Below are 44,775 nucleotides of genomic sequence, written 5' to 3' on the forward strand. Positions count from 1 at the left end.
GCCAATGGCATCAGCGACGTCTCCCTGGCGATGTTCCACATGCTCGAGCAGCTGCCGCTGACCACCCTGACCTCCAGCCTGGCGATCCTGCTGGTGCTGATCTTCTTCGTCACCTCGTCGGATTCCGGCTCGCTGGTGATCGACAGCATCACCGCCGGCGGCAAGACCGATGCCCCGCGCGGCCAGCGGGTGTTCTGGGCCACCCTGGAAGGGGTGATTGCCGGCATCCTGCTCTACGGCGGCGGCGATGCCGCACTGGGCGCCCTGCAGGCCGGCGCCGTGGCCACCGGGCTGCCCTTCACCCTGATCCTGCTGATGATGGCGTTCAGCCTGGTCAAGGGGCTGCACGAGGAGCAACGCCGCCCCGGGCTCGTCCCGACTGCCTGACCCTGCCCTTCCCTTGAAGCGACGACCCCGGCACCCGCCGGGGTTCTTGTCGTTGACCGCCGCACCTCATGGCAGAAGCGGCCCGGGGCTCGACCTCGCAGGGTCAAGCAGGCATGGTTATCCTCTCGGTATCCACCGGGACATCGGGCGGATACCGCAGTGACACCCACCGACCCAGAGATCATGGCCACCCACGCCAAGGAGGAACACCCCCCATGTCGAACCGTCTCGCAAGACGCCTCTGCCTGACCGCCCTGCTGTCACTGCTGGCCCTGGCCTCCCAGGCCGTTGCCCAGCAGGCATCTCCTGGGAGCCCCGGTGCCAATGTCGAGGCCGAGCAGTTCCGGGACTGGGAAGTGATCTGCCCGCCCGAGCGCCGCCAGGGGGCCTGCACCATGAGCCAGCTGGTCACCAATCCGGACAGCAATGACCCCCTGATGCGGGTAATCGTTGGCTACCCCCCGGAGCTCGAGGGACGCCCGGCGATGACCTTCCTGCTGCCGCTGGGCGTGCGCCTCGCCCCTGGCCTGCAGCTGAGCGTGGGCGGCGGCGAGCCGGCCCAGTTCCCCTACCAGGTCTGCCTGGAGCAGAGCTGCCGCGCCGACCTGCCCCTCGAGCCCTCGATGGTCCAGGCGCTGCGCGGCGGCAGCAGCGCGACCCTCAGCCTGATCGGGCCGCGCGGCAACCGCATGGACCTGGACATCTCCCTGATGGGCTTCACCGACGCCAGCCAGCGCATCGCGCCCTGACGGTCACGCCCGCCCCGCATGCGCGACAGCCCCGGCACCTGGCCGGGGCTGTCGTCGTCTGGCTGGCCGCGTGATCAGCGGGGCAGGACGCCCTCTTCGCGCAGCAGCTTGAGGATCGCCTCGGCGCCCTGCTCCGGCGTGGCGTCGGCAAGCACCTGCCCGCCCCCGCCTTCGGCCTTGGCCGCCGCGGCCTTGAAGCGGTCCCGCGCCGAGGCGGCCTTGACGATCTTGAGCCGCTTGGGCCGCTTGCGGGCCGGGACCATCTGCCACTCGGCAAGCGCATGGTCCTCGACCGCCGGGGCCTCGACGACCTCCAGCCGCCCACGCCGCGCCGGTCCGAAGGCGCTCTGGCGCGCTGCCGGGGCCGCGGCATCCACGGTGAGGATGGCCGGCAGGCGGACCCTCAGGCGACGCCGCTGGCCGCGGGGCAGCGCCTGCAGCAGGGTGGCGATGCCGTCCTCGACCCCTTCCACCGCCGCCAGGCCATTGACCAGGGGCCAGCCGAGCCGCTCGGCCAGCAGGTAGGGCAGCAGGCCGGAGCCCTCGCCCTGCTCGGCCCGCTCCCCGGCGATCACCAGCTGCGGCGCGGCCGCCTCGAGGCGCTCGGCCAGGGCCGGCAGCACGTCGGCACCCGGCGCCTGCTCGATCAGCGTCAGCGCCTCGAAGCCCATGCCCAGGTAGTCACGCAGGGCCGCCTCGCTGGCCTCGTCGAGGACGCCGGCATGCAGCAGGCTGACTTCGGCCCCCGGGGTCGAGCGCGCCAGCTCCACACCGCGAGCGTCCCGGTCGGCACGCCGGCGGCGTCCGGTCAGCGGGTGGCGACCGACGGAGACCAGCACGGTTACCGCCAGGTCCGGGGCCATGCTCTTCTCAGGCTGCATCACGCTTCTCCTCTCTGGACTGCTCCACCAGGGCCACCAGCGCCTCGAGCACCGGGGCCGAATCGCCGATCACCGCCAGGTCGGCGCGCTTGATCATGTCACAGCCGGGATCCATGTTGATGGCCACGACCTTGTCGCAGCCCTGGATGCCCTGCAGGTGCTGGATGGCCCCCGAAATGCCAACGGCCAGATAGACACGGGCCGTGACCCAGGTGCCGGTGGCGCCGACCTGGCGATCGCGGGCCATGTGGCCGTCGTCCACCGCCACCCGGGAGGCCCCTTCCGTCGCCCCCAGCACCCTGGCGGCGTGGTGGAAGCGGTCCCAGTCCTTGATGCCATTGCCTCCCGAGAGGATGAACTCCGCCTCGGCCAGGGCCACGCCGGCAGGGTCCACCGCCACCTGCCCCAGGTCCTCGACGCGCGACAGGAGCGCGGGCAGCTCGCTGCCGAGCGCCAGTGGCGCAGCGGCGTGACGGGTCTCGTCCACCGGCTCGGCGCACTCGGCCAGCGCCAGGGCGACGCGCGGCAGGGGGCGCAGGATATCCAGGCTCTCCGCCGCGCCCCGGGCAGTACAGCGCCATCCCAGCGGACTCCGGGCGTCGACCTCCAGCTGCCAGACACCGGTCGCCGGCCGCTCCCCCAGCCGGGCCGCCAGGCGCCGCCCAAGGTCGGCGCCCCCCAGGAGTGAGTCGGGCAGCAGCCAGTGGCGCGGCGCCCACTCCCGCTCGATGGTGGAGAGCGCCGCCAGGCGCGCCTCGGGGGCGAAGCCGGCGTAGATGGCGTCCTCCAGGTGCAGCAGTCGATCGATGCCCGCCTCGCCGAAACTGCCTTCCTTGTGCTCGCCAAACACCACGGCCAGTACGGCACCGGGGCACTCGGGGTCGGCATCGGCCAGGCGCCGCGCCAGGCCCAGCAGGTCCTTGTCATGGCCGGAGAGGCGACCGCCGGCCATGTCCGGCACCACGGCGACCAGGAAGGCGGGCTCGGGAATCTCGACATGGCGGCGATCATCCTTGACCGCCTGGCGGGTGCCCCCCGGGGCCTCGCCGCCCTGCTGGGCGCCGCTGCGATCGATACGCTTGACGCCATTGGGGCCGATAAAGCCGATGGCGTGGGGGTTCCTGCGCACCACCCCCTGGGGGCCAAGCCACTCGCTGGCGGCCCCGCTGCCTCCGATTTCTCCAAGGGCGGCCAGCACACTGGCGTGCTCGGGATGCAGGCGGTTGCGAGCGACCCACTCGCGACGCGGGTCACGACGACGAATCTCGGTCATCAGACCTCCTCCTCCAGCACGGGTTGGCGGGATGGCGGCGGCGCCTCGTCGGCAGGACGCGCCACCAGGGCATCGGCCACCAGCTCGGCAATATCGCGCACCTCGGCACCGGCATCGACGACGCCCTCCAGCATGGCGGTGCACTGCGGGCAGCCCACCGCCACCAGCGCGGCGCCGGTCGCTTCGACATCGTTCATGCGCATGTCGGGGATGCGCCGCTTGCCGGGAATATCGGTGATCGGGGCACCGCCGCCGCCGCCGCAGCAGCGCGAGCGAAAGCCGGAGCGCTCCATCTCGGCCACCTGGATGCCCAGGGCGCGCAGGACGTTGCGTGGCGCCTCGAATTCGCCGTTGTAGCGGCCCAGATAACAGGGGTCGTGATAGGTCACGCTGCCGCCCTTCCAGGGCCGGAAGGCCAGGCGCCCGGCCTCATGAAGCTCGGCGATGTAGGTGCTGTGGTGATAGACGCGGTAGTGGCCGCCGAGCTCGCCATACTCGTTGCCCAGCACATGGAAGCTGTGCGGGTCGCAGGTGACGATATGCTGGAAGCGGTACTTGGCCAGGGTCGCGATATTGCGCCTGGCCAGGCTCTGGAAGGTGGCCTCGTCGCCCAGGCGACGCGCCACGTCGCCGCTGTCGCGCTCCTCGTTGCCGAGCACCGCGAAATCCACCTCTGCCGCGCGCAGCACCTTGACCAGCGCACGAAGCGTGCGCTGGTTGCGCATGTCATAGGCGCCATCACCCAGCCACAGCAGCACGTCGACCTGCTGCAGGTCGGCCATCAGCGGCAGGTCGAGATCGGCGGCCCAGTGCATGCGAGCACCGGGGTCGAAGCCGCCGGGATTGTCGGTGGCGATCAGGTTGTCGAGCACCTCGGGGGCCTTGTTGGGCGTCTCGCCGCGCTCCAGGGTCAGGAAGCGACGCATGTCGACGATGGCGTCCACGTGCTCGATCATCATCGGGCACTCTTCCACGCAGGCGCGGCAGGTAGTGCAGGACCACAGGGTCTCGGCATCGACCAGCGCCGTCCCTTCTCTGGCCACGATGGGGCCGTGCGGGGTGCCATGATGTTCACCGACGGGCTTCCCGGGGTAGGGACTGCCGGCATAGGCGGCATCGCTGCCGCCGGCCATACCCACCACCATGTCCTGGATCAGCTTCTTGGGATTGAGCGGCTGGCCGGCGGCGAAGGCCGGGCAGACCGCCTCGCAGCGCCCGCACTGCACGCAGGCATCGAAACCGAGCAGCTGGTTCCAGGTGAAGTCGGCGGGCGCCTCGACGCCGAGCCTGGCGTCGTGATCCTCCAGGTCCAGCGCCTTGAGCCCGGTGGAGCGGTTGCCCTCGCCGAAGCGCTCGGCGCGGCGGTGGAAGGCCAGGTGCAGGGCGCCGGCGAAGGCGTGCTTCATGGGCCCGCCCCAGGTCATGCCGACCACCATCTCGGCCAGGCCCCAGGCCACCACGGCGGCCAGCAACAGCGCCAGCAGCCAGTGACCGAAACCGGCAGGCAGGATGCCCACCGTGGGCAGGGTGATCAGGAAGACGCCCAGCGAAAAGGCCATCAGGCTCTTCGGCAGGCGCATCCAGGGCCCCCTGGAGAGCCGGGCGGGCGGGTTGCGGCGCCGCCTGGCGACGAACAGGCTGCCCGCGAACATGGTGGCACTGGCCGCCAGCAGCAGCCCGCCCAGCACTGGATTGGCGAACCCCAGGCCATGCACCAGGATCATCAGCACGGCGGCGGCCACGAAGCCACCGGCGGTGGCCACGTGGGTGTTGGACATCACCTTGTCGCGCCCCACCACATGATGCAGGTCCACCAGGTAGCGGCGCGGCAGGGCCGCCAGGCCCTTGAGCAGCGGCACGGCGGAGGGCCGCCCCTGGCGCCACAGGCGAACACGCCGCCAGGCGCCGATCACCGCCATGCCCAGGGCAGCGAAGATCAGTATCGGTAGCAGGATCTCGAGCATCTCGCTCACCTCGCAAGTTGTCGGTTGTTATCCGGGGTTGAAGAGGCCTGCATAGAGAAAGCGTCATGAGCGACGGCCAGGCTAGGCGAAGTTCGGCGAGTCAGCGGAGTGGACTGGCTGCTCCATGAGCATGACGAACCGAACTTCAACAACGCCTGGTCGAGCGCAATAGCTTTCGCTCAGAAGTCCTTGCAGATCCGCAGGGCGTCGTAGATCGCCGCATGGGTATTGCGCGGTGCCGTGCAGTCGCCCAGGCGGAACAGCAGGAAGCCGTCACCTTCTTCGCTCAGGCAGGGCTGGGGCTGGATGGCGTAGAGCGCCTCCAGGTCCAGCTGGCCCCTGTTGCGGGACTGCGCCTTGAGGGCGTAGTAGAGCGCCTCGTCGGGACGCACGCCGTTCTCCACCACCACCTGGTCGACCACCCGCTCCTCCAGGGCGCCGGTATACTCGTTCTCGAGCACCGCCACCAGGGAGTCGCCCTCGCGATAGACCTTGTGCAGCGCGAGGTCGGAGGTCATGACCACCTCCTTCTCGTAGAGGCTGCGGTAGTAGGTCGGGAAGGTGGTGCCGCCCACCGCCGCGCCCGGCTTGATATCGTCGGTGACGATCTCCACCTTGGCGCCCTTGTCGGCGAGAAAGTCCGCCGCCGAGACGCCGGAGAACTCACAGATGGCATCAAAGATCAGCACGTTCCTGCCAGGCGCTACCTTGCCCGAAAGAATGTCCCAGGTGCTGACCACCAGGCTCTCCGCGGGGTCCTCCGCGTAACCCCACTCGGGCACTTGGCTGAGGAAGGGCTGGCCGCCGGTGGCCAGCACCACGATATCCGGGCGCAGGTCGAGCAGGGTCGCCTCGTCGGCCCGGGTGCCCAGGCGCAGGTCGACCTTGAGCCGCGCCAGCTCCAGCTGGTACCAGCGGGTAATGCCGGCGATCTGGTCGCGCTGCGGGGCCTGGGCGGCGATGGTGATCTGGCCGCCGAGCGCCTCCGCGGCCTCGAACAGGGTGACGTCGTGGCCACGCTCGGCGGCGACGCGGGCCGCCTCCATGCCGCCCGGGCCACCGCCCACCACCACGACCTTGCGCCTGGGTCCCTCGGACTTCTCGATGATATGCGGCAGGCCCAGGTACTCGCGGGAGGTGGCGGCGTTCTGGATGCACAGCACGTCCAGGCCCTGGTACTGGCGGTCGATGCAGTAGTTGGCGCCCACGCACTGCTTGATCTGGTCGATCTGCCCCATCTTGATCTTGGCGATCAGGTGCGGGTCGGCGATATGCGCCCGGGTCATGCCCACCAGGTCCACATAGCCGCCCTCGAGGATGCGGCTTGCCTGGTTGGGATCCTTGATGTTCTGGGCGTGGATCACCGGCACGCCGACCACTTCCTTGATGCCCGCCGCCAGGTGCAGGAAGGGCTCCGGCGGATAGGACATGTTGGGAATGACGTTGGCGAGCGAGTTGTGGGTGTCGCAGCCGGAGCCCACCACGCCGAAGAAGTCGACCTGGCCGGTGGCATCGTAGTAGGCGGCGATCTGTTTCATGTCCTCGTGGGAGAGGCCGTCGGGGTGGAACTCGTCGCCGCAGATACGCATGCCCACCACGAAGTCGTCGCCCACCTCGGCGCGCACCGCCTTGAGCACCTCCATGCCGAAGCGCATGCGGTTCTCGAAGCTGCCACCCCAGTCATCCTCGCGCTTGTTGACCCGCGGGCTCCAGAACTGGTCGATCAGGTGCTGGTGCACGGCGGAGAGCTCGACGCCGTCGAGGCCGCCCTCCTTGGCCCGGCGCGCGGCCTGGGCGAAATCGCCGATGATGCGCCAGATCTCCTCCTCCTCGATGGTCTTGCAGGTGGAGCGGTGCACCGGCTCGCGGATGCCGGAGGGCGACAGCAGCGTGGTCCAGTCGAAGCCATCCCAGCGCGAGCGGCGCCCCATATGGGTGATCTGGATCATGATCTTGCCGCCGTGCCGGTGGACGGCATCGGCGAGATTCTGGAAGTGCGGGATGATGCGGTCGGTGGCGAGATTGACCGAGCTCCACCAGCCCTGCGGGCTGTCGATGGAGACCACCGAGGAGCCGCCGCAGATGGCGAGGCCGCAACCGCCCTTGGCCTTCTCCTCGTAGTACCTGACGTAGCGCTCGGTGGTCATGCCCCCGTCGGTGGCATGCACCTCGGCGTGGGCGGTGCTGACCACCCGGTTGCGGATGGTCAGGTTGCCGATCTGGATCGGCTGGAAGAGTGCGTCGAATGCCATGGTGGTGACTCCTCAGCCCCGAAGGGTGTCGAGCGGACGGGTGACGAAGCGGCCCACGTCGCAGCCTTCCTCGGCCGCGCTCTGGACCTGCTCGGCGACGGTGCGCAGATCGCTGCCCCGGGCGGCGAGGATCTGGTCCATGGCCCCGGCGAACCAGCCGGTGAACATGTACTCCACCTTGCGCCCCACCTTGCCCAGTTGGTAGACGAAGGCGCTGTGCTCGAGGCGCACCCGGCAGGTGCCGGCGTCGAGGTCGATGGCCTCGACGATGAAGCGCCCCCAGCCGCGCTGGGAGAGGCGTGTCATGTAGTGCTCGAAGACATCCACCCCCTCGAGGCCATGGCACTCGGCCTCCTTCTCGCACCAGTGCCAGGCGCTCTTGTAGCCGGCGTTGTAGAGGATCTCGGCGTACTTCTCGGCGCCCAGGGCCTCCTCCACAGCCAGATGGTTGTTGATGAAGAAGTGCCGCGGCACGTAGAGCATCGGCAGGGCGTCGGTGGTCCAGACACCGGTCTCGGCGTCCACCTCGATGGGCAGCTCGGGGGCCATCTGAGTCACGGTCGTAATCCTCGAAAATCGTTGTTCTAGTCAGTCAGTGGGCAGGGGCCTTTCGGGCCCCTTATCACGCAGAGGTGTTACCCAGCACTCAGGCGCCCCACACGTCCTTCAGTACGCGTACCCAGTTCTCGCCCATGATCTTGCGCACCTGGGGCTCGCTGAAGCCGCGGCGCGAGAGCGCCTCGGTCATGTTGGGAAACTCGCCGATGGTGCGGATGCCCTCGGGGTTGATGATCTCGCCGAAGCGGGTCAGGCGGCGGGCGTAGCCCTTGTCGTGGGTCAGCCACTCGAAGAAGTCCTGGCCGTGGCCCTGGGTGAAATCGGTGCCGATGCCGATGGCGTCCTCGCCGACGATGTTCATCACGTACTCGATCGCCTCGACGTAGTCGTCGACGGTGGCGTCGATGCCGGCACGCAGGAAGGGGGTGAACATGGTCACGCCGACGAAGCCGCCACGCTCGGCAATGAACTTCAGCTCGGCGTCGGACTTGTTGCGCGGGTGCTCCTTGAGACCGGAGGGCAGGCAGTGGGAGTAGCAGACCGGCTTCTCGGAGGCCTCGATGACCTCCCGGGAGGTGGTCTCGCCGACGTGGGAGAGGTCGCACATGATGCCGACGCGATTCATCTCGGCGACGATCTCGCGGCCGAAGCCGGAAAGACCGCCATCACGCTCGTAGCAGCCGGTTCCCACCAGGTTCTGGGTGTTGTAGCACATCTGCACGATGCCTACGCCCAGTTGCTTGAAGACCTCCACATAGCCGATCTGGTCCTCGAAGGCATGGGCGTTCTGGAAGCCGTAGAGAATGCCGGTCCTGCCCTCCTCCTTGGCCCGGGTGATGTCGGCGGTGGTGCGCACGGGGCGGACCAGGTCGCTGCATTCGGCCATGAGCGCATTGGACCGGACGATGTTGTCGACGGTGGCCTGGAATCCCTCCCAGACGGACACCGTGCAGTTGGCCGCCGTCAGCCCGCCGCGCCGCATGTCCTCGAACAGCTCGCGGTTCCACTTGGCGATGATCAGGCCATCGATGACGATGGCGTCGTCGTGCAGTTCTCTTGGGGTCATGTGTGCCGCTCCGGGGATGTGTTCGACTCGACGGCAGCATAGCGCCGGCCCACTCCGGCTCGGCGCCTGGAAACGACGACGAGAATTCCAAAAACGTCATAACTGTCGCGCCTGCGACGCACGACGACACCCTGCCGGCCCGTGACGGGCCGGCAGGGCGATCGGTTCGGCAGGAGGGTCGGTAAGGCAGTGGTCAGGAGCGCAGCATGACGCTGGCGTAGGTCGGCTCGCCACGCGCCTGGTCGAGGGCCAGGATGGCCGAGGAGACCGGCTCGACCGGACAGGCCTCGAAGGTCAGCAGTTCCAGGTTGGTGCCCGCCTGCTCGCAGGGCGGCGGCACCGGCAGCCGGACCGGGTTCGCGCCCTGACGCTCGTCGCGGGGCGGCTGGCCGAAGAACTCCCGGTAGCACTTCGAGAAGTGCGGCGTGGAGACGAAGCCGCAGGCGGAGGCCACCTCGATGATCGAGATGGAGGTCTGCTTGAGCAGCTGCCGGGCGCGGGTCAGCCGCAGCTTGAGGTAGTAGCGCGACGGCGAGCAGTGCAGGTATTTCTGGAAGAGCCGCTCGAGCTGGCGACGCGACACGTCGACATAGGCCGCCAGCTCCTCGAGCCCGATGGGCTCCTCGAGGTTGGCCTCCATCAGCGCCACGATCTCCAGCAGCTTGGGCTGGGTGGTACCCAGGATATGCTTGAGCGGCACGCGCTGCTGGTCCTGCTCCCCGCGCACGCGGTCACAGATGAACATCTCGGAGATCCCCGCCGCGAGCTCACGGCCATGATCCCGCCCGATCAGGGTGAGCATCATGTCCAGGGGGGCGGTGCCCCCCGAGGCGGTGGCCCTCTCGCGGTCGATGGAGAACAGCCGTGTCGTCAGCAGGGCGCGGGGAAAGGACTCCTGCATGGCGGCCAGGCACTCCCAGTGGACACTCGTCTCGTAGCCATCCAGCAGCCCCGCCTTGGCCAGCGCCCAGCTGCCGGTGCAGATTCCCCCCAGGCGACGGGAGAGGCGTGCCTGCCCCTGCAGCCAGGTGACATGCTCGCGCTGCACCGCGCGCGCCGGCCCCACGCCGCCACAGACCACCACCATGTCCAGCGCCAGCGGCACCGTGGTCGCCGCATCCGGGGTGACCTTGAGGCCATCGCTGGCGGAGATCGGCTCGCCATCGAGGCTCAGGGTGAACCAGCGATAGAGCTCCCGGCCGGCCAGCTGGTTGGCCATGCGCAACGGCTCGATGGCCGAGGCCAGCGAAAAGAGGGTGAAGTTTTCCAGCAGCAGGAAGCCGATGGCCTGGGGAGCAGCCGGCTTCTGTGGTGCCTGGGAGGGGGTCGTCATGGCGAGACTCCTCTACGGGGTCATACACGGGTTGTTGTTATAACCGTCTCCGGACGCCCGCCGGTGTCTGGCTGTCGCGATCAGGCAAGTCCGTCGCGCAAGGTACCGCAAGGCGTCGTGATCTGGCATGACACCATTGTCTATCGGCCGCCGTGACGCCAGTCGCTGACGACCATGGTGTCGTTCCCAGGGTGGCAGGATGTCGCTCCTGGACAAGGCGGGGACCCAGTCCGTCGTCACCCGCCCTTGCGGACCTGCTTGCGCGCGTACATCGCGGTGTCGGAACGCTGCAGGACCTGCCGGCTGTCCCGCTCGTCCTGCTCGGTGGTGATCACGCCGACGCTGGCCCCGCCATAGTCGATGGCATCGTCGCCGGCCTGGAAGGTGCCCTGGGTCAGGCGCTCCAGCTGGCGCTTGAGGGCGTCACGCTGCCGGGCAGGCTCGCGGCCCGCGGCGGGGCACAGCCAGACGAACTCGTCGCCCCCGTAGCGGGCAATGACATCGCCCTCCCCGCGACCCGCGTCGAGGGCCGCGGCGATCTGGATCAGGAAGCGGTCGCCGGCGTCATGCCCGAAGCGGTCGTTGATCTCCTTGAAGCCGTCCAGGTCGATGAAGGCCACGTGCAGCACCGTCGATCGCGCCGCAGCCTCGCCGAGCAGCCTGTCCAGCGACTGGATCAGCGCACGACGGTTGGGAATCCCCGTCAGGGGGTCGGTGAGGGCGTGCTGGTTGAGCTGCTGGTTCTCGTTGACGAGGATGTCGAGCAGCTTCTCGCTCTCGATGTAGCGGGCGATGAGGTCGGAGAAGAGCGCGATGTAGTGCCGGGTGCTGTCCGATACCTCCACCCGCCTTTCGCTGGCGGCGCAGAGCGTGCCGAACAGCATGCCATTGACCAGCCGCACCGGCTCGCTCAGGTAGGTGCAGATGCCGAGCTCGCGTGCCGCCTGCGAGTCGCCCCAACAGCCGGCCACATCGGCGGTGAAGCCCCGCCCCTCGGCGATGGCGCGTCGGCACAGGGTGTCCGTCCAGGGCACCGTCAGGCCTTCCGGGATCTGCAGCTGACGGGTGTTGCGGGCATGCAGCACCGTCTGCAGGCCCTGGCGTTCATCGATCACGGTGAAGTAGGTGGACTCCAGTCCGGTGACTTCCTCGAGCAGGTCCAGCAGGGGCCGCACGACGGCTTCCAGGCGGCGAGGGTCGGCGGCCGTGTCGGCAAGCCGCTCCAGCAGCGCGGCGGGAATCTGTCGTGATGCTGTCATGGCCATGGGGTTCTACCGGTCGAGACGTGAATGGAGGCGAGACGAACGGTCGGGAGTGCCGCTAGCCCGGTGCCTGGCGGCGCATGACCCGGGCCCAGGCAGCGGCAAAGTCGGCAGCCGGGAGCGGCCTGCCGTAATGGTAGCCCTGGGCCTGCTCGCAGCCCATGCCGGCCAGGGCCTCGGCCTGTTGCGGCGTCTCGACGCCCTCGGCGACCGTCTTCATCCCCAGGGTCCGGGCCATGGCGATGATGGTCTGGATGATGGCCCGGTCATGGCGGCTATCGAGCATGTCCCGAACGAAGGAGATGTCGATCTTCAGGGCATCGGCCGAGAAGCGGCGCAGATAGGAGAGCGACGAGTAGCCGGTGCCGAAGTCGTCGATGGCCAGGGCATAGCCGGCCTTGCGCAGCGCATGGGTGATGCCGACGGCCTGCTCGGGGTCACGCATGAAGTCGCTCTCGGTGAGCTCCAGGCCGATGGCCGAAGCCGGTACGTCCCGGGTCAGGGTGGCGATATGCTCGGCCAGCTGCGGATCCGCGAACTGCTGAGCGGAGACGTTGAGGGAGAGCCGGCCGGGCAGGGCCATGCCCTCGCGCCGCCAGGCGGCCATCTGCCGCGAGGCCGCCTGCAGCACCCAGTCGCCCAGCGGGCGGATCAGTCCGCGCTCCTCCGCCAAGGGAATGAACTCCCCCGGGCTGACCCAGCCCCAGACCGCGTCGTGCCATCGGCACAGCGCCTCGGCGCCCACCAGCTCGCCGGTGCGGAGGTCGACCTGGGGCTGGAAGTGGAGCTCGAGGCGCTGGCCGGCGATCGCCGCGCTCAGCCGTTCCGTCATCTGCTGGCGGCGCTGGAGGGCGAAGGTCATCGATTCGTCGAAGGGGCAGGTCCCGTCATCCTGCTGCTTGGCGTGATAGAGCGCGATGCTGGCGGACTTGAACAGCTCCCCGGGGGTGACGGCATCCCGCGGGTAGCAAGCCGAGCCGATGCTGACCTCGAGCACAAAGCTGCGGTGACCGAGCTCGATGGGCCTGCTCACGGCATCCCTCAGCCGCCGCACACTCTGCTCTAGGCTGGTTTCCTTGGCTTGCGGCACCAGCACCGCGAACTCGTCGCCGGAGAGCCGCGCCAGCACCTCGTTCGGCCCCATGGCACGCGCCAGGCGCCCGGCCGTGGTCGAGAGCAGCTGGTCACCGATCTGGTGGCCGTGGAGGTCATTGATCTCCTTGAAGCGGCGGATGTCGAGGAGCAGCAGCAGGAGCGGCTGCTGGCCCTTCTCGGCCTCCTGCCTCAGACGCATGAGCTCTTCCATGAAGCGTACCCGGTTGGGCAGGCCGGTGGTGCCGTCGGTATAGGCCAGCTGGTGCATGCGACGGTGGTCGCGTCGCCGCTCCAGCTCCGCCGCGGCCCCGGTGGAGAGGATGCGCAGCACCGAGGTGGCGAAGGCGTTGGCCTCCAGCGGGCGGCGATAGAGCACCATGACGACGCCGATCGGCTCGCCCCTGGCGTTGTCCAGGCGACGGCCGATCCAGGCGCTGGCCACGCCGGCCCCACCCGGCAGCAGCGCGGTGCCGTCGCCCTCGACCATGGCCTCCCGCTCGTCGAGGACCTGCTCGCAGGGGGTGCCCGCCAGCGCGTAGGCGTAGTTGTCGAGCCGCTGCCCCTCCGCGACCACGCTGACCATGCTCATGGTCGCTGACGCGCGGCCGCTCAGGGGGTCCGCATCCGGCCGGGAGGATTCGAGCAGGGCAATGAAGCCGGCATCCGCCTCGAGGATCTCGACCAGGGTGCTGACCAGCTGATGGAAGTAGTCGTCGCCGATGCGGGTGGTGACGGTCGAGGCCACCTGCATCACCGCCTCCTGGACGCGCTGTGCCTCATGCTGCTCGGTGATGTCGGTGATGAAGCCCTCCAGATGGAGCAGCTCGCCGGCGGCATCGAAGACCCCCTGGCCCTGCTCCCACATCCAGCGGGTACCGTCCCGGGCATGGTGCAGCCGGTAGATGACGCGAAAGGGGTCTCTGCGTGAAACGGCGGCCTGGACCTCCTCGAACACCCGCTCACGGTCGGCGGGATGGATCAGCGCGGCATAGCTGGCGACCCGGTTGTCCTGCAGCTCGTCGGCCCGGTACCCCGTCAGCGCGTGCGCCCCCTGGCTGACGATCCTCATGGTCCAGTCGCGATCGTTCAGGCAGCGATACGCCATGCCGGGCAGGTGGTTGAGCAGGGTCTCGAGGCGACGCTCGCTCTCCTGCACCGCCAGCTCGGCCCGGCTGCGGTCCAGCTCGGCGCCGGCCTGGACCGCGGCGATGCGCAGCACCTCCTGCTCCAGGCCTGCGGTCTGCATGGGCGTGTTCTTGAGCACCGCGAGCAGGCCCAGTGGTGTCCCGTCCGCGGCCAGGAGCGGCAGGCCGAGGTAGCTGACCGCGCCCAGCTGACCCAGCAGGCCATCGTCGGGAAAGCGGGCCTGGACGCCATCCGCATAGAGACAGGCCTCCTCGCCGACCACGGTCTCGCAGGGCGTACCCGCCAGCGGATAGGTGATGTTCGGTCGCGGCCGGCCCTGCGACCAGACCGCCAGGGTGTGAACCATGGCATCCCCGGTGACCCGGGCCACCAGGACGTGGTCGACCCCCAGGATGGCCGCGAGCCGCGCCACCAGGGTGTCGTAGAAGTCGGGGGCCCCGCTCCTGCCGAGGCCCTCCGCCAGCTGGCGAAAGGCCTCTTCAGCCCCCATCCGTGAGTGCATTGCCGTGCTCCCTCATGGGCCTCTCCGCATCGCTGCCCGGCCCGTGATGCTGGCTCCGTGTCGGGATATCCGGCCCACACGATGACAGGAACGGCCGTCAGGGTAAATCGAGCACTCCCCCCGTCGTCAGCCTCCTACTTGCCGAGGCCCAGCGCCGGGGGGAAACGTCAAGAATCATCCGGCTACCGGGGGCTCGGCGTCGAAGAAGGGCCTTATGGCCCAGGCGACCACGGGCGTGACCGGAACGAGCTGGTCCCAGTTCGAGACCTGCGGTGCAACCAGGTGATCGAGTCCGACTACATGACCGCCCCTCTCCAGTACCAGCACCGGTAGGGCGCAAGCGCTCAAGCAGGCGGGTCAGTCAAGACTCGTCATCATGGTCTCCGTATCCCATCACTGGCGATGTCACGGCCAAGGTAAATGCCGGCAGTGCGTAAAGCAGTTAATTAGCAATAAGGATGGGACATGAGACCGCCGACCCATAACCGGGCCTCATAACAATAAGTGTCAGTATCTGATGGTGGCCAGATTGGGAAACCCGGGCCCTGCACACAAGTTTCCTGCATACTGCAAGATTGATGCACATCAATGGGCAGGTGGCCTCACTGGTCTACGGTAAGAGAGCCGCTTCCAACAACTTGTCTGCCACCATGGCCAAGAGCCCACCGAAACGTCGCCTCAGACTTGTCCACGCCTTGACGTGGATGCGTATCGGGATGGCCGCACTGATGCTAATGAGTCTTTTTCTGGTTGCGACCCAAACCACCGTCCACCAAGAGACCTCCTTCCAGGGCGAGGTAGAGACCGGGCAACACATCGACGCCCCCCAGGATGCGCCCAGCTGCCACCACGGTCATGGCACGCGTTATCTCGTTGGTGTCCTGCCGCGCATGGAGCAGCAAGACATCAAGTTCGCTACGCTTCACGAGTCCCTGGGCGGTATGGACCCGGCTCCTCGGGTAATCGCCAGCAGCGGCGTCCCGCAAGCCCTGCCAGATCCTTCTCCGATTCCCGCCTACCTGCTGACGCACCGGTTCAGATCCTGAGCCCTGGGTGGCATGCCTCACACCCAGTCGTTGTTGCTTGGCATTGACCTGTGTGCCGCACGTAGCCGGAATACTGTGGGCAAAGGCCTAGAATGGGTCCAATAGCTCGCCAGGAGAACGATCATGGAAATTCGCAAGCATATTCTCGCCCTCGGACTCGTCCTGGCACTCGGTGCCAGTGCTTCCGGCGTCACCCTCGCCCAGGGCATGCCGGACAACCAGCCCGACCAGGGAAGCGGCATGACGAAAGGCATGATGAGCGGCGGCCAGGGCGGCATGGGGCCCGGCATGATGGGCGGCGGAATGATGCCCTGCCCGATGATGGGCGGCGCGGGCGTGGGCATGATGCAGGGGATGCTCGACCCGGAGCAGCACGACGAGATGCGCGCGCTGATGCAGGAGCACCGCCCCGCCCAGTTCGAACGCTTGGGCCGCCTGATGAACCTGCGCGACGACCTGATGGCGGAAATGCATGGCCAACGCCCGGATCCCGAAGAGGTCAAGTCCCTGCATGGCCGGCTGGCCGAGCTTCACGGCGAGATGATGGCCGATAAGGTGCGCATGCGAAATGCCATGCATGACCTGCTGACCGACGAGCAACGTCTACAACTTCAGCAGGCCACACCTGAGAGCAGCGTCGCTCCCGACGACCACGACGCCCATCACTGAACCGCTGCGATAGAGGCGCCAGGATGGCCGGGCGGCCACAGTTTGGCCGCCCCTTCGGCTCCGCTTCAGGAGGCATGCGATGACCGATTCGACCCCGACCACGATCACCCTGACGGTCCCCGGCATGGGCAGCGACCACTGTGCCGGTATCGTGCGCAAGACACTGGAACGCTTCGATGGCGTGGCTGTGATCCAGACCAATATCGCCAACCACCATGTCAGCGTGACCATCGAAACAGGCGGGCCCGACGGCGACACCTTGAAGGAAGCCGTCGAGGGGGCCGGCTACGACGTGGCCGCCGTCAGTGGAGGGGCCGGCAAGCAACAGGTCCGCCTGACGGTTCCCGGCATGGGCAGCGACCACTGCGCCGGCATCGTGCGCACGACGCTCGAACGCCTCGAGGGCGTGAGCGAGATCGAGACCAATATCGCCAGCCACCGTGTCTCGGTCACCGTTGCCAGGGACGGCCCCGACGGTGACGACCTCAAGCGCGCCGTGGAGGGGGCCGGCTATGACGTGGCCGCCGTCCAGGCCGACGACACGGAGGAAGCCGACGACGCCGAGATCGAGGAGGCCTATCTCGCCCAGGCCCGCAAGCGGCTGATCATCGCCGCGGTCCCCACCACCCTGATCATGCTGCTGATGATGCCGCACATGTTCTGGCAGCCGATCCCGGGGTATCTCGCCATCATCGCCCTGCTGGCCTTTCCGGTGGTGTTCCTCTATGGGGGTATCGCCACCCACAAGTCGACCTGGCGCTCGCTGAAGAACGGCACCTTCAACATGGATGTGCTGATCTCCATGGGCAGCCTGCCGCCCTATCTGATCGGCCTGGTCGGCTTCGTCTACCCCATGACCTCGTTCATCGAAATGGCCGCCACCATCATGACCTTCCACCTTCTGGGGCGTTACCTGGAGGCATTGGCCAAGGGGCGCGCCTCCCAGGCCATCCGCCGCCTGATGACCCTGGGCGCCAAGACGGCGCGCGTCGAGCGCGATGGCGAGGAGGTCGAGGTGCCGGTGAAAGAGCTTGCCCCGGGCGACATCATGATCATACGTCCCGGCGACAAGATCCCCACCGACGGCGAAGTGGTCGAGGGCGAGAGCCATCTCGACGAGTCCATCGCCACCGGCGAGTCGATACCGGTCTACAAGAGCCCCGGGGACAGCGTGATCGGTGCCACCATCAACAAGGAGGGACGCTTGCGGGTCAAGGCGACTCGCGTCGGCGGTGATACCTTTCTCTCCCAGGTGGTGCGCCTGATCGACCAGGCTCAAGGCTCGCGGGTGCCGATCCAGGAATTCGCCGATCGCATGACCGGACGCTTCGTGCCGGCGGTGCTGGCCATTGCCCTGGCCAGCCTGATTGCCTGGGCACTGTTCCCGGATGCCCTGCGACCGATCCTCGACTGGGGCGCGACCTTCCTGCCCTGGGTGAACCCCGAGGCCACCACGCCGGTGCTGGCGATTCTCGCCGCCATCGCCGTACTGGTCATCGCCTGTCCCTGCGCCTTGGGCCTGGCCACTCCCACGGCGCTGATGGTGGGCTCCGGCATCGGTGCCGAGCGTGGCATCCTGATCCGTTCAGGCGAGGCGATCCAGACCTTCAAGGACGTCAAGGTGATGGTGCTCGACAAGACCGGCACCATTACTCGCGGCGAGCCGAAACTCACCGAGGCCGTCGCCGCCGAGGGCGTCGACGAAAACCGCCTGCTCACCCTGGCGGCGAGCGTGGAGAACGCCTCGGAGCACCCTATCGCCCGGGCCATCGTCGACGGTGCCCGGGAGCGTGATGTGACACCCGGAGAGCTCAGCGAGTTCCGTTCCACCGGTGCGCGCGGTGTCTCGGGCAAGGTTGGCGACGAAGCGGTGCTGATCGGCAATCGCCGGCTGCTCGAGGAGGAGGGCGTGGCCGGCCTCGAGGCCCTGGATGAGGCCATGGGCGAGCTCGAGGGCAAGGGCCGCACCGTGGTGATCGTCGCCGCCGACGGACAGGCCCTGGGCCTGGTCGCCGTGGCTGACACCCTCAAGGAGGAATCGATCGAGGCCATCCGCGGGATGCATGAGCTGGGCCTGCACGTGGTGATGATCACCGGCGATAACGAACGCGCCGCTCGCGCCGTGGCCGACGAGGTGGGCATCGACGAGGTCCAGGCCGGCGTGCTGCCGGAAGGCAAGGTCGATGCCATCCGCGCGCTGCAGGAGAAGCACGGCAACCACGTGGCCATGGTCGGGGACGGCATCAACGACGCCGCAGCGCTGAAGCAGGCCAACGTGGGTATTGCCATCGGCGCGGGTGCCGACGTGGCCATCGAGGCGGCGGACGTGACCCTGGTACGCGGCGAGCTCACCGCCGTGGTTGACGCCATGCACCTCTCGCGTGCCACCTTCGGCAAGATCATCCAGAACCTGATCTGGGCCAGCGCCTATAACGTGGCCGCCATCCCCATCGCCGCCATCGGCCTGTTGCACCCGATGATCGGCGTTATCGCCATGACCACCAGCTCCCTCTCTGTGATCGGCAACTCGCTGCTGCTCAAGCGGCGTTACGCCCGCGAGCAGCCCCGCGGAGAGCCTTCCACTGCCACCCCATCGGTCCAAGCCAAAGGCGACCGCTCATGAAACGACCAGAGTCCACCAAGCCCCCCTCAGGAGAGGCCGAATCACAGAAAGAGCCGCCTTCTCATTCCGGGGCACTCCAGAAATGGCTGATGACCGCCTGCGTGGTGCTGATGGGAGGCGCCGTGCTGCTGGTCATGTGGCGCGGGCAATCACTGAGCAGCGGCGCCTGGCTGGTACTGCCGGTGGCACTCTGTCTCGGCATGCACTTCCTGATGCACCGTCGTCTCGGGCATCATCAACGTGAACAGGATGAGTAACGAGAAGCCAAAAAGACCCTATAAGGAAGGAGCTTCGCAGTAAACGCATCAGGCCGATGAGTAACCGGCCCCGCCTGCCCGCCGAATTCGGGAAGCAGGACGTCGACAGCCCCTCCACCAGCCGCTGCCATGGCACCTACGAATGTATGTAATCGACTAACTGTAGGTCCCCTTGCGAGACAGAAAGAGTCGCTCGGCAAGCAGGATAACCGACATTGTTATCGCAGCAACGACCAATACCAAGGGGTCTGTCGTAGCCTTCACCCAAAGGAAGCCTGCCAGTACGACGGCATCCAGCAGTATAGCAATCACTAACACAGTTGCGCTTGCATCAATTTCCCGACGCAGATGACGCAACACTCCCCAATGGATAGCGATATCCATGATTAGATAAAAAATGATACCAAGTGCAGCGATACGGCTGAGATCGAAGAATGCCGTCAGGATCAAGCCAAGCACGACCGTATAAACCAAGGTATGCTTCTGGATGCTGCCAGGCATGTGGAAATGGCGATGCGGCACCAGCTTCATTTCCGTCAGCATCGCCAACATGCGTGAGACCGCAAATATACTGGCAATGATGCCACCCGCGGTGGCCATCATGGCGAGGATGACGGTGAACCAGACGGCGGCCTCCCCCAGTGCGGGTCGGGCGGCAGCTGCCAGGGAGTAATCCTTCGTCTCGATGATCTCGCTCAGCGACAGGTTGCTGGCGACGGCGAAGCCAACCAGGGCATAGATCACCACGCAAAGGGCGATCGAGATCATGATCGCCCGGCCCAGATTGCGGTGAGGATCCTTGATCTCCGATCCGCTGTTGGTAATGGTCGTGAAGCCCTTGAAGGCCAGGATACCCAGCGCTGTGGCGCCCAGGAACCCCGACAGTGAGGCGTCGGGCGCCGAGCTCGAGACCTCCATCTCCAGGGAGTCGGCGATCAGGACGCCGACCACCCCGAAGAGGATGATGCCGCCGATCTTGATGACGCCCAGCACTGACGCAACGCCCTGGATCCACCTGTTGGCAGAGAGGTTGATCAGGAATGCGGAAATCAGCAGGGCAACGCCCAACGAAGGAACAAGCAGTGACCTGTTCTCCACATCGAACAGCTCAAGGGTGTAGGACCCGAAGGTTCTCGCCAGGAAGCTCTGGGCGATCACCATGGAGAAATACATCAGCAACGCATGGAAAGCGGTAGGTAGCGTCTTGCCATAGGCTTTCTGCAGGTACATGCCGATGCCCCCTGCCGAGGGGTAAGCACGTGACATCTTGACGTAGGAGTAGGCGCTGAAGGAGACGATCAGGGCGGCCGACAGGAAGGCCAGCGGGAACAGGTGCCCCGTCATCTCGGCCATCTGTCCCGTCAGGGCGAAGATGCCTGCCCCGATCATGACACCTGTGCCCAGGGCAATCGCCCCCACCAGAGAGAGGCTCCCCTCCTCGTACTCAGGAGTTCGATCCGTGGAGTCGGTCATCCATGTCTCCTTGTCATCACAGGATGAGCTGTTTCAGGGGCATCCAGAGACCCATGGCGATCATGATCAGGTTCTCGGTCAGGGAGACGAACCCCAGCGGAACATTGCTGTTGCCCCCGACACAGGCGCACTTCAGCTCTCGCTTGTCGATATACACGGCCTTGAAGACCGAGATGGCGCCCACCGTGCCGATGAACAGGGCCAGGGGGGCGGCGAGCCACGTCAGGACGCCTGCCAGCATCAGGACGCCGGCCAGGGTCTCGGCGTAGGGGTAGACGTAGCCGTAGCGGACATGGCGCTGGGCGAGCAGGTCATAGTTGAGGAACATGGTGCTGAAGCTCTCGACATCCTGCAGTTTCTGGAGCCCCAGCAGGATCATGGCGGTGGCAATCGCATATTCCGGCATGCGCAAGGAGAGGAGTGTGCCACTGGCCGCCCAGCTCACCGCCAGGCCGATCAGCAGGGAAGTCGCAAAGATGGCGATGACCGGCTGATAGGTCGTCTCCTTCTCGCCGGGCACGCTCAATCCCAGGTACTCGCGAACCTCTTCATAGCCCCCCACGCGCTCTTCGCCGATGTAGACCTGAGGGGTGGTGTCGACCCCCGCCTGCTCCTGGAAATCCTCGATGGCCTCCCGCGAGGTGAGGGTGTGATCCTCTACCTCGTAGCCCTTGCGCTTGAGCAGGTCCACGGTCTTCAGGCCGAACGGGCAGAGGTGCTCTTCCGTTTTCATGCGGTAGACACGAGCCGTCTCGTGCTGCGCGGAAGACGCCGAAGTGACGGTGCTCATGGGTATCAACCTCCTTGCGGTACCAAGAGATAACTCGAACCCTGCGCTCACTGACGGAGGGACATACCCTCTCTTGTTGCTTTCAGCCTAGAACCCTTGGGTCACCCAAGGGTCAAGGACATGCGCGCCGAGACCGATCAGAACATCAGCCTCACCCCGGCCACGACACCGGTATCTTCCGTGGCATCACCGCCGGCACGCGAGAGATCGGCAGTATCCCCGTACTGCTTCTCCCAATAGCCACCCACGTAGGGGGCGAAACGGCGAGTTACCTGATAGCCCAGGCGCATGCCGACACGCACCGAGTTGAGCCCCTCGCCGACACCGAACTCCTCGACCTCGCTGGCAGCGACGACAATTTCGGTACGTGGCTGCAGATAGAGTCGTTGGGTTAGACGCAGGTCATACTCACCCTCGAAACTCGCCGAGACGTCGCCCTCGTCGCTGACCCGAAGTGCCAGGTCGGTCTCGATGCCATAGGGCACCACCCCCTGCAGGCCGACCACCCCGTAAGAGCGCTCGGCATGGTCATCCGAGAACACACCACCTTGGTAGCCAATGCCGCCCTGGAGTTCCCAGAAGTCGGCGATCAACCGGCTATAGAGCAGCTCCAGCGATTCGAACTCGGCATCCTCGCCATCGCCCTGGACGTTCTCGCCCTCGGACTTGAGGTAGACCCGATTGACGTCGCCGCCATACCAGGCCTGGAAGTCCCAGACCAGTTCCTCATGCCCCTTGTCGGGCACGGCGTACTCGAGCCGGTCGAACAGCGCCATGGCCATGTTGTGCTCGGCCATGGGGGACGGCCAGTCAGCGGGCGCATCGTAACCCTCCTCCGCGTAGGCAGTGGAGAGCGTCAGCATGGCCAATACGGTGCCGGCCCCGGTCCGTACGTTCCTGGTATTCATGCCTTCTCCTTATGAAACCTTGACGACCCGGAACATGCCGGCATCCATGTGATACAGCAGGTGGCAGTGGAAGGCCCAGCTGCCCTCGGCATCGGCGGTGATCAGCGCCGAGACGCGCTCCCCGGGCTTGACGTTGAGGGTGTGCTTGCGGGGAATCAGCTCACCCTGGCCGTTCTCCAGCTCCATCCACATGCCGTGGAGGTGAACAGGGTGCTCCATCATGGTGTCGTTGATCAGGATCAGGCGCAGGCGCTCGTCCTTGTTGAAGCGGATGGGGCCGGTCACCTCGCTGAACTTCTTGCCGTCGAAGGACCACATGTAGCGTTCCATGTTGCCGGTGAGGTGCAGTTCCAGTTCCCGCTCCGGTTCACGGCGGTCCGGCCAGGGAGTGAAGGCCTTGAGGTCCCGGTAGACCAGCATGCGTCGCGCCTCCGGGTCGATGCCGATGCCGGCCTGGTCGTAGCGGGAGCCCGGCTGGGCCGCCCCCGCCGCCAGCATGCCGTTGGCATTCATCCTGCTGCGCTCATCCGACATGCCCTGCATGTTGGAATGGTCCATGCCCTCCATGCTGGAGTGATCCATGCCCTCCATGTCGCCGTCAGCGCCCCCCTCCATCTCGGCGTGGTCCATGCCTTCCATGTCATGGGCGCCCATGGCTTCCATGCCGCGGTCGGCGATCCGGCGACGCTCGGGAATCGCCGCGTCCATCCCCTCACGCGGCGCCAGGGTGGCGCGTGCAAAGCCGCTACGATCCATGGATTCGGCGAAGATGGTATAGGCGGTATCGTCCTCGGGCATGACCAGGACGTCATAGGTCTCGGCCACCCCTATGCGGAACTCATCGACGGGAACCGGCTGCACCGGCTGGCCGTCGGCTGCCACCACGGTCATCTTCAACCCGGGAATACGCACGTCGAAGTAGGACATGGCCGAGCCGTTGATCACCCGCAGGCGAACCCGCTCACCGGCCCTGAAGAGCGCCGTCCAGTTCTCCTCTGGCGAGTGACCATTGAGCAGGTAGGTGTAGGTGCTGCCCGTGACGTCGGCGATATCGCGCGAGCTCATGCGCATCTTCGCCCACATGCCACGCATCTCGGCGGTCGCCGCGAAGCCCTTCTCACGCATATCAGCGAAGAAGTCGGCGATGGTACGCTCCTGGAAGTTGTAGTAGCCCTCGGCGGTCTTCAGGTTGCGGAAGACCGACATGGGGTCCTCGAAGGTCCAGTCGGTGAGCAGCAGCACATGCTCACGGTCGTAGCGGAAGGGCTCGCGCTCGGCGGCATCGATGACCAGCGGACCGGCGTGGCCGAGCTGCTCCTGCAGGCCGGAGTGGCTGTGGTACCAGTAGGTACCGTTCTGGCGAACGGGGAAACGGTAGGTGAAGGTCTCGCCCGGCGCGATGCCGGGAAAGCTCACCCCCGGCACCCCATCCTGGTCGGGCGGCAGGATCAGGCCATGCCAGTGGATAGAGGTGGGCTCGTCGAGCAGGTTGGTGACCTTGAGCACGGCATCCTGCCCCTCCTTGAGTCGGATCATCGGCCCGGGGCTGGTGCCGTTGATGCTGAACGGTCGTGCCTCCTTGCCATCGATCAGGATCGACTCCCGGCGGATGGCCAGCGACACCTCGGGCCCTTCTTCCACCCCTTTGGCGTACACACTGGTCTGCCCCCAGGGATCGGCCCAGCTGGGGCGCAGGCCCAGGGCCGCCGCCGACCCAAGCCCAAGCGCAGCACCGCCTTTCAGGACCTGACGACGTGATAGCGGGTGTGTGATGACGCGCGAGCTTGCCATGTATGATTCCCGTCAATGTCTGGTCGCAGCATCTTGACGGGTCAAGCTGAATCACAGCTGAACGTGAAGGCTCACGGCAGGCACTCGCCGACAGGCACCGTGATCTCCACGCGCAATCCCCCGAGGGAGCTCTGCGCGAACCGAACCCGCCCCGAGTAGCGTGTCAGCAACTGATTCAGGATCGAGAGGCCAAGACCGTAGCCGGGCTGGCTCTCGTCCAGGCGCCTGCCTCGCTGGCCGAGGCCCGGCAGCTCCGCTTCGGCCACCCCCGGCCCATCGTCCTCGACGAGGATGGTGAGACAGCCCTCCAGGCGCAGCTGGCAGTGAACCTCGTGGGAGGCCCATTTACCGGCGTTGTCCAGCACGATACCGAGTATCTCGGAGAGATCCTGCGACTCGACCGGGATACGCTGGTCGAGCCGATCCGGCAGGTTCAGGTGAAATCGCTTGTCGGGGTAGAGGACACGGAACATCTCCACCAGCCGAGCGCCGTCACGGCGCAACTCGGACATGCGCCCGGCGTGAGGGCCGGCGATCCGTGAGCGTCGCAGCTCGGCATCCAGCTGGGCATGCACCGCTTCCAGGCGCTCCACCAGCCGCCGGCGGCGCGCCTCATCGATGGGGCGGGTCCCGCGCAGCACCTGGGTCACCGCCGCCAGCGGCGTCTTGAGGGCGTGGGAGAGATTGGCTACCGAGTCGCGAGAGCACTGCAGGCGACTGTCGATCTCGTCCATGAAGCGGTTGAGCTGCACGACCAGGCCGTCCAGTTCGGACGGCACGTCCAGGGAGAGACGCTCACGCTCACCGCGGCGCAGCTCGCCCAACTGGTCGCGAAGCCGTGACAGGGGGATCAGCCCACGATTGACCGCCAGCAGGTTGAGTCCCACGAGCATCACCAGCAGTGACGCCGCAATCCCGCCGACCCACCAGTGCAGCCGGTGGAGCCCCGCCTCCACCTGCGAGAAGTCCTCGCCGATCAGCAATACGCCATCCACGCCGTTGAGGGCGAAGGGCTGCCGATAGACCAGCAGATGCTGCTGCCCTTCCCGCACCTCGACGAGCGTTTCGCTGGACGCATCGAGCAGGGGCTGCAGCGCCTCCTGCCAGTGCGTATCCGAGGCCGAGGTATCATCGCCGAGGCGCAGCACGTAGAGGTGGTGGAAGACCTGAAATCCTCGGCTGGCAGAATCCAGCACGGCGGCAGTGGAGAGGTAGTCGCGCCTCAGTTGCTCGATGGCATGGCCGGCTTCCCGCTCGAGTCGCGCCCCGAGGAAGTCGCGCGCCAGATCCTTCAGCAGGATGCCGTGCAACAGCCAGGTCATACCGGCCACCACCAGGGCGATGCCTGACAGCCGCGCCAGCAGCCGGACACGCAGGCTGCGCCGGTCAAGGCGTGACGAAGACATAACCCTGGCCGCGCCGGGTCTGGATGGTCGACTTGCCCAGATAGCGCCGCAGCCGCGCGATGTAGACCTCGATGAGGTTGGGTGCCGCGGCGTCCTGATCCAGGGCGTAGAGTTGGTTGAGCAGATGGTCCTTGGAGAGAACGCGCCCCGGGTGGTGCATGAAGTAGCGCAGCAGGAGAAATTCGGTGCCGGTGAGGGGGTGCCAGGTGCCGCCACCGACGCGGACACGCTGGTTCGCCTCATCCAGCGAGACGCCATTGAGCGTCATCTCCCGGGACAGGCGTCCGGACTTTCGACGCAGCAGGGCCCGCACCCTGGCGATGAGTTCGGCTTCATGGAAGGGCTTCGTCAGGTAGTCATCCGCACCGCCTTCGAGTCCGACCACCTTGTCTTCCCAGGTATCGCGCGCGGTGAGAATCAGCACCGAAAGATCATGGCCATGCTTGCGCCACAGCTTGAGCAGGTCCAGCCCGGAGCCGTCTGGAAGGCCGAGGTCCAGGATCGCGAGCTCATAGTGCTCGGTTGCCATGAGCGACCTGGCCACTCTCAGCGAAGTGGCCAGATCGACACGGTAACCGTTGTCTACCAGACACTCGACCAGGCTCTCCGCGAGCAGGTCGTCATCTTCGAGCAGCAACAGTTTCATGGAGGCGGGTCACTCCCGGATATCGATGTTCCCCGACATGCCTGCCTCGTAGTGCCCGGGAATGTTGCAGGCGAATTCGAGACGCTCCACGTTGTCGGGAGCGATCCACACGAGTTCGGCGGTTTCACCGGGCGCGATGGTCACGGCAGGCATCTGGCCGCCGTGCTCTCCTTCCGCCATGTCGTGACCGCCGTGTCCCTCATGGCCGTCGCCGTGGCTGCCGTCCATCTCCTGCATCATCTCACGATGCGCCTCCTGGGCCTTGGCATCGCCGATCACGAACTCGTGCTCGATATTACCGGTGTTGGTGATCTCGAAGCGAATGGTCTCGCCCGGCGCCACCTCGAGCCCCTCGGGATCGAACCACATGTCACCCGCCTCGAAGCGAATGGTGCGGTCGATATCGGCCTCGCTTGTCGCTGCGTGGGAAGCATCGTGCTGCCCGGCGGCGAAGGCAGTAGTGGTCGTAAGCCCCAGGACCAGGGCCAGTAGCATCTTGCGCATGAAGGGGACCTCTCATGTCGTATCAGGGGAGACTCGGTTGTACCTCAACAACCTGAAACGAGGCTGAACTCGCCCAGGTGGTTTTTGCTCCATCGAAACACCTTGACCTTGGGGCGACCCATAGGTTGTAGGCTGCTATTTGACACTAGCCCCGCCTTCCTCGATCCCGGAAGACGATCTCTTTGCCAACCGCAAGATGAGGGAAGCACCATGGTCAAGTACAAGCAGGTAATCGCCATCGCCCTGGCCGCCAGCATGGGTGTCGTCACCAGCGGTGCCGCCTCTGCGCAAGGTATGCAACAGGGTCAGGGCATGCAACAAGGCGGCATGATGGGCGGTCAGGGCGGTATGGGCCCCAGCATGATGATGGGCGGCCAGGGCGGCATGGGCCCCGGCATGATGATGGGCGGCCAGGGTGGCATGGGCCCCGGCATGATGATGGGCGGCCAGGGCGGCATGGGGCCCGGCATGATGATGGGTGGCCAGGGCGGCATGGGGCCCGGCATGATGATGGGTGGCCAGGGCGGCATGGGGCCCGGCATGATGATGGGCGGCCAGGGCGACATGATGCCCTGCCCGATGATGGCGAACCTGGGTGCCATGGGCGGCATGGGCGGCATGGGCGGAATCCTCGACGAGGAGCAGCTGAGTTCCCTTCGCGAGATGCGCAGGGAGCACCGTTCCGCCCAGCTCGAACGCATGGGCGAGATGATGAACCTGCGTGACGACATGATGCTGCTGATGCAGGCGGAGCGTCCGGATCCGGAGGAAGTCCAGGCACTCCATGGTCAGATGGCCACCCTCCAGGGCGAGATGATGGCGGACAAGGTGCGCATGCGTAATCGGATGCAGGACCTGCTGAGCGATCAGCAGCGCGAGGAGCTGAAGCAGGGCCCTTCCTCCGGCAACAACCCGCAGTGATACCCGATGCCCGCCGCCTGGCGGCGGGCCCATCTCGGCCATCTCGCCCTGATATTGCGCTGGGTCAAGGTGGTCAACCGCAGGATTGGCACAGAATGACGCAAGGATGACGAGGACATCAGCATGACCGTACCGGCCGGATCACAGCAACGCACACGAGGAGGACGCCTGCTGGCGTTGCTGCTCGCGGTGCTGCTGTCGGTGACCAGCCTGGCCGGCCAAGCGGCCATGGAGAGCTGCGCCGCTGACTGCAGCACGGCAGAGGTCGAGATGTTCGATCACGCCGACCCCGAATGCGCCGGCTGCGCGGCCCTGTCGGCGACGCCCCTCGTCATTCCTGCCACCCCCGACACCCTGGCCGACACCGACGGACCGGCCGCGGTCGAATTCATCGCCCCGCCCCCGCGCGAACCTCCCAGACCCTGACCGTGCACCTATCACCTCGGTGACGCTGGCCATCCGCCTGCCACCGGCTTTACCTGTGCACTTTCGTCAGGAGTCTCGACATGATGAGCACCGACTGCTTCGCCCTCATGGGCTCGATGGGCTGGATCGGCTGGCTGATGCCGCTGGCCTTCATGCTGCTGCTGGGCCTCGGCATCGCCGCCCTCGCCAAATATGTGTTCACGTCCCGTCGTTCCCAGGAGGACCGCTCATGAACCGCTTCGCCCCCACCCTGTTCCTCTCCGCCGCCCTGCTGACCGGCGCCACCACCGCCCAGGCCGCCCTGCCGGCCGAGGCCACGCTCTACAAGAACCCGCAGTGCGGCTGCTGCGATGGCTATGCCGAACATCTCGAGGAGATGGGCATCGCGGTCACCGTCATCGACGACCGGGATCTCGGCCAGATCAAGGAGGCCGCGGGCCTGCCCTACGGACTCGGCTCCTGCCACACCATCGAGATGGGCGAGTACGTGATCGAGGGTCATGTGCCGCTGGCGGCGGTGGAGAAACTGTTCGAGGAGCGGCCGGCCGTCGATGGCATCGGCCTCGCCGGCATGCCCATCGGCACCCCCGGCATGCCCGGCTCCCAGCAGGCGCCCTACGAGGTCTACCAGTTCACCGACCGACAGGAGGCGGCCTTCATGACGCTCTGAGTGCCCATTCCGACCCTCCATCATGCGTTCGCCCCGGCCAGTGCCGGGGCGATTCGTTACCGAGAGATCACCGCTAGCTAGCGGTCGAAGACCACGGTGCGCCTGGCGTGCAGGAAGACGCGGCGTTCCACGTGCAGGGCCACCGCCCGAGAAAGGGTGAGGCACTCGACGTCGCGTCCCTTGGCGACCAGGTCCTCCGGGTAGTCGGCGTGACTCACCGGCTCCACGCCCTGGGTGATGATCGGTCCCTCGTCCAGGTCGTCGTTGATGTAGTGGGCCGTGGCGCCGACCAGCTTGACGCCTTTCTCGTAGGCCTGGTGGTAGGGTCGTGCCCCCTTGAAGCCCGGCAGCAGCGAGTGGTGGATGTTGATCGCTCGCCCGCTGAGCTTCGCGCACATCTCGCTCGAGAGCACCTGCATGTAGCGCGCCAGGATCACCAGCTCGGCGCCGGTCTCCTCGATCACCGACCAGACCTGCGCCTCCTGCTCGGGCTTGGTCTCGGCCGTGATCGGAAAGTGGTGGTAGGCAATCCCGTGCCACGCGGCCAGGTTCTCCAGGTCCGGGTGGTTGGAGACGATGGCGCGGATATCGATGGGCAGCTGGCCGATGCGATAGCGATAGAGCAGGTCGTTGAGGCAGTGATCGGCCTTGGAGACCATGATCACCACCGGCAGCCGCGTGCCGGGGGCAGTGAGCTCGAAGGTCATCTCGAACTCGGCGGCGCGCGCTTCGAACTCGGCCTGGAAGGCCGGCGCATCGAAATCCGCCTCCTCGGGACGAAACTCGGTGCGGATAAAGAAGCGCCCGCTGAGCCGGTCATCGAAGGAGTGCTGTTCGGTGATGTAGCAGCGGCTCTCCTTGAGGAAGCGTGTCACCACGTCCACGGTGCCCAGCCGGCTCGGGCACTGGGCCGCCAGGATCCAGCGATTGTTGTTGTCCTGCATCTCATCTTCTCCCGAAGCGGGGCCGACAGCTGCCGGCCCCGTGGCGATCACTCCTCGACGCCGATGGCGTACTCGGCGCCGGCGTCCAGGATCCAGCGATAGAGATAGTCGGCGAAGCTGCGGCGCAGCACCAGCTCCCAGCGCTCCTCCGTGGGGCGACGCAGGATCAGGTTGGCCTTGGCGAACACCGTGGTCACCCCCTTGCCGACCGGGAAGGCCTCGGGGTGGACGTCGTAGGGCGTCGACTTCATCAAGAGCTCCCTGGCCTTGTCGCCCGTCAGCTCGAGCAGGGTCTGGCCGCCGCTGGCGTTGACGATGGCATAGTTTTTGACAGAGGTATCGCGGGCATCGCCCAGGGCCTCGCGCAACCGCTTCTCCAGGGCGAACTCCTCGCCGCCGGGCACGATCACCAGCCACTCGTCGGGGGAGAGCCACTGGATCGAGCGCTCGCCGCTCTCGTCCAGGGTCAGGGTGTTGGGGCGGCCCGGCAGGCCGACCCCCAGCACCTGGCGCACGGCCTCGTCGAGGACGATGGCGCCGCCGCGCAGGACCAGGTGGCCCGCCATGGCGCGCTCGCGCAGCACCACGCGGCTCTTCTCGCTGACGGCCGGGCGACCGCTGTGGTGGTAGGACCAGGCCAGCGGCGACTCGGCCGGGACCTCCGCCTGGGGCCGGGCATCATAGAGGTTGTACCAGCTCGCGGTTTGCTCAGACATTCTGGCGCTCTCCCTTGGGATCCACAAAGATCGTGCCGACGATTTCCGCGGCGTGGGTCTTGCCGTCTGCCATGGGCAGGTAGACGGTCTCGCCCATGCGCGACTGGCCCCCCTTGACCACGGCGAGGGCGAAGCCGCTGCCCAGCGTCGGGCTGTAGTAGCTGGAGGTCACGTGGCCCACCATGGGCATGGGGATGGCGTGGTCCGGATCGAAGACGATCTGGGCCCCCTCCTCCAGCACCACCTTGGGATCCTTGGGCATGAGGCCCACCAGCTGCTTGCGGTCGGCCCGCCGGGTGTCGGAGCGCGACAGGGCCCGCTTGCCCACCCAGGAGTCGGGCTTGTCGTAGCCGACGGCCCACTGCATGCCGAGGTCCTCCGGGGTCACCGAGCCGTCGGTGTCCTGACCGGCGATGATGAAACCCTTCTCGGCGCGCAGGACATGCATCGTCTCCGTGCCGTAGGGCGTCAGGCCGTACTTCTCGCCGTGCTCGAACAGGGTCTTCCAGACGTGCATGGCGTAGTTGGCCTGGACGTTGATCTCGTAGGCGAGCTCGCCGGTGAAGGAGATGCGGAAGACCCGCGCCGGCACGTCCGCCACCCTGCCCTCGCGCCAGTCCATGAACTTGAAGGCGTCGCGGTCGAGGTCGATGTCGGTGATCTCGCCCAGCAGCTTGCGCGCCTCGGGGCCGGTCACCGTCATGGTTGCCCAGTGGTCGGTCACCGAGGTGAAGGTGACGTCCAGCTCCGGCCACTCGGTCTGATGCCACAGCTCCAGCCACTCCATCACGCCGGCGGCGCCACCGGTGGTGGTGGTCATCAGGAAGTGATTCTCGGCCAGGCAGCTGGTGGTGCCGTCGTCCATCAGCATGCCGTCGTCCTTGCACATCAGCCCGTAGCGGGCGCGGCCGGGCGCCAGCTTGGCCCACTTGTTGGTGTAGATGCGCCCCAGGAACTCGCGGGCATCCGGGCCCTGGATGTCGATCTTGCCGAGAGTCGAGGCGTCGAGGATGCCGACCTTCTCGCGCACCGCCAGGCACTCGCGGGCGACGGCCTCGTCCAGGCTCTCCTTCTTGCCGTTGACGGTCCTCGGGAAGTACCAGGGGCGCTTCCACTGGCCCACCTCCTCGAACTCGGCGCCGTTCTCCACGTGCCACTGGTGCAGGGCGGTATAGCGCTCAGGGTCGAACAGCTCGCGACAGTGGCGGCCGACGATGGCGCCGAAGGTGACCGGGGTGTAGTTGGGGCGGAACACCGTGGTGCCCACCTCGGGGATCGACTTGCCCAGGCAGCGGGCGGCGATGGCCATGCCGTTGATGTTGCCGAGCTTGCCCTGGTCGGTGCCGAAACCCATGGCGGTGTAGCGCTTGACGTGCTCGATGGACTCGAAGCCCTCGCGGGTGGCCAGTTCGATGGCCGCCGCGGTGACGTCATTCTGCAGGTCGACGAACTGCTTGGGCGCGCGCAGGGTCGGCTTCTCGTGGGGCACCTGGTAGAGCGCACAGGCCGTGCCTTCGCGGCGGGCATCGACCTGGGGCAGCGTGATGGCCTCGGCGGACAGGCCGAGAGCGGCCAGTGCCCGGGCGGCCGCGGCGCTGCCATCGGCCAGCCCCTCGGCGAGGTCGTGGAGGCCACGGGCGCTGCCGGCGGCATGCACGCCCTTCACCAGGCTCGGCACGAAGCCGAGGATCTCGTCGTTCCAGGTCGGCCGGGCGCCGGTGTGGGAGGCCAGGTGGATCACCGGGCTGTAGCCGCCGGAGCTGGCGATGGTGTCGCAGGCCAGGGTCTCGGCCTGGCCGGTGACATTGAAGGCCTCGACATCGATGGTGGCGACGCGGGCGGCGCTGACGCGCTTGTCGCCCTTGGCCTCGATCACCGCCGAGCCTTCGATGATGCGGATGCCGCGGGCGCGAGCCTGCTCGACCAGTTCGCCATCCGGGTTGCGGCGGGCGTCGACGATGGCCACCACCTCGCGGCCGGCCTCATCCCAGTCCAGCGCGGCGCGGTAGGCGTGGTCGTTGCTGACGGAGAGCACCAGCTTCTCGCCCGGCACCACCCCGTAGCGGCGGATATAGGTCGAGACGGCGCCGGCCACCAGGTTGCCCGGCACGTCGTTGCCCGCATAGACCAGCGGCCGCTCGTGGGCGCCGGTGGCGAGCAGCACCTGGCCGGCGCGAACGCGATGCATGCGCGACCGCGAGGGACGATAGCCATCGACCGTCGGCGCGCATTCGCCGAGGTGCTCGGTACGCCGCTCGTGCAGGGTCACGAAGTGGTGGTCGTGGTAGCCGTTGGCGGTGGTGCGGGGCAGCAGGGTGACGCTGTCGAGCCCGGCCAGCTCGGTGGCCACCTGCTCGGCCCAGCGGGCGGCGGGCTGATGGTCAAGCAGCTCACGGCTGTCGAGCAGCGAGCCGCCCATCTCCTCCTGCTCGTCGCAGAGGATCACCCGGGCCCCGCCGCGCGCCGCGGTGAGCGCCGCGGCCAGGCCCGCGGGGCCGGCGCCGACCACCAGCAGGTCGCAGTGCTGGTTGAGGTGGTCATAGCTGTCGGGGTCGCGCTCCATGGGACTGCGGCCCAGGCCCGCGCCCTTGCGAATGTATTTCTCGTAGGTCATCCACATGGAGGCCGGGGCCATGAAGGTCTTGTAGTAGAAGCCCGGCGGCATGAAGCGCCCGCCCAGCTTGCCCACCAGGCTCATGACATCGCGCTGGACGTTGGGCCAGCCGTTGGTGCTCTGTGCCGTGAGGCCATCGAACAGCGCCTGCTGGGTGGCGCGCACGTTGGGCACCTGGGCCGCCTCGCTGCTGCCCAGCTGGACCAGCGCATTGGGCTCCTCGGCGCCGGCGGCGACGATGCCCCGGGGCCGAGAGTACTTGAAGCTGCGGTTGACGATGTCCACCCCGTTGGCCAGCAGCGCCGAGGCCAGGGTGTCGCCGGCATGGCCCTGGTAGCGCTTGCCGTTGAAGGTGAAGCTCAGGGTACGCGCGCGGTCGATGCGTCCGCCCTCGCGAAGACGATTCGGCTGTTTCAGCGACTGGCTCATGCCTTGACTCCTTCCTGACGCTCGACCTCTTCCGCCCGGGCGGCTACCGCCTCGGCGGGCTTGCCCTCGGGATGCTCGGCGGTGAAGCGCGGCTGCTCACCTATCCGGTAGGTCTCGAGGATCTCGTAGCTCACGGTGTTGCGGGTGATGTTGAAGAACTTGCGGCAGCCCACGGCGTGCACCCACAGCTCGTGGTGGATGCCGCGCGGGTTGTCGCGGAAGAAGAGGTAGTCGCCCCACTGCTCGTCGGAGCAGGCCTCGGGGTCCTCCGGACGGGCGATATGCGCCTGGCCCTTGGCATGGAACTCCTCTTCCTCGCGATGCTCCTCGCAGTAGGGGCAGTAGATAAGAAACATGGGAGTGCCTCCTTAGTGAGCAACGCCGGCCGCGCCGTGCTCGTCGACGAGAGCCCCGGTGTGGAAACGGTCGATGGAGAACGGGGCCGCGATCGGGTGGGCCTGGTTCTTGGCCAGGGTCCAGGCGAAGACGTGGCCCGAGCCCGGGGTGGCCTTGAAGCCGCCGGTGCCCCAGCCGCAGTTGAAGAAGAGCCCCTTCACCGGCGTGGCGGAGAGGATCGGGCAGGCGTCCGGGCAGGTGTCGACGATGCCGCCCCACTGCCGGTTCATGCGCACCCGCGAGAAGATAGGGAACATCTCGACGATGGCCTGCAGGGTGTGCTCCACGGTGGGGTAGCTGCCGCGCTGGCCGTAGCCGTTGTAGCCGTCGATGCCGGCACCGATCACCAGGTCGCCCTTGTCGGTCTGGCTGATGTAGCCGTGCACGTGGTTGGACATCACCACGGTATCCAGCACCGGCTTGAGCGGCTCGGAGACCAGCGCCTGCAGCGGGTGGGACTCCAGCGGCAGCCGGAAGCCGGCCATCTTCGCCAGCACCCCGGAGTTGCCGGCCGCCACGCAGCCCACGGTCTTGGCCTCGATGTCGCCGCGGTTGGTGTGCACCCCGTAGACCCGGCCGTCGCGGATCTTGAAGCCGGTGACCTCGGTGTTCTGCAGGATGTCCACGCCCAGCGCATCGGCCGCCCGGGCGAAACCCCAGGCCACGGCGTCGTGGCGCGCCACGCCGGCCCGCGGCTGCCAGGAGGCGCCGAGGATCGGATAGCGGGCGTTCTTCGAGCAGTCCATGATCGGCACGATCTCCTGGATCTCCTCGGGGGTGAGCACCACGCTGTCGATGCCGTTGAGGCGGTTGGCGTTGACCCGGCGCTGGACGTCACGCATGTCCTGCAGGGTGTGGGCCAGGTTCATCACGCCACGCTGAGAGAACATGACGTTGTAGTTGAGGTCCTGAGAGAGCCCCTCCCACAGCTTCATGGAGTGCTCGTAGAGCGCCGCCGCCTCGTCCCACAGATAGTTGGAGCGCACGATCGTCGTATTGCGGGCGGTGTTGCCGCCGCCCAGCCAGCCCTTCTCCACCACGGCCACATTGGTGATGCCGTGCTCCTTGGCCAGGTAGTAGGCGGTGGCCAGGCCGTGGCCGCCGCCGCCGACGATGATCACGTCGTACTGCTTCTTCGGCGTGGGGTTGCGCCACTGGCGCTCCCAGTTCTCGTGGTGGCTGAGCGCGTGCTTGGCCAGCCCGAAGCCTGAATAGCGTTGCATCTTCTTCCTCCTCGGCCGGCCCCGCGCGGCGGGGCCGATCCTGTTCGGGTTCAGGCGGTAGCGGCTTCACGTACCGCGGCCGGAGCGGCGTCGCCGTAGACCGGATGGCGCTCGCAGAGGGCGGCGACCTTCTCACGCACCTCGTCCTCGACCGCCCCCGTGCTGCGGCGCTCGGCCAGGACATCGAGGATGTCGCAGATCCAGCCGGCCAGCTCGCTGCACTCGGCCTCGTCGAACCCGCGGGAGGTCACCGCCGGGGTGCCGATGCGCAGGCCGGAGGTGACGAACGGGCTCTGGGGGTCATTGGGCACGGCGTTCTTGTTGACGGTGATATGGGCGCGGCCGAGTGCCGCGTCGGCATCCTTGCCGGTGACGCCCTGCTTGATCAGCGAGACCAGGAAGAGGTGGTCGTCGGTGCCGCCGGAGACGACGTCATAGCCGCGCTCCAGAAAGACCCCGGCCATGGCGCGGGCGTTGTCGACCACACGCCGCTGGTACTGCACAAACTCCTGGCTCATGGCCTCCTTGAAGGCCACCGCCTTGGCGGCGATGACGTGCATCAGCGGGCCGCCCTGCTGGCCCGGGAAGACCGCACCGTTGAGCTTCTTGTAGAGATCCGCGTCGCCGGCGGCGGAGAGGATCAGGCCGCCGCGCGGGCCGCGCAGGGTCTTGTGGGTGGTGGTGGTCACCACGTGGGCGTGGGGAATCGGGCTCGGGTAGTGGCCGGCGGCGACCAGGCCCGCCACGTGGGCCATGTCGACCATCAGCCAGGCGCCCACCTCGTCGGCGATGGCGCGGAAACGCCGCCAGTCCACCACCCGGGCATAGGCCGAGAAGCCGGCGATGATCATCTTCGGCTTGTGGCTGCGCGCCAGGCGCTCGACCTCCTCGTAGTCGATCTCGCCGGTCTCCGGGTTCAGGCCGTACTGCACGGCGTGGTAGTGCTTGCCGGAGAAGTTGGGCGCCGCGCCGTGGGTCAGGTGACCGCCGTGGGCCAGGCTCATGCCCAGCACGGTATCGCCGGGCTTGACCAGGGCCATGAAGGCCGCGGCATTGGCCTGGGCGCCGGAGTGCGGCTGGACGTTGGCGTAGTCGGCGCCGAACAGGTCGCAGGCGCGATCGATGGCCAGTTGCTCGACCACGTCGACGTGCTCGCAGCCGCCGTAGTAGCGCTTGCCCGGGTAGCCCTCGGCGTACTTGTTGGTCAGCTGGGTGCCCTGGGCCTCCATCACGGCCCGGCTGGCGTAGTTCTCCGAGGCGATCAGCTCGACGTGGGCCTCCTGGCGGACCACCTCGTCGGCGATGGCGGCGGCGATCTGAGAATCGAAGGCGGCGAGACCTACCTGGTTCATGACTCACTCCTGTTGTTATCGGTGGCGGGCAGGGTGTTACTCGAATCTATCGGCAACCTGCCGGCGGAGAAAATTTGAAATCCTTATGCGTGGATAACCGCCACGCAGCGCGTCCGGCGTACGCATCGATTAAAGACGACGGCGAGGGGAAGGGATTGAACAGATGCGACAGGATTCCTGAACGCCAGGAACACTGATCGCCGCTCGAAGAGCGGGAAGCGCCGGGCTGCCACATGCTGGCGGCAAGCGCGAGGAGACGCGGACCCTGGGCTGTAGCCGAGTTCTCAGAGAGAAGGCCGGCCCTCGACATGCAGGAAGAAGGGGTCGACCCGGTCGCTGCCGGGCTCGCCGGCACGCTTGCGCATCTCCGACGGGGTCATGTCGAAGGCGCTGCGGAACTGGCGCGAGAAGTGGGCCGTATCGGCGAAACCGCAGCGCTCGCCGATCTCGGTGATGCTCTTGCCCGTGTAGTGCAGCAGCCAGAGGCCATAGCGCAGGCGCAGATCACGGGCGAACTTCTGCGGCCCGACCCCCAGGATCTCGCGGAAGCGGCGCTCCAGATGCCTTCGGGAGGTGCCCACCCGCTCGGCCAGCGCATCCATGGAGATGGCCTCGCCCAGGTGCTGCTCGAGCACGGCGATGGCACGGCGCACCAGGCGATCCTCGATCTTGCCGAACACCACCGGCTGCGGCTGGGGATGGGTGCCGACGCGTGCCTCGTCGAGCAGCATGATGTTGAGGCTCTTCATGGCCCACGCCTTGCCCAGGTGGCGCTCGACCAGATAGGCGGCCAGGTCCGCCGCCGCCGCCCCGCCGGCACAGGTGAGCCGGTCCCCGTCGTCGATGAACAGGCGATCGGCCACCGGCTCGATGGCGGGAAAACGCTGCATCATGTCGCGGTGGTGGTACCAGCTGACGCAGCAGCGCCGCCCCTTCATCAACCCTGCCTGGATCAGGGCAAAGACGCCGGTGCACAGGCCCACCAGCGGCACGCCCGCCTCGGCCGCCTGGCGCAGGTAGGCCAGAGCATTGGAATCCTGCCGCTCCTTCTGCGCCTGCACGCCACCGATCACCACGATGTAGTCGAACTCGCCGGGATCACGGAACGACAGGCAGGGCGAGATGGCGGCACCGCAGCTGGAGAGGGCCTCCTGCCCGGCGCTGGTCATGAAGGTCCAGTGGCAGCGCAGTTGGCGGCTGCGATCCCCCTCGTCGGCGGCCAGCCGCAGGCAATCGACGAAGGCGGCGAAGGGCAGCAGGGTGAAGCGGTGCAGCAGGACGAAGCCGACCGATAGTGGCTCTCCCTGGCGAAGGAGGCCCGTCGTGGTGCCTGGCGTCATGGCAAGCAGATCTCCAATCATGGACTCGATCCAAGGCTCCAGCGTATCCCGCCCTCCACGCCAGCACCACATGCAGCAGAATCGGCCACATCCAACTTGCCGCTGACCTCGTACCCGCAAATCAAGGAGGCCACGCCCGTGATGCTGCGGCCGCGGCAAGGGCAGTCTTCAGAAGGCTATCCTGTTCCTGGTTTGGCATGCCCTGTCAGGCTGCCGACTTTGGGTTCTTCAAGGGATTTTCCGCACGCGATACGCGCCAATTTGTATACTCAATGCTCACATCAGACATCGACATGGCGTAACGATGACCAATATCCCCACCGACCTGCTGAGGACCTTCGTCACGATCAAGGACCTGGGTGGCTTCACCAGCGCCGGTGAGCTGCTGGGCCGGTCTCAGCCCGCCATCAGCCTTCAGGTGAAGAAGCTGGAGGAACTTCTTGATACAAAGATATTTCTCAGGGGATCAAGCCTGGAGCTCACCGAGGACGGGGAGTACCTTTACGAAGCGGCACGGCGAATACTGGAGATCAATGACCAGATCATCGCCAAGGTAAGGGGCGACAATATTTCCGGGAAGGTTCGCCTCGGCATCCCCAACGACTTCGAACTGGCCTTCCTGCCCAGGGCACTGAGAAAGCTGTCGAAGGTCTACCCCAATATCATCGTCGAGGTGGACTGCGAGATCAGCAAGGTGATACTCCAGCGCTACCAGAAGGGGCATTACGACATCGCCCTGGCCATGGAACGGGCCAAGGAGAACGAGGACAGGGATTCTCGGGACTACCGGCTGGAAGGCCTCGAGTGGGTCTACAAGGAAGGCCACCTGGCCAGCTGCGATGATGAGCCGATCCCCTTGATCGCCTATCCGCAGGGGTGCGTCTATCGCTCGATCATGGAGGAGGCGCTGCAGGCCCAGCAGCACCCCTATCGCTTCATGTACACCAGCACCAGCCTGCTCGGCATCTTCTCCGCCGTGGAGGAGGGACTCGGCATCACCGCCATGGCCAGCTCCGTCATACCGGACCATCTCAGGCATGCCGAAAGCACGGCCACCCTTCCCGCCCTGGAGCGCGTCTGCATCGGCCTCTACTACAAGGAGCCCGAGCTCAACGTGGCCTCGCGCCACGTGCTGGACTTCCTGAGATCCGGAATTGCCAACCTGTGAGCGGCGGCCCGTCTCGACGCCCCGGGTGACATCGACATGCGCAACGCAAGAAGGCCTGCCGGTCGGGGTGATGACCGGCAGGCCAGGGGCCTTCAGGGTGCACGCGCCGTCGCGTCATTCTCGAGCGTGACCCTGACGGGTGACGGGTCAGGGCCGTCAGGTGCCTGAAACGCTGGGTTTCAGGTTGTCACCGGAGACCGCCTGGACCGCCCCCTCGCTGTCGACCTTGAGCTTCACGTTGGGGTCGGGGTCATTGACCACCTTCTCGAGTTCCCTGGTCGCCTGGTCCCGGCTGAGCAGGCGGCGAATGGTATTCACGATCATCAGCAGGATCACGATGGAGAACGGGAAGGCGCCGATGATGGTGCCGGTCTGGACCGTATCGACCACTCCGCTCCCGCCGAGGGTCAGCAGCACCGTGGCCACGGCGCCGATGCTGAGTACCAGCACCACCCGGAACCAGGCACCCGCCCGCTTGGGTGCCGAGACGAAGTCCGCCAGGGCGTAGGTGCCGGCATCCAGGGAAGTCACGTAGTAGGTGGCCACCAGCACCGTCGCGACCACCAGCAGCAGGCTGCCCACCACCGGGATGGATTCCAGCATCGCGAAGAGGCCGCTGGCGACATCCGCGTTCACCGCATCGGTGATGCCTCGCCCGCTCTTGTCGTCGTAGTAGATGGCCGCGGAGCCCAGCACGCCGATCCACAGCATGACGATCAGGGAAGGAATGATGGTGACGCCGATGACGAATTCACGCAGCGTGCGCCCCCGGGAGATACGGGCGATGAAGCCGGCCACGAAGGGCGAGAAGGCGATCACCCAGCACCAGATGAACACCGTCCACCAGCCGTTCCAGCTCTGCTGCCAGGAGGTCAGCGGCTCGGCCGTGCTCGGCGCATCCGTCCAGAAGCTCATCGGCACGAAGTTGGCGAAGTAAGAGCCGAAGGTCTGGGTGATGTTGGAGATGATGAACAGCGTGGGTCCGAAAATGAAGGCCGCCACTACCAGCACGACGCTCAGGATAGAGTTCGTCTCGCTGATCAGGCGCATCCCCTTGCTGATCCCGAAGAAGGCCGAGATCGCCGCCGCGGTACCGAGGCCCACGATGACAAACAGCCAGATGGTGGGTCCCGAGGTGACGCCGGTGAAGGACGTGAGACCCGCGGTAAACTGCATGGCGGCAAAGGCGAAGGAGGTGGAGAGCCCCAGGATGGTGGCCATGATCGCCAGCAGTTCCACCACCACGCCGGCACCGCCTCGCGCCCAGCGCGGCAGCAGGTCCACCGTCGCCTCGCGGAAGGTCAGGGTCTTGCCCAGGTTATGGTGCGAATAGGCGAGGCAAACCGCGACGACACAGTACATGGCCCAGGCGGTGAAGCCCCAGTGGAAATAGGCCCAGACGATGCCACCGCCCGCCACGTTGCCTTCCATCGCCTCGAAGACCGGGCTCGCATCGCGCAGCATGATCGGCTCGGCCACCGACCAGAAGATCAGGCCGATGCCCTGACCGCAGGCAAAGAGCATCGAGTACCAGGCGAAGTTGCTGTATTCGGGTTTCGCCTTGGGGCCACCCAGCCTGACCCGGTTACCCACCTTGCTGAACACCAGCCAGCCGCAGACCGCCACGGCGAACAGCGAATAGAGGATGAACAGCCAGGTGAAGCCCCCCGTGACGTAGGTTCTCAGGTCGAAGATGACCGAGGCGACGCCATCGGGATTGCGAAGCACCATCGCGATCAGCGCAATGATGGCGATGGGCGGGGCAAACTGGATGACCAGCCGGCCGATGGGAGGCAGGTCTCGCCCCGTGAATCGTGGGACCGTTACCGGTTCTTTCTTAGGCATCTTGATACCTCACTATTATTGTACTTGGCATCGTCCCTGACATCTCAGGCCCCGAGAGCCTCTCGGGGCACATGGCCAGTGACTCAGTTCAAGTGCGATACGATTCCCGATATGCACTCTTCCAGGATCATCTCCCCCTTTTCGGCCGTGGCCTTGATGGGAGACGAGAGGGTGCCGGACGTCGCCACCCAGCTCGGGTCGGGAGGAAAGACATCGTAGGGCGGGAAGCTCGCGGGCTCGACGTCGACGGCCTTGGACATGTCGACGAGCTCGGGATGAATCTTCAGCATGATCGAGGTTTCCAGCACCCCGCCATGCTCGACGGCCCAGCCGGTGAAGCCGTCCGGGAATACCTTTTCAACGGTCTCGTCACTGATGAAGTCCCAGTAGGAAAGCAGGTAGATCCTGATCGAGATCCCTTCCGACTGGCACTTGTTGACCAGCCTGTCGGCGGCCTCGCAGAGGTGCATGGAATTCTCGAAGTGCCCGTTGATCAGAATGAATTCGCGATTGCCATGATTGACATAGGCCTGCAGCACATCAAAGACGTAGTTCTCCAGCGAGGCACCCGATACACAGGTCGTTCCCGGGAAGAAGTTCCCGCCGCCGGACTTCACCTGTGACTTGTACCCATAGCTGATAGGTGGCGCGACAAGCATATTGTTACCGCGAGCCGCCACCTGTTCGCCGACATGACTGGGAATCAGCACATCCGGATTTAGCGACATATGAGGGCCGTGCTGCTCGATGGCACCGACCGGAAGGATGATCTTGCACCTGCCCTCTTCCGTACGCTCCTTGTAGGTCATCCAGTCCAGGTTCTCTATCTTGACATTGCTCATTTCGGCTTCCCCAAGCACCAAAAGGGGAGCCCGGCTCCCCTTTTTATTTGATCGATTACTTGATGATATTGTGCTCCGGACCGTACGGGAAGCCGGTGATATTCTCGGCCCCGTGCTCGTTGACCACCAGGATATCGTGCTCGCGGTAGCCACCGGCGCCGGGGCGACCTTCCGGCACCATGATCATCGGTTCCATGGAGACCACCATGTTCGGCTCAAGCACGGTCTCGATGTCCTCGCGCAGCTCGAGCCCGGCCTCGCGGCCATAGTAGTGGCTCAGGGTGCCGAAGGAGTGGCCGTAGCCGAAGGTGCGGTACTGGAGCAGGTCATGCCTGGCAAAGATCTCGTTGAGCTCGTGGGCGATGTCGCAGCAGCGTACCCCGGGCTTGATCAGCTCCTGGCCGCGACGGTGGACCTCGCAGTTGGCCTGCCAGAGGCGCAGGTGCTCGTCGGAGGCGTACTCGCAGAACAGGGTGCGTTCCAGGGCGGTATAGTAGCCCGAGATCATCGGGAAGGTGTTGAGGCTGAGGATATCGCCCGGCTGCACGCGGCGGCTGGTCACCGGGTTGTGGGCGCCGTCGGTGTTGATGCCGGACTGGAACCACACCCAGGTATCCATCAGCTCGCTGTGCGGGTAGGTCTTGGCGATCTCGCGCACCATGGCGGCCTGACCGGCCAGTGACACCTCGTACTCCGGCACCCCAACCGAGATGGCGTCGCGCACGGCCACGCCGCCCACGTCGGCGATACGGGCCCCCTGGCGAATCAGCGCGATCTCCTCGGCGGACTTGATCATGCGCATCTTCATGGTCGGCACGCCGATATCGACCAGTTCCACGTCGCCCAGGGCAGCCAGCAGCTTCTGCTGGTTCTGCAGGGTCAGGTGGTCGAACTCGACGCCGACGCGACGGCGGCCCTCGCAGAGCTGCTTGACGGCCTTGAAGAAGTTGTCCTTCTGCCAGTCGGTGTAGACGATGTTGTCGCCCAGGCGATTGCGGCGGTAGGGCTGCCCGCCGTCGATGTTGGCGGTCACGGTGGTGAAGCGATCCTGGGTGACGACCAGCCCATAGTCACGGCCGAACTTGCAGTAGACGAAATCGCTGAAGTAGTTGATGTTGTGGTAGGAGGTCAGCACCACCGCATCGATATCCTGCTGCGCCATGTCGTCACGCAGGCGCGCCAGCCGGCCCTGCATTTCGCTGTCCGAGAAGGTCGGTACCACCTTTTCGCCATTGGGAATCTCGATCAGTGACGGCAGTTGCATCTTGTTGTCTCCTCACTTCATTCAAGGGAATCGCTGTTCCAGCTGGGCGGAAGCCGCCTTGATCCGCGCCGGTGCATCGCCCTCATCGGTCCGGTGAACCGCGCTCTTTTCTGCTGGTGTGAATGAATATGGCCAGCGGCATTTCCCGGCACCAATGACTAGTGCAAATGCGCCCATTGGTGCAGAAAATGTCTCTTCAATTCATTGGCTTGCGCAAGAATTACGCGAGATGCCAGCAAGACGAGCCAGCACGTCCTCGCTCTTTCAGGCAGCCTCCGATCCGTTTGACGCCTTGGGGTGGGGTAGCCAGGCCTGGGCGCTGTCTCGAAGGCACCGGCCCGCGTCCCATGAGCCTGGCGAGTGCCAGACGCACAAGCCGTCGAACCACCGGCGCCATGAACGCTCATTTCCAGCGGAGCGACGGATCGTGAGAGGAAGAGGGAAAGGGAGAGGAAGAGAAATCAGGTCGCCAGGCGAGTAGCCTCAGGCCCCGGCGGCGCCGAGGAGCAGGTGCCGATCCCCGCGATACCGGCGGAGAACAGCATCGAGAACCAGGCGAAGTTGCTGAACTCGGGCCGGCAATCCCGTCGGGCCGCCCATGGGGCGGCCGATCTCTCACAATTCTGGAAGCGAAAGCTAGCGACGTATGCCGATGGTGCGCCCGGCGAGTTCCGGCCAGGCATCTGGCGCGGCATGGGGCAACGCCGCGATGATGGTGGCCACGGTCTCCGGAAAGGGCGCGGGGCGCCCGGCCTCGCTGCTGATGCCCATCAGCATCTGCTCGCTGGTGGCGAGCAGGTTGCCTTCCTCGTCGAGCAGCTCGAAGAAGGCGTGCAGCCGCTTGGCATCTCGATCCAGCAGGGTCAGGGCCACGCGCAGCGGCTGACGCTCGTGGGCCTCGCGGCGATAGCAGAGGTGGGTCTCCAGGGTGTAGATCGTGACGCCGTGCCGCTGGCGGCCGGCGGCGTCCAGGCCGATATGGTCCATCAGCGCCTCCACGCCCAGGGAGAAGACCCGGGCGTACTCGGCGTCGTTCATGTGGCCGTTGTAGTCGACCCACTCAGGGGCGACGCGACTCTCCAGGATCACCATCAGATGCGTCCCTCCAGGCCCTCGGCCTCGGGCCAGTACTTCTGCACCAGGTCGAGCAGCTCCACCAGGAAGTCGTCGCGGCGGCGGTCGAGCTCGGCCACCGGGCGGCCGGCGGCCTGGTGCTCACAGCCCTCGACCACGCGGTCTATCAGGGTGTCGGTGAGCTCGGGGGCCTCGAGCTTGGTCCAGGGCAGCTTCAGCGCCGGGCCGAACTGCTCGAGCATATGGCGCATGCCCTGCTCACCACCGGCCAGGTGGAAGGTGAGGAAGGTGCCCATCAGCGACCAGCGCAGCCCGCAGCCATAGACCACGGCGGCGTCGATCTCCTCGGTGGTGGCCACGCCGTCGTTGACCAGGTGCAGCGCCTCGCGCCACAGCGCCTCCATCAGGCGGTCGGCGATATGCCCCTCGATCTCGCGGCGCACCACCAGCGGGCGCATGGCCAGTTCCTGGTAGAGCGCCTGGGCCTGCTCGATATGCGCGGGCTCGGTGGCCGCGCCGCCGACGAGCTCGACCAGCGGCAGCAGGTAGACCGGGTTGAAGGGGTGGGCGACGATCACCCGCCCCGGCGCCCGGGTACAGTCCTGCTGCAGGTCGCTGGGCTTGAAGCCGGACGTCGACGAGCCGATGACCACCTGCTCTTCCGCCGCGGCATCGATGGCGGCGAGGATCTCCTGCTTGAGGGGCAGGCGCTCCGGCACGTTCTCCTGGATCAGGTCGGCGCCGGCTACGGCCTCCTCGAGACGGTCCACGAAGGTGAGCCGCTCGGGGCTGGCGCCCTCCGCCAGGCCCAACCTTTCGAGAGACCCCCAGGCGTTGTCGACGAAGGCGCGGGTGCGGACGGGGGCCTCGGGGTCGGGGTCGAAGGCCACCACGTCCCAGCCGCGGGCCAGGGCGCGGGCGATCCAGCCGTTGCCGATCACCCCGGTGCCGATCACGGCGAGTCGCTGGC

The 44,775-nt window shown here is 66.5% G+C and carries 39 protein-coding genes and 1 pseudogene; 11 read left to right on the forward strand and 29 right to left on the reverse strand.

Features of this window, described 5'->3' with window-relative positions; translation table 11 throughout:
- Positions 1-387 (forward strand): BCCT family transporter (locus SCI24_RS07805; RefSeq protein ID WP_318724859.1); only part of this gene is annotated, 387 nt, incomplete at its 5' end.
- A 215-nt stretch (positions 388-602) separates the two neighbouring features.
- Entirely contained in the window at positions 603-1,136 is a 534-nt protein-coding gene (locus SCI24_RS07810) for an invasion associated locus B family protein (RefSeq protein ID WP_318724860.1), read from the forward strand.
- Positions 1,137-1,210: 74 nt separating this feature from the next.
- On the opposite strand, the gene SCI24_RS07815 is transcribed toward SCI24_RS07810, so the two are convergent.
- From SCI24_RS07815 to SCI24_RS07855, 9 genes are all read right to left on the reverse strand, one after another.
- On the reverse strand, positions 1,211-2,017 hold the full coding sequence (locus SCI24_RS07815) for an electron transfer flavoprotein subunit beta (RefSeq protein ID WP_318724861.1): 807 nt from the start codon (positions 2,015-2,017) through the stop codon (positions 1,211-1,213).
- Entirely contained in the window at positions 2,007-3,290 is a 1,284-nt protein-coding gene (locus tag SCI24_RS07820; protein ID WP_318724862.1) for an electron transfer flavoprotein subunit alpha/FixB family protein, read from the reverse strand. The genes SCI24_RS07815 and SCI24_RS07820 overlap by 11 nt, the downstream gene beginning before the upstream one ends.
- A complete protein-coding gene (locus SCI24_RS07825) occupies positions 3,290-5,254 on the reverse strand; it encodes a (Fe-S)-binding protein (RefSeq protein WP_318724863.1) in 1,965 nt (654 codons plus the stop codon). The genes SCI24_RS07820 and SCI24_RS07825 overlap by 1 nt, the downstream gene beginning before the upstream one ends.
- A 179-nt stretch (positions 5,255-5,433) precedes the next feature.
- Complete coding sequence (dgcA, locus tag SCI24_RS07830) at positions 5,434-7,506, reverse strand: dimethylglycine demethylation protein DgcA (RefSeq protein WP_318724864.1); 2,073 nt, start codon at positions 7,504-7,506, stop codon at positions 5,434-5,436.
- A gap of 12 nt (positions 7,507-7,518) precedes the next feature.
- Positions 7,519-8,064, reverse strand: a complete 546-nt coding sequence (locus SCI24_RS07835) for a DUF5943 domain-containing protein (protein ID WP_318724865.1) — start codon at positions 8,062-8,064, stop codon at positions 7,519-7,521.
- Between the two features lie 88 nt (positions 8,065-8,152).
- Positions 8,153-9,130, reverse strand: coding sequence for a dipeptidase (locus SCI24_RS07840; RefSeq protein WP_318724866.1), 978 nt, complete (start codon positions 9,128-9,130; stop codon positions 8,153-8,155).
- A gap of 193 nt (positions 9,131-9,323) precedes the next feature.
- Entirely contained in the window at positions 9,324-10,463 is a 1,140-nt protein-coding gene (locus SCI24_RS07845; protein WP_318724867.1) for a GlxA family transcriptional regulator, read from the reverse strand.
- Between the two features lie 236 nt (positions 10,464-10,699).
- Positions 10,700-11,722, reverse strand: coding sequence for a sensor domain-containing diguanylate cyclase (locus SCI24_RS07850; protein ID WP_318724868.1), 1,023 nt, complete (start codon positions 11,720-11,722; stop codon positions 10,700-10,702).
- Between the two features lie 61 nt (positions 11,723-11,783).
- Complete coding sequence (locus SCI24_RS07855; protein ID WP_318724869.1) at positions 11,784-14,468, reverse strand: EAL domain-containing protein; 2,685 nt, start codon at positions 14,466-14,468, stop codon at positions 11,784-11,786.
- A 716-nt stretch (positions 14,469-15,184) separates the two neighbouring features.
- Here SCI24_RS07855 and SCI24_RS07860 point away from each other — a divergent pair.
- The 4 genes from SCI24_RS07860 (at position 15,185) to SCI24_RS07875 (ending at position 19,063) form a co-directional block, all read left to right on the forward strand.
- Positions 15,185-15,514: a hypothetical protein gene (locus SCI24_RS07860; RefSeq protein ID WP_318724870.1), complete on the forward strand. Its 330-nt coding sequence runs from the start codon at positions 15,185-15,187 to the stop codon at positions 15,512-15,514.
- A 123-nt stretch (positions 15,515-15,637) separates the two neighbouring features.
- Positions 15,638-16,183: a Spy/CpxP family protein refolding chaperone gene (locus SCI24_RS07865; protein ID WP_318724871.1), complete on the forward strand. Its 546-nt coding sequence runs from the start codon at positions 15,638-15,640 to the stop codon at positions 16,181-16,183.
- Positions 16,184-16,262: 79 nt separating this feature from the next.
- Positions 16,263-18,806, forward strand: coding sequence for a heavy metal translocating P-type ATPase (locus tag SCI24_RS07870; RefSeq protein ID WP_318724872.1), 2,544 nt, complete (start codon positions 16,263-16,265; stop codon positions 18,804-18,806).
- Positions 18,803-19,063: a hypothetical protein gene (locus tag SCI24_RS07875; protein WP_318724895.1), complete on the forward strand. Its 261-nt coding sequence runs from the start codon at positions 18,803-18,805 to the stop codon at positions 19,061-19,063. Before SCI24_RS07870 ends, SCI24_RS07875 begins: the two co-directional genes overlap by 4 nt.
- A gap of 22 nt (positions 19,064-19,085) precedes the next feature.
- On the opposite strand, the pseudogene SCI24_RS07880 reads toward SCI24_RS07875, so the two are convergent.
- From SCI24_RS07880 to SCI24_RS07915, 8 genes and pseudogenes are all read right to left on the reverse strand, one after another.
- A pseudogene (locus SCI24_RS07880) lies at positions 19,086-19,199 on the reverse strand (IS5/IS1182 family transposase); the annotation flags it as partial.
- A gap of 20 nt (positions 19,200-19,219) precedes the next feature.
- Complete coding sequence (locus SCI24_RS07885; RefSeq protein ID WP_318724873.1) at positions 19,220-20,536, reverse strand: APC family permease; 1,317 nt, start codon at positions 20,534-20,536, stop codon at positions 19,220-19,222.
- Positions 20,537-20,552: 16 nt separating this feature from the next.
- A complete protein-coding gene (locus tag SCI24_RS07890; RefSeq protein WP_318724874.1) occupies positions 20,553-21,326 on the reverse strand; it encodes a glutaredoxin in 774 nt (257 codons plus the stop codon).
- A 137-nt stretch (positions 21,327-21,463) separates the two neighbouring features.
- Positions 21,464-22,234, reverse strand: coding sequence for a copper resistance protein B (locus tag SCI24_RS07895; protein WP_318724875.1), 771 nt, complete (start codon positions 22,232-22,234; stop codon positions 21,464-21,466).
- A gap of 9 nt (positions 22,235-22,243) precedes the next feature.
- Entirely contained in the window at positions 22,244-24,025 is a 1,782-nt protein-coding gene (locus tag SCI24_RS07900) for a copper resistance system multicopper oxidase (RefSeq protein WP_318724876.1), read from the reverse strand.
- A gap of 71 nt (positions 24,026-24,096) precedes the next feature.
- A complete protein-coding gene (locus SCI24_RS07905) occupies positions 24,097-25,431 on the reverse strand; it encodes an ATP-binding protein (RefSeq protein WP_318724877.1) in 1,335 nt (444 codons plus the stop codon).
- Positions 25,412-26,077, reverse strand: a complete 666-nt coding sequence (locus tag SCI24_RS07910; protein WP_318724878.1) for a response regulator transcription factor — start codon at positions 26,075-26,077, stop codon at positions 25,412-25,414. The genes SCI24_RS07905 and SCI24_RS07910 overlap by 20 nt, the downstream gene beginning before the upstream one ends.
- Positions 26,078-26,086: 9 nt before the next feature.
- Complete coding sequence (locus SCI24_RS07915) at positions 26,087-26,581, reverse strand: plastocyanin/azurin family copper-binding protein (protein ID WP_318724879.1); 495 nt, start codon at positions 26,579-26,581, stop codon at positions 26,087-26,089.
- A gap of 210 nt (positions 26,582-26,791) precedes the next feature.
- On the opposite strand from SCI24_RS07915, the gene SCI24_RS07920 reads away from it, so the two are divergent.
- The 4 genes from SCI24_RS07920 (at position 26,792) to SCI24_RS07935 (ending at position 28,598) form a co-directional block, all read left to right on the forward strand.
- Positions 26,792-27,502 carry a hypothetical protein gene (locus SCI24_RS07920; protein WP_318724880.1) on the forward strand — a complete coding sequence of 237 codons (711 nt, stop codon included), beginning with the start codon at positions 26,792-26,794 and terminating at the stop codon, positions 27,500-27,502.
- A 123-nt stretch (positions 27,503-27,625) separates the two neighbouring features.
- Entirely contained in the window at positions 27,626-27,928 is a 303-nt protein-coding gene (locus SCI24_RS07925; protein ID WP_318724881.1) for a hypothetical protein, read from the forward strand.
- Between the two features lie 80 nt (positions 27,929-28,008).
- The gene (locus SCI24_RS07930; protein ID WP_166644568.1) at positions 28,009-28,161 is read left to right on the forward strand and encodes a hypothetical protein; all 153 of its coding nucleotides are present in this window, start codon (positions 28,009-28,011) and stop codon (positions 28,159-28,161) included.
- The gene (locus SCI24_RS07935) at positions 28,158-28,598 is read left to right on the forward strand and encodes a DUF411 domain-containing protein (protein ID WP_318724882.1); all 441 of its coding nucleotides are present in this window, start codon (positions 28,158-28,160) and stop codon (positions 28,596-28,598) included. The genes SCI24_RS07930 and SCI24_RS07935 overlap by 4 nt, the downstream gene beginning before the upstream one ends.
- A gap of 77 nt (positions 28,599-28,675) precedes the next feature.
- Here SCI24_RS07935 and purU read toward each other — a convergent pair whose 3' ends face one another.
- The 7 genes from purU to SCI24_RS07970 all read right to left on the reverse strand — a co-directional run bounded on the left by purU (position 28,676) and on the right by SCI24_RS07970 (position 37,612).
- Positions 28,676-29,542 carry a formyltetrahydrofolate deformylase gene (gene purU / locus SCI24_RS07940; RefSeq protein WP_318724883.1) on the reverse strand — a complete coding sequence of 289 codons (867 nt, stop codon included), beginning with the start codon at positions 29,540-29,542 and terminating at the stop codon, positions 28,676-28,678.
- A 47-nt stretch (positions 29,543-29,589) separates the two neighbouring features.
- On the reverse strand, positions 29,590-30,258 hold the full coding sequence (locus SCI24_RS07945) for a sarcosine oxidase subunit gamma (RefSeq protein WP_318724884.1): 669 nt from the start codon (positions 30,256-30,258) through the stop codon (positions 29,590-29,592).
- Entirely contained in the window at positions 30,251-33,301 is a 3,051-nt protein-coding gene (locus SCI24_RS07950; protein WP_318724885.1) for a sarcosine oxidase subunit alpha family protein, read from the reverse strand. Before SCI24_RS07950 ends, SCI24_RS07945 begins: the two co-directional genes overlap by 8 nt.
- On the reverse strand, positions 33,298-33,657 hold the full coding sequence (locus SCI24_RS07955) for a sarcosine oxidase subunit delta (protein ID WP_318724886.1): 360 nt from the start codon (positions 33,655-33,657) through the stop codon (positions 33,298-33,300). The genes SCI24_RS07950 and SCI24_RS07955 overlap by 4 nt, the downstream gene beginning before the upstream one ends.
- 12 nt (positions 33,658-33,669) lie before the next feature.
- A complete protein-coding gene (locus tag SCI24_RS07960) occupies positions 33,670-34,920 on the reverse strand; it encodes a sarcosine oxidase subunit beta family protein (protein WP_106229566.1) in 1,251 nt (416 codons plus the stop codon).
- Between the two features lie 50 nt (positions 34,921-34,970).
- Complete coding sequence (gene glyA, locus SCI24_RS07965) at positions 34,971-36,272, reverse strand: serine hydroxymethyltransferase (protein ID WP_318724887.1); 1,302 nt, start codon at positions 36,270-36,272, stop codon at positions 34,971-34,973.
- Between the two features lie 284 nt (positions 36,273-36,556).
- Positions 36,557-37,612 carry a GlxA family transcriptional regulator gene (locus SCI24_RS07970; protein ID WP_318724888.1) on the reverse strand — a complete coding sequence of 352 codons (1,056 nt, stop codon included), beginning with the start codon at positions 37,610-37,612 and terminating at the stop codon, positions 36,557-36,559.
- A 304-nt stretch (positions 37,613-37,916) separates the two neighbouring features.
- Here SCI24_RS07970 and SCI24_RS07975 point away from each other — a divergent pair, with 304 nt between their 5' ends.
- Entirely contained in the window at positions 37,917-38,780 is an 864-nt protein-coding gene (locus SCI24_RS07975; RefSeq protein ID WP_318724889.1) for a LysR family transcriptional regulator, read from the forward strand.
- A gap of 156 nt (positions 38,781-38,936) precedes the next feature.
- Here SCI24_RS07975 and SCI24_RS07980 read toward each other — a convergent pair whose 3' ends face one another.
- The 5 genes from SCI24_RS07980 to SCI24_RS08000 form a co-directional block, all read right to left on the reverse strand.
- Complete coding sequence (locus tag SCI24_RS07980) at positions 38,937-40,625, reverse strand: BCCT family transporter (RefSeq protein WP_318724890.1); 1,689 nt, start codon at positions 40,623-40,625, stop codon at positions 38,937-38,939.
- Positions 40,626-40,708: 83 nt separating this feature from the next.
- Complete coding sequence (locus SCI24_RS07985) at positions 40,709-41,467, reverse strand: creatininase (RefSeq protein ID WP_318724891.1); 759 nt, start codon at positions 41,465-41,467, stop codon at positions 40,709-40,711.
- A 55-nt stretch (positions 41,468-41,522) separates the two neighbouring features.
- Complete coding sequence (locus SCI24_RS07990) at positions 41,523-42,731, reverse strand: M24 family metallopeptidase (protein ID WP_318724892.1); 1,209 nt, start codon at positions 42,729-42,731, stop codon at positions 41,523-41,525.
- A 636-nt stretch (positions 42,732-43,367) separates the two neighbouring features.
- Positions 43,368-43,823, reverse strand: coding sequence for a thioesterase family protein (locus SCI24_RS07995; protein WP_318724893.1), 456 nt, complete (start codon positions 43,821-43,823; stop codon positions 43,368-43,370).
- A partial coding sequence (locus tag SCI24_RS08000; RefSeq protein ID WP_318724894.1) for an L-carnitine dehydrogenase occupies positions 43,823-44,775 on the reverse strand: 953 nt, incomplete at its 5' end. The genes SCI24_RS07995 and SCI24_RS08000, both read right to left, overlap by 1 nt.

This window comes from Halomonas sp. (genome assembly GCF_033549285.1).
Lineage (GTDB): Bacteria > Pseudomonadota > Gammaproteobacteria > Pseudomonadales > Halomonadaceae > Halomonas.

What these genes read in the sequence shown, in the direction of transcription:
- SCI24_RS07810 (WP_318724860.1), top strand. Translation starts at nt 603, where the DNA reads ATGTCGAACCGTCTCGCAAGACGCCTCTGCCTGACCGCCCTGCTGTCA.
- SCI24_RS07815 (WP_318724861.1), bottom strand. Translation starts at nt 2,017, where the DNA reads ATGCAGCCTGAGAAGAGCATGGCCCCGGACCTGGCGGTAACCGTGCTG.
- SCI24_RS07820 (WP_318724862.1), bottom strand. Translation starts at nt 3,290, where the DNA reads ATGACCGAGATTCGTCGTCGTGACCCGCGTCGCGAGTGGGTCGCTCGC.
- SCI24_RS07825 (WP_318724863.1), bottom strand. Translation starts at nt 5,254, where the DNA reads ATGCTCGAGATCCTGCTACCGATACTGATCTTCGCTGCCCTGGGCATG.
- dgcA (WP_318724864.1), bottom strand. Translation starts at nt 7,506, where the DNA reads ATGGCATTCGACGCACTCTTCCAGCCGATCCAGATCGGCAACCTGACC.
- SCI24_RS07840 (WP_318724866.1), bottom strand. Translation starts at nt 9,130, where the DNA reads ATGACCCCAAGAGAACTGCACGACGACGCCATCGTCATCGATGGCCTG.
- SCI24_RS07845 (WP_318724867.1), bottom strand. Translation starts at nt 10,463, where the DNA reads ATGACGACCCCCTCCCAGGCACCACAGAAGCCGGCTGCTCCCCAGGCC.
- SCI24_RS07850 (WP_318724868.1), bottom strand. Translation starts at nt 11,722, where the DNA reads ATGACAGCATCACGACAGATTCCCGCCGCGCTGCTGGAGCGGCTTGCC.
- SCI24_RS07855 (WP_318724869.1), bottom strand. Translation starts at nt 14,468, where the DNA reads ATGCACTCACGGATGGGGGCTGAAGAGGCCTTTCGCCAGCTGGCGGAG.
- SCI24_RS07860 (WP_318724870.1), top strand. Translation starts at nt 15,185, where the DNA reads ATGGCCGCACTGATGCTAATGAGTCTTTTTCTGGTTGCGACCCAAACC.
- SCI24_RS07865 (WP_318724871.1), top strand. Translation starts at nt 15,638, where the DNA reads ATGGAAATTCGCAAGCATATTCTCGCCCTCGGACTCGTCCTGGCACTC.
- SCI24_RS07870 (WP_318724872.1), top strand. Translation starts at nt 16,263, where the DNA reads ATGACCGATTCGACCCCGACCACGATCACCCTGACGGTCCCCGGCATG.
- SCI24_RS07875 (WP_318724895.1), top strand. Translation starts at nt 18,803, where the DNA reads ATGAAACGACCAGAGTCCACCAAGCCCCCCTCAGGAGAGGCCGAATCA.
- SCI24_RS07885 (WP_318724873.1), bottom strand. Translation starts at nt 20,536, where the DNA reads ATGACCGACTCCACGGATCGAACTCCTGAGTACGAGGAGGGGAGCCTC.
- SCI24_RS07890 (WP_318724874.1), bottom strand. Translation starts at nt 21,326, where the DNA reads ATGAGCACCGTCACTTCGGCGTCTTCCGCGCAGCACGAGACGGCTCGT.
- SCI24_RS07895 (WP_318724875.1), bottom strand. Translation starts at nt 22,234, where the DNA reads ATGAATACCAGGAACGTACGGACCGGGGCCGGCACCGTATTGGCCATG.
- SCI24_RS07900 (WP_318724876.1), bottom strand. Translation starts at nt 24,025, where the DNA reads ATGGCAAGCTCGCGCGTCATCACACACCCGCTATCACGTCGTCAGGTC.
- SCI24_RS07905 (WP_318724877.1), bottom strand. Translation starts at nt 25,431, where the DNA reads ATGTCTTCGTCACGCCTTGACCGGCGCAGCCTGCGTGTCCGGCTGCTG.
- SCI24_RS07910 (WP_318724878.1), bottom strand. Translation starts at nt 26,077, where the DNA reads ATGAAACTGTTGCTGCTCGAAGATGACGACCTGCTCGCGGAGAGCCTG.
- SCI24_RS07915 (WP_318724879.1), bottom strand. Translation starts at nt 26,581, where the DNA reads ATGCGCAAGATGCTACTGGCCCTGGTCCTGGGGCTTACGACCACTACT.
- SCI24_RS07920 (WP_318724880.1), top strand. Translation starts at nt 26,792, where the DNA reads ATGGTCAAGTACAAGCAGGTAATCGCCATCGCCCTGGCCGCCAGCATG.
- SCI24_RS07925 (WP_318724881.1), top strand. Translation starts at nt 27,626, where the DNA reads ATGACCGTACCGGCCGGATCACAGCAACGCACACGAGGAGGACGCCTG.
- SCI24_RS07930 (WP_166644568.1), top strand. Translation starts at nt 28,009, where the DNA reads ATGATGAGCACCGACTGCTTCGCCCTCATGGGCTCGATGGGCTGGATC.
- SCI24_RS07935 (WP_318724882.1), top strand. Translation starts at nt 28,158, where the DNA reads ATGAACCGCTTCGCCCCCACCCTGTTCCTCTCCGCCGCCCTGCTGACC.
- purU (WP_318724883.1), bottom strand. Translation starts at nt 29,542, where the DNA reads ATGCAGGACAACAACAATCGCTGGATCCTGGCGGCCCAGTGCCCGAGC.
- SCI24_RS07945 (WP_318724884.1), bottom strand. Translation starts at nt 30,258, where the DNA reads ATGTCTGAGCAAACCGCGAGCTGGTACAACCTCTATGATGCCCGGCCC.
- SCI24_RS07950 (WP_318724885.1), bottom strand. Translation starts at nt 33,301, where the DNA reads ATGAGCCAGTCGCTGAAACAGCCGAATCGTCTTCGCGAGGGCGGACGC.
- SCI24_RS07955 (WP_318724886.1), bottom strand. Translation starts at nt 33,657, where the DNA reads ATGTTTCTTATCTACTGCCCCTACTGCGAGGAGCATCGCGAGGAAGAG.
- SCI24_RS07960 (WP_106229566.1), bottom strand. Translation starts at nt 34,920, where the DNA reads ATGCAACGCTATTCAGGCTTCGGGCTGGCCAAGCACGCGCTCAGCCAC.
- glyA (WP_318724887.1), bottom strand. Translation starts at nt 36,272, where the DNA reads ATGAACCAGGTAGGTCTCGCCGCCTTCGATTCTCAGATCGCCGCCGCC.
- SCI24_RS07970 (WP_318724888.1), bottom strand. Translation starts at nt 37,612, where the DNA reads ATGACGCCAGGCACCACGACGGGCCTCCTTCGCCAGGGAGAGCCACTA.
- SCI24_RS07975 (WP_318724889.1), top strand. Translation starts at nt 37,917, where the DNA reads ATGACCAATATCCCCACCGACCTGCTGAGGACCTTCGTCACGATCAAG.
- SCI24_RS07980 (WP_318724890.1), bottom strand. Translation starts at nt 40,625, where the DNA reads ATGCCTAAGAAAGAACCGGTAACGGTCCCACGATTCACGGGGCGAGAC.
- SCI24_RS07985 (WP_318724891.1), bottom strand. Translation starts at nt 41,467, where the DNA reads ATGAGCAATGTCAAGATAGAGAACCTGGACTGGATGACCTACAAGGAG.
- SCI24_RS07990 (WP_318724892.1), bottom strand. Translation starts at nt 42,731, where the DNA reads ATGCAACTGCCGTCACTGATCGAGATTCCCAATGGCGAAAAGGTGGTA.
- SCI24_RS07995 (WP_318724893.1), bottom strand. Translation starts at nt 43,823, where the DNA reads ATGGTGATCCTGGAGAGTCGCGTCGCCCCTGAGTGGGTCGACTACAAC.